Here is a 57,671-nt window from a genome sequence, read left to right on the forward strand (position 1 = left end):
GGCCTCGGCTGCCTCGGCATGGGCGACCAGCCGGTCGAGCCAGTCGCCGAACACCTGGGCGTCGGAGTTGAGCAGGACCACGGCCTTGCCCTGGCGCAGACTGAGCCCGCGATTGACCGAGCGGACGAAGCCGAGGTTTTCCCGGTTCTCGACGAGGTGGAACAGGCCGCGCCCGGCGAGGTCCTTGAGGTCGGCGGTGAGGTCCGGGTCGGGGGACCGGTCGTTGACCGCGAGCAGGGTGAACGGGGTCTTCTGCGGGGCGGCGAGGCAGGCGTGGATGGCGCGCAGGGTCTCGCCGCGGCCCTTGTAGACCGGCATGATCACGACGACCCGGGCCTGGGCCAGGGTGAGGGCGCGGGGCAGGCCGTCCCAGTCCTGCGGCTCGGGGGCCTCCATGGCCGGCCAGCTGCCGAGATCCTCGGGGCAGCCCATCAGCCCGGCGGCGCGCCCGGTGCGCACGTAGTGCAGGAACGGCGATTCACCCGGCGCAAGAAGATGCCCGTAGGTCTCCGCGTAGAACGCGATCGAGAAGGTCTTGCTCGGGTCACGACCCTCGTGCTGGCCGTAGGCGACGAAATGGGCGAGCGGGCCGCCCGCGGCGCCGGCGACGTCGGGATTGCGCTTGGCGTAGAACGCCGCATCGAAATACGGCTCGAACAGCCGGGCCTGCTCGGCCAGGGCGTCCGCCTCGGAGGGCGGTGGGCCGTAGCGCGGGTCGAACCGCCCGGCCGCGATGTCGACGCCGTGCAGCAGTGCCGTCGCGAGGTGGTGGACCAGGGGCGCGATGCCGGTCTCGCGCACCCAGGGATGGGCGTCGCCATAGGCGGTCCCGTTGAAATCGGGGCGCGGGTTGCGGCCCTGTCGCCAGCCGGTGTCGCAATAGTCGCGGACCGCGTCGACATCCTCGGCGAGGCCGTAGCGTTCCCGGTAGAAGGCGTGGTCGAAATGCAGCGCCGCCAGCCCGGCCTGCAGGTCCAGGGATGCCGCCCGGTCCAGGGGCTCCCGGCCGATCGCGCCGAGCCAGAGCGTGTCCTCCACGGGCGGACGCGCCGGGCGCAGGCCGCAGACCCGCAGCAGCGCGTCCAGCGTCGAGCGCCCCGGGCCCGGATCGCGCAGCTCCCGCCAGCCGCTTGTGGCGAAGTGCAGATAAGGTGCGGCCTCCCGCACGTCCGGGTAGGTCGCTCGGTACCAAGCCTCGTCCACGGCCGGGACGTTCAGCCTGTCCGTCCCCGAGAACGGCTGTTTGCCCATCAGCAGCGTCTCGGCGACGGTGCGGAAGAACGGGTCGCCGAGCACCGCCCGGCTGCCGGCCCGCGCCTGCACGAAGCCGGCCGGGTCGAAATCCTGGCGCGGGCTGCGCATCGCCCGCCAACCGCCGCTCACGTAGCTGCGCAGCAGCTCGGCGTCGGAGGCCGCGTCCGACCCGTCCAACCCTTGCCGGTAATACGCGGCGTCGAAATAGGGACCGATCGTCTCGGCCTGAAGCGCGACGAGATCCGCCGGCTCGGGCCGGGCCGGGCCGCCGTGCAGGACGTAGTGCACCAGCGGGTTCTGGGTCGCGTAGGAGATGCCCCGGGTCAGGCAATAGGCCAGGGTGTCGAAGTGCGGCGACGGCTCACGGCCCTCGCGCCAGCCGGAGGCCATGTAATGGGCCGCGGGGTCGACGCCGGCCGCCCGCAGGTCGGGGTTGTTGGCGAGGTAGAAGGCCCCGTCCACGAGGCGGCGGGCCAGGCGCTCGGCCTGTTTCGTGTCGGGCCGGGGCAGGGCACCGCCCTTCGCGCGCTGCGCCGTCACCCAGTGCAGAAACGGGTTGATGCCGGCCCGGGCGAGATACGGCCGTGCGGCGAGGTAGTCGGCGGTGCAAAAGTCCGGTCGCGGGTCCCGGCCCTCGCGCCAGCCGGCCACGAGGTAGTCCCGCACCGGATCGGCCGTGATGCCGTACCAGCTCGCGTAGAAGCCGGCATCGACATACGGCTCCAAAGCCGCGACCAGACGCGCCTCGAGGTCGCCGCCGGCGCCCGCGGCGAAGCGAGCCTGCAGGGCGGCGGGCCTGCCCAGCGGGTCGCTGAGCCGGCGCCAGCCGAGGCGCAGGGCGCGGGCGGAGTCGAGGGCGCCGCGCGCGACGGGCCGGCCGATGCGGCGCTTGAACCGCCCGAAGGTCGGGGGCAAACCGAGGCGCATCTCAGGGCTCTGCGGGGAAACGTGCGCCGCGTGCCGTCACGAGACGCGGCATCCGGCAGCCGCCTTCGGGGTCGACGCGGTCGAGGCGCGGGTCTCGGATCGGCTCATGGTCGGCAGCGTCGGGGCGTGCGAGGCGCGGAGGCGGGCCTCGCATTCTTCGCCCGTCGAACTAACGGAACCGGCGGAGTCCGTAAACCATGGGCCGGCCCGTCCCCGACCCGCGCGGCTGCGCGACCCGGCATGGCCGCTTGTCGGGGACCGGGGCCCGCGATATCGAAACGCCGGCCTCGCGCACCGTGTCGGGTTATCGGACCCGGCACGGTGCGCGAGGTCTATGCTTCACATCGCCTTTTTCCGAAAGCCGGCAGCCACCTTTCGGGACGATGCTGTATCGGGACCGAATCGACGCCATGCCCCGCCGCGCGGGCTTTCCAGTCCGGTCTTCCTTCGCGAGCGATCCCTTCGATGCCGCGCCGCGGACCCCTCGACCTCGAACAGGCCGACGCCGCCGCGGTGGGGCGGGTAAGAGCGGCCGGAGCCCGGCCCGTGCCTGAACCGACGCTGGGCCGCCTCATGATCGGCATCACCCTGTTCCGGCCGAGCCCGGACCAGGTGGATCGGGTGCTGGCGCAGGCCGCCTCCGGATGCGCCGGGGTGATCGCCTTCGACGATGGCGGTCTGGCCGAGGCGGATGCGGAGCGCCTCACCCGGGCCGGGGTGACCGTCCTGTCGGCGGGGCGCAATCTCGGCATCGCGGAGGCGCTCAACCGGATCGCCGCGGCGGCCCGGCCGGCCGGCGCCGAGACCCTGCTGCTGCTCGACCAGGATGCCGAGCCAGAGACCGGGCTGGCCGCGGCGCTGCTGGCCGCCCGCGAGCGGCTTCGGGCGGCCGCGATCCCGGTCGCGGTCGTGGGGCCGGCCCCTGCCCCCGCCCCCGGCCACAAGGCGCCATCCTACCCGCCCCGCCCCGGCGCACCGGCCTGCGGCGCCCTCTCTCAAGCCTGCGCCCCGGTGCAGTTCCTGGCGACCTCGGGCTCGCTCATCGACCTCGACGCCCTCGCCCGGATCGGGCCGTTCCGCGCCGATTTCTACATCGACGGCGTCGAGCTCGAATGGTGCTTTCGCGCCTGGAGCCTGGGTTACGGCTGCTACCTGGCCCGGGACGTCGCGATTCCGCACCGGGTCGGCGGCGGGGTGATCCGCGGTTTCGGGATCGCGATGCCGCGCCAGCCCCTGTTCCGCATGGCGACCTACCTGCGCAACGCGGTCTATGCCTGGCGCCTGCCGCACGTGCCCCTGCGCTGGAAGCTCGCCCAGGCCGCCTACCTGCCGCTCCAGGCCGGCCTGTACTGGGCGGATTCGGGCTGGCGGCCGGCCGTGCTGCTGCGGCTGCTCGGGGCCGTCCGCGACGGCGCCCTCGGGCGCCTCGGCCCGCCCCGGGATCGCCCATGACCGACCGCGCCGCCCTCGACGTGGTGATCGTCAACTGGAACGGCGGCGCCCTCCTCCGCGCCTGCCTGGCGAGCCTCGCATCAGTCCGGGAGGCCGCATCCGTGCAGGTCATCGTGGTCGACAACGCCTCGCAGGACGGCTCGGCGGACGATCTGCCCGCCCTGCCCCGCCCGCTCCGGCTGATCCGCAACGCCGAGAATCGCGGCTTCGGCCGGGCCTGCGACCAGGGTGCCGCCGCCGGGGACGCCCCGGCGATCCTGTTCCTCAACCCGGACACGCAGGTCGCCCCCGACGCCCTGCTCGTGGCCCTGGACGCCCTGATGGCCGATCCGCGTACCGGGATCGTCGGCGCCCGGCTGGTCGACCCGGACGGGCGGACCGCCCGCTCCTGCGCCCGGGCGCCCACCGGTCTCGGCCTCCTCGGCCGCGCCCTCGCGCTCGACCGGCTTGGCCTCGTCCGGCCGCATTTCCTGCGCGAATGGGATCACGCCGACGACCGGGCCGTCGGCCAGGTGATGGGCGCGTTCCTGATGATCCGCCGGGACCTGTTCGCGGCGCTGGACGGCTTCGACCCGCGCTTCTTCGTCTACTGGGAGGATGCCGACCTCTGCACCCGCGCCCGCGCCGCCGGCTTCGCGGTGCGGCACGTGGCCGGGGCGGTCGCCCACCATGTCGGCCAGGGCACGACCCGGCAGGCCCGGGCGCGGCGCCTGTTCTACTTCCTACGCAGCCAGATCCTCTATGCCGGCAAGCATCACGGCCCGGCCGCCGCCCTCGCCCTCACCATGGCGAGTTTTTGCGCGCAGGTGCCGCTGCGGCTCGCCCTGGCGCTCGCCCGCCGCTCGCCGCAGGAGGCCGTCGAGGTGCTGCGCGCGGCCGGGCTCCTGGCGGCAGCGCTACCCGGCCTTGCGCCAAAACTTCTGCGGGGCCGGTGATCAGCGGCCGATATGGGCCACGGAGGCGATCTCCACGAGGGCGTCGGGCTTCACGAGGCCGCACTGGATGCAGTAGCGCGCCGGCTTCTCGCCCGGGAAGTATTCCGCGTAGACTGCGTTGATCGCCGCGTAATCGGACCAGTCCTTCAGGAAGACGTGGTTGAAGGTCACGTCGTCCATCGTGCCGCCCGCGGCCTCGACCACGCCCTTGATCGTCTCCAGCACGTGCCGGGCCTGGGCGCCCGCGTCGCCGACATGGACGACGTTGGCGTCGGCATCGAGCGGCAGCGTGCCCGAGACGTACAGCACCCCGTCGGCCAGGGTGCCGGGCACGTAGGGGGCGAGCGGCTTGCCGGTCCCCGGCGGTATGACAACCTGCTTCGGCATTTCTTTTCCGGACTTGGCGTTGCGGGTTCGGAGACGGCGGGTGGTTTATTCGGCGGCGGCGCGGGTCTGCGCGCCGAGCGCCGCCTCGAACGACGCCACGTCCGAGACCCAGCCGAAGAAGGTCTCGATATTGGCGAGCGCCCCCTCGTGCAGGCTCCGCGGCCCGGCCTGGTGGGTGGCATCCGCCAGGACGATCCCGAAATACTCCCGGTGGTAGCCGTCCCGCAGGGTCGACTCGACGCAGACATTGGTGGCGATGCCGGTGAAGACCAGCGTGTTCACCCCCCGGGCCCGCAGGATGCTGTCCAGCGGCGTGTTGTAGAAGCCGCTGTAGCGCGGCTTGCCCAGCACGATGTCGCCGGGCTCCGGCTTCAGGGCGTCCACCAGGGCGTAGTCCCAGGACCCCTTCGCGAGGAGCTGCGCGTTCATCTCCGGCCGCCGCCGCATGGTCTTGAGGGCGTTGGACTTGTGCCAGTTCGGTGAGCCCGGGCCGCCGGCCTCGACGTAATCCGGATCCCAGCCGTTCTGGAACCACAGGATCCGGATGCCCGCGGCCCGGGCCGCCGCCACCGCCTTAATGATCCGGGCGATCACCGGGCCGGTCTCCGAGACGTCGAAGCCCGCGAGGTCGAGATAGCCGCCCGGGCTGGCATAGGCGTTCTGCATGTCGACGACGATCAGCGCCGTCGCGGCCGGATCGAAGGCGATCGGCTCGGGCCGGGCCGGCAGGATGACGCCGCCGTGGCGGCCATGGGCGTCGTGGAATCCGGCTTGCACGTCCATCACGCGACCTCGGCGAGCGGTGTCGGCACGACGTGCCGGCGGGATTGCATCAGCGGCTGGATCCGGGTCCCGAAGGCGTCGAGCCCGTTGAGGAAGTCGTCGAACACCAGCAGCACGCCCTCCACCCCGTCGATCGTCATGATCGCGTCGAGCATCTCGGCCACGTGGGCGTAGCTGCCCACCAGGGTGCCCATGTTGAGGTTCACCGCCGAGGTCGGGTCGGCGAGCTGGCGGACGTTCGTGTCGCTGCCGGACTTGGTGTCGGCCGCGCCCTGGATCCCGAGCCAGGCGATCGCCTCGGCATCGGCCCCCGCCTTGTAATGCTCCCAGGTCGCCATCGCGGCGGCGTCGGTCTCGTCGGCGATGATCATGAACAGCGCGTAGGCGGTCACGTGCCGCCCAGTCTTGGCCCTGGCCTCCGCCAGCCGCTCCACCACGGGCGCGAAGGCGGTGGGGGTGTTGACCCCCTTGCCCAGGCAGAAATTGTAGTCGGCATATTGCGCCGTGAAGGCCATGCCGGCGCCGCTCTGGCCGGCGCAGATGATCTTCATCGGCGCCTGCGGCCGGGGGCTCAGGCGGCAATCGTTCATCTGGAAGAACGTGCCCTTGAGGTCGCTGGCCCCCGTCTCCCACAGCTCGCGCAGAACCTGAGCATATTCCGACAAGTAGTCGTATCGCTTGGAGAAATACTCCTCGCCGGGCCACAGGCCCATCTGGTCGTATTCCGGCTTCTGCCAGCCGGTGACGAGGTTCAGGCCGAAGCGCCCGTCCGAGATCGAATCGATGGTCGCGGCCATGCGGGCGACGATCGCGGGCGGCATGCACAGGGTCGCCGCGGTGGCGAACAGCTTGATCCGGGTGGTCACCGCGGCGAGCCCCGCCATCAGGGTGAACGATTCGAGGTTGTGGTCCCAGAACTCGGTCTTGCCGCCGAAGCCGCGCAGCTTGATCATCGACAGGGCGAAGTCGAGCCCGTGCGCTTCCGCCTTCAGGGTGATCTGCTTGTTGAGCGCGAAGCTCGGCCGGTATTGCGGGGCGTTCTCCGACAGCAGCCAGCCGTTGTTGCCGATCGGGATGAACACCCCGACGCTCATGGGAGCAACGTCCTTGGCCGGGACCGCCCCGGGGCGGCCCTCCGCGTCTGCCTGGCTCTGCGTCATCGCCCTCTGCCCCCCGCGACCGAGTCCCGCAGGACTGAGTCGGTCGCCGGGACGCTCGCAAAACCGGGGCGGAGAATCAAACCCGCGCGCGGGTTCGGGGCGGAAAATGCCACTCTTTCCAGCGACTTGCACAACCGAAGCGCGACGCCTGCACATCTCGCACGCGCAGTGCTTGCCGACCGGCCGCATCCATCTAGATGATCCGTCGGCTCAGGTGTCTCGTGGGAGGCGCTTGATCGGAGTGACCGTCGATGCGCGCGTGGCTCGCCCTCCTGCTGATCCTCGGCCTCGCGGGGCCGGCCCTGGCCGATGACGGCGCCCGGGCGGCGGCCCGGGCGGTGATCGCCAAGCAGGTCGAGGCGCTCGGGCGCGACGACGCGCCGACCGCCTATGCCCAGGCGGCCCCGGCGATCCAGGAGCTGTTTCCGAACGCCGACCTGTTCATCGGCATGGTCCGCAACCAGTACCGTCCGGTCTACCGCCACCGCAGCTTCGTGTTCGGCGAAGGCCGGGATACCGGGGAGGCGGGAATGGTGCAGTCGGTGGCGATCCAGGACGAGTACGGCGTCGACTGGACCGCCGAGTACAGCCTCGCCCGGGACGCGGACGGGGCCTGGCGCATCACCGGCTGCCGCCTGATCAAGGCGCCGGGCACGAGCGCCTGACCGGCGCCCGCGGTTCCGCCGGCCTACGCGGCGAGGGCCACGGCCTTCCGGATCGTCCCGTCAAGCGCGACGTGGACCGTGTGGCGTACGCCGTCCTTGTCGGCCGGAAGCTCGAAATGCTTGGGCTTCCGCTCCGGCACGCCGGCGACCGCGTAGCCCGCCGCCTCCGCGGCCCGGACCGCCCGGGCGGGATCGGCCGGCGGATGGGCGTGCTTCTCCTTCTCGGGCCAGTCGATCGTGCGGGTCGAGCCGTCCGCCAGGGTGAGGCGGGTGACCTTGATTGCGCAGGGCTTTTTCGCGCCCTGCAGCGCGACCCGGTCGCCGACCGCGAGGGCGATGCCCGCGGCGCCCTTCGGGCCGAGATCCGCCAGGATCCGCCCCCCTGCCCCGTCGAGGGCGAACCGGTGCCCGAACACGGCCCAGACGGTGCCGGCGGCTTCATGCGAATCGGTTCTCGTATCGGTCATGGTGGTGATCCTGTGGTGGGTGCCGGCATTGGCGGGGTCGTTTCCGAGCCCCGCCGGCGTGGCGAGGCGCTATCGGGCGTCGGCGGGCCGCAGCGTCCCGAGCTTGTCGACGAGCTGCAGGGTGATGTCGGCGCAGGTCTTCATCGAGTCCTCGTCGGCGCATTTCACGTCGATCCGGGTGTCGCCCCGCTCGAGGCGGAAATGCGCGCCCTTCGGCGGCGGAGGCGGCGGCGGCGGACCGTCGGGGCCCGGGCCGCGCTGGGGACCGCCGGGGGGCGGCGGGGGCGGCCCGTCCGGACCGGGACCGCGCCGGGGACCGCCCGGGGGCGGAGGCGGCGGGGCGCCGGCCTCGGGACCCGGCCGCGGGCCGCCGGGCGGCGGGGTCTGGGCGATCGCCGCGGTGCCGAGCAGCAGCGCTGCGGCGCCGGCCAGGGCGAGGGGTCGAACGGCACGGGTTCGAATCATGTCGGCTCTCTTTCCGAAGGCACCCCGCAGGCGGGGTCGGGCCGCCCCCGCGGCACCGGCCGGTCGGGCCGGGGTTCCTCGGGGGTGATCCGGTTCTAGGCGTGGCGGCGCAACCGGTCCTGAACCGGCCCGTTCAGGCCCGGTTAAACCGCGGACCCCCCTCGGCCGCGCCAAGCTTTCGACAGGTCCGCCCGCATCGTGTAGAGGGGGCGCCTTCCTCCCGGAGGCCCCTGTGCTCCACGTCTCGACCCGCGGCGAGGCCGCGCCGCTCTCGTTCTCGGATGCGCTCCTCGCAGGCCTCGCCCGCGACGGCGGACTCTACGTGCCGCAGACCTGGCCGCAGATCGGCCCGGCGGAGATCGCCGCGCTGGCCGGCAAGCCCTACGCGGAGGCCGCCAAGCGCGTGCTGCGCCCGCTGATGGATGGCGAGATCGCCGGTCCGGACCTCGACCGGATGATCGACGAATCCTACGCCACCTTCCGGCACCCGGCGGTCTGCCCGCTGACCCAGCTCGACGACAACCTGTTCCTGCTGGAGCTCTTCCACGGGCCGACGCTCGCCTTCAAGGACGTGGCGATGCAGCTGCTCGGGCGGCTGATGGACCATGTCCTCGCCAAGCGCGACACCCGCGCCACCATCGTGGGCGCGACCTCGGGCGATACCGGCTCGGCCGCCGTCGAGGCCTTCGGCGGCCTCGACCGGGTCGACATCTTCATCCTCTACCCGCACGGGCGGGTCTCCGAGGTCCAGCGGCGGCAGATGACCTCCGTGCCGGCCCAGAACGTCCACGCGCTGGCGGTGGACGGCACCTTCGACGATTGCCAGAACCTCGTCAAAGCCCTGTTCCAGCACGCCGAATTCGCCGATGCGGTGCGCCTGTCCGGGGTCAACTCGATCAACTGGGCCCGGGTCGCGGCGCAGGCGGTCTACTATTTCACCAGCGCGGTGGCGCTCGGCGCGCCCCACCGGCCGGTCTCCTTCGCGGTGCCGACCGGCAATTTCGGCGACGTGCTCGCCGGCTGGGTCGCCAAGCGGATGGGCCTGCCGATCGAGCGGCTGATGATCGGCACCAACGCCAACGACATCCTGGTGCGCACCCTGGAGCACGGCGCCTACGAGCTGCGCGGCGTGGTGCCCACGACCTCGCCCTCCATGGACATCCAGATTTCTTCGAATTTCGAGCGGCTTCTGTTCGAGGCGCTCGGCCGCGACGCCTCGGCCCTGTCGCGGCTGATGGCCGGGCTGAAGCAGTCCGGCGGCTTCTCCCTGAGCCCGGACGTCCTGGCCACGGTCCGCTCCGAGTTCGATGCCGTCGCCGTGCCCGAGAGCGACGTGATGGAGGAGATCGCCCTGACCCAGGCCGCCACCGGGATCGTGCTCGATCCCCACAGCGCCATCGGGGTGCGGGCCGGCCGCCGGCTCCTGGAGAAGGACCCGGCCACCCCTGTCGTCGCCCTCGCCACCGCGCACCCCGCGAAATTCCCGGACGCGGTCGCGAAGGCCACGGGCGGCCTGCGCCCGGCCCTGCCGCCGCACCTCGCCGACCTCATGGACCGGCCCGAGCGCATGACCCCGGTGGCCAACGACCAGGCCGCGGTGGAGCGGCTGATCCGCGAGCGCGCCCGCATCACGAAGGGTGCCTGAGCCCGCGATGAACCAGCATTTCTCCACGCACGCCGCCTCCCCGGACCTGCGCACCACGCGGCTCGCGAACGGTGTCACGGTGGTCACCGAGCCGATGCCCGGGGTGGCGACCGCCAGCCTCGGCGTCTGGGTCGGCGCCGGCTCGCGCAACGAGCGGGCGGATGAGGCCGGCCTGTCCCACCTCATCGAGCACATGGCGTTCAAGGGCACCCGCACGCGCACGGCCCAGAAGATCGCCGAGGAGATCGAGAATGTCGGCGGCGAGATCAACGCCGCCACCTCCACGGAGGGGACGAGCTACACCGCCCGGGTGCTCGGTGAGGATGCCGGCCTCGCCCTCGACGTGATCGGCGACATCCTCACCGATTCGGTGTTCGATGCCGGCGAGCTCGCCCGCGAGAAGGGCGTGATCCTGCAGGAATACGCCGCCGTCGAGGACACCCCCGACGACGTGGTCTACGACGCCTTCACGGAAGCCGCCTTCCCGGACCAGCCGGTCGGCCGGCCGATCCTCGGGCGGCCCGAGACGATCCGGAGCTTCGACGAGGCCGGCATCCGCGCCTATCTCGCCCGGGAATACACGCCGGACCGCATCGTCGTGGCCGGGGCCGGCGCGGTCACCCACGAGGCGATCGTCGCGGCCGCCGAGCGCCATTTCGGCGCCCTGCCGGCGACAGTGGCGCCCGCGGCGGTGGCGGGGCTCTACGGCGGCGGCGAGCGGCGGATGCCGCGCAAGCTCGAACAGGCCAACGTCGTGATCGGCCTGCCCGGCCTGTCGTTCCGGGACGAGCGCTACTACGCGCTGCACATGTTCGCCCAGGTGCTCGGCGGCGGGCTGACCTCGCGGCTGTGGCAGGAGGTGCGCGAGACCCGCGGCCTCGCCTACGAGATCCAGGCCTTCCACTGGCCGTTCTCCGATTGCGGCCTGTTCGGCATCGGCGCCGGGACCGCCGGGGCGGACCTGCCCGAGCTGGTCGACGTGACGCTGGCGGCCACGGCCCGGGCCGCCCGCGACCTCGCCGAGCCCGAGATCGCCCGGGCCAAGGCGCAGCTGAAGGTGTCCCTGCTCTCGGCGCTGGAGACGCCCGGTGGGCGCATCGAGCGCAACGCCCGCCAGATCCTGGCCTGGGGCCGGGTCATTCCCGCCGGGGAGGTGATCGACAAGGTCGACGCCGTCACGGTGGCGGATGTGCGGGCCGTCGCGGCCGACATGCTCAAGGGCGCGCCGACGCTGGCGGCGATCGGCCCGATCCGCAAGCTGCCCACCCTCGACCGGATCGCCGCGGCCCTCGGCGCAGCCTAGGGCCGCGTTCCGGGTGCCGAAGCCGGGGCGACGCGCCAGGCCTTTGATGGGGCAGCCTCTTTTCCGAAAGCCGGACGCCGCCTTCCGGGACGAGGCTGTGAAATCCACCGCAAACCCGCCCCGGCCGGGCGCCGCCCCCGCGCACCCAACTTGATTTGGCCGCAAAGGGGCGCGATCCGCGGGGTCCGGATCCGGACCGGGGCGGCTGCCCCGGGATCGGGGCCGTTCTATCGATCGCGGCCGCCCGGGTGGCCGATGCCGAAGCTCGCACGGCCGGAACTCAAGACACCCTTGCGCATCCTCGCCCTCCTCCTGACCCTGGTCGGTGCCCTGTCGCTGGCCGTCTCGGCGAGCGCTCCGGCCCTGGCCGTCGAGGCGGTGCGCGTCACCCTCGACGCGCCGGTGATCGACCTGACCACCGCGATCGAGCGCTACCGCTCGGACGGGGACCTGATCCAGATCTCGACGGCACCGGGCAAGGACGGCATCGTCCGCCGCATCGTCGTGAAGGCGCGCGATGCCGGCGCCCGGCCCGACTGGATCGTGTTCGCGCTCACCAACGACACCGACGAGCAGATCGACCGCATCCTGGTGGCGCCGCATTTCCGGCTGGTGGATTCCGGGGTGATCTGGCCCGATCTCGGCGGCTCGCGGATCGCCGCCATCACGGCGAGCCAGGGCATCCGCCCGGAGCGCGACGAGAACCCGGAAGCCGACCAGTTCACCATCACGCTGGATCCCGGCACGACCGTCACCTACGTCGCCGAGCTGCGCGGCCCCAACGTGCCGCAGCTGCACCTGTGGGATCAGGACGCCTATCGCCGCAAGACCGCCGGCCTGACCCTGTACAAGGGCATCATCATCGGCATCAGCGGGCTGCTGGCCCTGTTCCTGACCATCGTGTTCGTGGTCAAGGGGGCGATCATCTTCCCGGCCGCCGCGGCTCTGGCCTGGTCGGTGCTGGCCTATGCCTGCATCGATTTCGGCTTCCTGCAGCGGGTCTTTCCCGTCACCGAGCTCGCCGAGCGAGTCTACCGGGCCTCCGCCGAGGCGGTGCTCGGGGCGACGCTGCTGGTCTTCCTGTTCGCCTACCTGAACCTCGCCCGCTGGCACGTGCGCTACAGCCACGTGGCGTTCTTCTGGCTCGCCTTCCTGGCGGGCCTCGTCGGCCTGGCGGTGTTCGACCCGCCCGTGGCGGCCGGGGTGGCGCGCATCTCCATCGCGGCCGTGGCCGGGATCGGCCTGCTCTTGATCGTCTACCTCGCCGCCCATAACGGCTACGACCGCGCCATCCTGCTGGTGCCGACCTGGCTGCTGCTGGTGGTCTGGGTCACGGCCGCCGGCTTCGCGGTCACCGGCCAGATCGGCAGCGACCTGGTGCAGCCGGCCCTGATCGGCGGCCTCGTGCTGATCGTGATGCTGATCGGCTTCACGGTTCTCCAGCACGCCTTCGCGGGCGGCGGCCTCAGCCACGCCCTGGTCTCGGATACCGAGCGGCGGGCCCTGGCGCTCACCGGCGCGGGCGACGTGGTGTTCGACTGGGACGTGCCCGCCGACCGGGTCTTCGCCGGCCCCGAGATCGAGGCCCAGCTCGGCCTGCCCCGGGGCACCCTGGAGGGCCCGGCAACGAACTGGCTCGGCACGCTCCACCCGTTCGACGTGGAGCGCTACTCGGCGGCCCTCGACACGGTGATCGAGGAGCGGCGCGGGCGTATCGTCCACGATTTCCGCCTGCGCTCGGCCGCCGGCACCTATTTCTGGTACCGGCTGAAGGCGCGGCCGGTGATCGGCGCCGACGGCGAGGTGATCCGCGTGGTCGGCACCATCGCGGACGTCACCGAGATCAAGACCGCCGAGGAGCGCCTGCTCCACGACGCCGTGCATGATAGCCTGACCGGCCTGCCCAACCGCGAGCTGTTCGGCGACCGCCTCGACGCGGCTCTGGCCTTCGCGGGCCAGGACCAGCGCCTCCGGCCCACCGTGATCGTGCTCGATGTCGACCGGTTCAAGGGCATCAACGACGCCATCGGCCTGTCGGCGGGCGATTCGATCCTGCTGACCCTGTCCCGCCGGCTCGGCCGCCTGCTGCGGCCGCAGGACAGCCTGGCCCGGATCTCCAGCGACGAGTTCGCCGTGATCCTGCTGTCCGAGCGCGACCCCGACCGGATCCTGGCTTTTGCCGAGATGATCCGCCGGGCGATCGCCACGCCGATCACCTATGCCGACCGGGAGATCTTCCTCACCGTCTCGATCGGGCTCGCCCTCTACGAGGCCGGCGCCAACCTCAAGCGCGACGAGGTGTTCAAGAGCGCCGAGATCGCCATGATCCAGGCCAAGCGCAACGGCGGCGACCGCATCGAGGTGTTCCGCGCCCATATGCGCACCGACCGCTCCGACCGGCTGATGCTGGAGAGCGACCTGCGCAAGGCGATCGAGCGCAACGAACTCCGGGTGCTGTTCCTGCCGGTGGTCCGCCTCGAGGACCGCACCGTGGCGGGGTTCGAGACCGTCCTGCGCTGGGACCATCCGAAGCTCGGTCGGATCCCGGCCTCGACCTTCATGCCGCTGGCCGAGGAGAGCGGCTTCGTGGTCAATCTCGGCATCTTCGCCCTGGAGCGCACCGCCCTGGAACTCGCCGCCTGGCAGCGCTCCCTCGAGGTCGAGCCGCCGATCTTCGCGGCCTGCAACCTGTCCTCGCGCCAGCTCCTGCGCCACGACCTGCTGCACGACGTGAAGACCGTGCTGGCCCGCTCCGGGGCCCTGCCCGGCTCGCTCAAGCTGGAATTCAGCGAGAGCCTGGTGATGGAGAACCCGGAATACGCCGCCCAGATGCTGGCCCGGATCCACGACCTCGGGGCCGGCCTGTGCCTGTCGGATTTCGGCACCGGCTACTCGGCCCTGTCCTACCTCCAGCGCTTCCCGTTCGACACGATCAAGGTCGACGCGACCTTCGTGCGCCAGATCGGCACCGGCCAGACCGCGATCCTGCGCTCCATCGTCCGGATGGCGAGCGAGTTGAACCTCGCCATCGTGGCGGAGGGCTGCGAATCGGAGGGCGACGCCCAGGCGCTGGCCGGCCTCGGCTGCGAATACGCCCTCGGCCCCGCCTTCGGCGAGCCGATGACCATGCTCCAGGCCCGCCAGATCGTCGGCGCCGCGCCCGAAGCCGCCTGATACAGGTTTCACCCGGCCCGAGCCGGGCTATAACCCCGCCGGGGGACAGGTCTTTCGGCAGGGGATGCGATGACGCCCGATCAGGTCCGGCTCGTCCAGGACAGTTTCGCGAAGGTGCGGCCGATCGCCGGGACGGCGGCCGACCTGTTCTACGGGCGCCTGTTCGAGATCGCCCCGGAGGTCCGCCCGCTCTTCCCCGACGACATGGCCGAGCAGAAGAAGAAACTGATGGCCATGCTGGGCCTGGCCGTGGCCAATCTCGGCCACCCGGAGACCGTGGCCCCGGCGATCCAGGAGCTCGGGCGCAAGCACGTGGCCTACGGCACGCAGGACGCCCATTACGCCCCGGTCGGCGCCGCCCTGCTCTGGACCCTGGAACAGGGCCTCGGCCCCGCCTTTACCCCCGAGGTCCGCGAGGCCTGGACCGAGACCTACACGCTGGTGGCCGGGTTGATGAAGGGCGCGGCGGCGGAGGCCGCCTGAATACCCCCGAATGTCGCCGATCGATTTAAGCCCCCTTCAAGGGTAGACCCTTGAGTAGGTTGAGGGACGTTCCTCGTATAACGCCGAGTCACAGCATCCGACTGTTAGCCGCGAACCAAAGCCAGAAGCGGCTCGAACGAGTACATCGCCGGCCGTCGACCTGCCGACGGGGAAACAACCTCCAGAAGCTTGGCATCCTGCAAAGCTCGTACAAATCGGTAAGCGGTCGCTGAGGGTATGCCCGACCTTGTAGTAAAGACGTTGTTTCGAAACACCGGTCTCGTAAAAACGAAGTCCAGCGCAGCGACGCCCCACTGAGAGGATAGAACGGATCTAAATTGATCCTTCATTTCCTCATATAGCGATCTAATCTGTTCTGCGACTTGTAGATTTTTGTGAGCTTGAGCCTCAATTGCCTGAAGAAAGAAAATTATCCATTCAGTCCATTCGTTGTTCGCAGAGACCGCACGCATCTTGTCTATGTAATCGTCTCTGCGCTGTTCAAGGTAGCCGCTCATATAGAAATATGGTTCAGATATTTTTCCATGTTTCCAAAGCATCAAGGGAATTAGCATTCGCCCGATGCGGCCATTGCCATCCTTGAATGGATGTAGCGCTTCAAATTCTAGATGCACCAATGCCGTGCGTATCAATATCTCCCAATCAGGGTTGTCCATGAACGTCATCATGGTATCCAGCCCGTCATTTAGATTTTCTGGGCGGATTGGCACAAATAAGACTTTGCGTCGAGATCTATCGACCAAATAGTTTTGTTCGGTTTTAAATTCCCCGGGTGACATTGTTGCCCCGCGGCCATATCCAAGGAGGACATTGTGCGTTGACCGGAGGAGAAATTTAGATATTGGCTGACCATCCTTAATTCTTTCCTGACTAAGGCGGAGGGCGCGGCTATAAAGCCATACCTCGATAGCCTCACTTCTGTATTTCGTCTCGGCGTCGCCCTCGCTGTCCTCTCTGTCAGCCTCATACCGTAGCACCTCATCCAAGGTACTCACGGTCCCTTCCATGCGTGATGAGACGACAGCTTCTTGGCTCTGCAATGGCGCAAGAAGCAGGCTGCTATTGTGCAAGCCCTTCAGCATCTGGTCGTAGCGTGCCAACGCCTCGGAGGCGCTGGACACCAGCATCATCAGCCGCCCGTAGTCGATGCTTGCCGGGGGGAACCTGTCGTAGTGGTACGGAACGGCATCGCGCAGATCGTACCCGTTCGGGGAGGGCTGGTTCACGGTTTGGCTCTCAAAAAGTGGCCGGTTTGATAGGCAACGGCTTTTGATTGCAGCTAGCGCAAAACAACGCCGCTTGTCTATCAAGAATCTGCGTTTCTGATAATCAAACCGTTTTGCTTCTTACGCCTGACAGGCAAACTCGGTTGCCTTTCAAAATTCGTCAGAAATGAAAATCAAATAACGCGTGGCAGTAGCAAGGTCATCAAGTGCCTGTAAAATAAGATGTTTTTGAATTCGTACGAATAGTGACGAATGCCACGCTTTGATGCGATAGGGGAACGATGCTCAGCCTTGCCGCTGCGGCCGTGAGCTGCGGAAAAGACCGATATGGTAGGCCGTGTGCGGGTAGCGCTGTCGGCAGTTCTGCTGTAAAAATTCAATGTCGCGAGACGTGCGCCGAGCTGCAGTTGACTGCGGTTTGTCGCTTGACGTAGTTCCGAGACTTGCCGAGGGCTTCCACGGCACTGGACCGGGAGAACCGCTTGCGGTAGTTCCTAGGTTGACCCAGTAGGTCACTAGCCCCGGCGGAAACCGCGCGGGGCTTTTTCATGCCCGCAGGCGCCTCGTCGCTCCGTTTGCGGATCCGCAAGGCTAAGACGCGATCACTCCCGCCCTTTTCTATTTGCCTATTCCGCCCGAGGACGCTCTCCAAATCGAGCGAATCGATGCCCCCAGTTCCCATTCGGTTAAGCCAGCAGGCCCAAGTCTGAGCCGAAGACCGCTCAAGAGGGCTTCCAGCAATCTTCCCCGAAACGCACCGATCGACCGGGAGAATGCCGCCGATCGGTTTAAGTCCCCCTTAACCATGTCCGCGCAAGCTCCTGTTGACAGGCGGGCCCTCCGGCGCCCGTGAAGGGGATGGCGGATGGCCGAGGCGGCGAGGCGTTACCAGCAGGCGGGCAGCTCGGATCTCGTGCGTCGTCTGATCGCCCGGCCGGTCCGGCTGGAGCAGCAGGCCCGGACCCGGTTGCCCCTGCCCGGCCAGGAGGCCCGCGGTCCCAGCGTCCCCCAGGACGACCTGCTCGCCGAATCGGACGAGGCCGACGAGATCGCCCGGCTCGAGACCGAGCTGCAGGTGATGAAGGCGGTGCTCCGGGCCCAGCGGCAGGAGGTCGAGGCCCTGCGGGCGCAGCGCCAGCTCCTGACCGAGTCCGCGGCGAGCGACGACGTCCGGGCGACCCGCGAGCGCTGGGCGTCCCTGGTCGACACGCTGCTGATCCGCGCCCGGTGATCCCTCTCCAGACCAAGCGGGGTACGGCCATGGGCGCGCGCTGCTCGCTCGTCGTCAACGGCCGGTCGGTGCGCGTCTCGACCGGCGACACGCCACTCGAGGCGGCGCTCGCCGAAGGCATGATCGCGCCCGTCCAGGCGCAGCTCGCCAACCAGCTCGCCGGCCAGGGCAGCGCCGCGCCGTCGAGCCGCCGCCCGCCGGCCCGTCGCGCCCGGGCCGAGGCCCTGCGGCCGAGCCTGCCCGGCGCCCCGATCCTGGGCCAGGAGGAGGCGCCGCCCCCGCCGGTGGCGATCCGCAAGGGCACCGTCTCGGAGATCCGCCGGCTCTGCCCCGGCATCGTCGAAGTGGTGGCCACCCTGACCCGGCGCCCGAACCTCGAACCGGGCCACCAGGCCCTCGTCACCTTCGCGGGCCTGCCCGCGATGACCCTGTCCCCGACCCTGCGGATCGACGGCTCGGCCGAGATCAACGAGGCGGTGTTCCACATCCCCCGCGATCCCGAGGGCGGCCCGGTCGACGCGATCCGCCTCGACCAGCCGGTGCGCCTGAAGGGCCCCGTCGGCCGCGGCCAGTACCGGCCCGGCGGCGGGCGCCTCGTGCTGGTGGCGGCCGGGGCCGGCTTCGGCCCGATCTGGGCGATCGCCCGGGCGGCCCGCTACATCGAGCCCGCCCGCGAGATGGCCCTGGCGGTGGGCGCCCGCGACGCCCTCGACCTCTACATGCGCGAGAGCCTGGACTGGCTGCGCCGCACCGGTGTCGGCCGGATCGTGCTCTGCGCCGATCGCGGCCGCCAGCGTCCGCCGGACGTGCGGTCCGGGCCGCTCACCGCCCACCTGCCGAGCCTGCGCGCCACCGACGTCGTCCACGTGGCCGGCGACATCGCCACGGTCGGCGCCGTGCAGGTGCTCGCCGCTTCCGTGGGCGCGCGCTGCTACCCGATCGTGCTCGACTGAACCCCGCAGTCCCGGCGCCCGGCCGAGCGGATTCCCCGATGCTCCGCGTGCTCTGCCTCGGCTACAGCGTCACGGAGCTGCCGGGCTATGTCGAGCGGGCCAACGCCCTCGCCGCGGCCGAGGGGCGGCCGGTCACCTTCCTGCGCAGCGGCTGGGGCGGGCATTCCCTGCCCGCGATCGCCTGCCTGATCGACGAGATCCTCGACGCGATCCCCTGCGACCATGTCCTGCTGGAGCTGTTCACCGGCAACGTCCGCTACTTCGACGGCGCGACGATGCGGGCCTATCTGGACGACATCCTGGCGGCGACGGCGCGCCGGAACCTGCCGGTGGCCTTCCTCAACCTCCACCAGGGCGGGGTCGATTACGCGGCCGAGCCCGTCGCCGGCCTGCTCGGCGCGTACCGCGCCCTCTACGGCATCCCGTATCTCGATATCGCCGCCCCGGTGGCCGAAGCGGGGGCGGGCGACATCACCTACCTGCTGAAGGACGGGACCCATGTCGCCCCGGCCGGGGCCGAGCTCTACGGCACCCTGGTCTACGCCCTGATGCGGGCGCCGCCCCCGGGCCGCGCCTATCTCGACCGGTTCCGGGGCTTGCCGGTCCGGTTCGACTCGCTGCCCCTGCGCACCCTCCCCGGCCTGGAATGCGGGTTCGACCTGCGCCGCAACGGCATCCCGCTGCACTTCCTGGAGATTCCCGAGGGCGCGAGCGTCGAGATCCCGCTCGGGCGCCCGCGCCACGTGATTGGCCTGCTCGTGACCTACGGGCCGCGGGCGGGCACGCTGACGATCCGGGATCCGGCGCGCGGGCGGACCCGCGCGATCACCGCCTACGACGAAGTCTCGTATTACACGCGCTCGGTCTACCGCAGCGCCGTGTTCCCGGCCGCGCGGTCCCTGACGATCACGCAGGAGGCCGCGCTGCCGGACATCGCCCTGCGCAAGGGCGAGCCGGACCGGGGCGCGCGGCTCGGGCGGGTGTCGCACGTCTTCGTCCGGCGCCGGCTCGGGCTCGCCGAGCGCGTCGCGCTGCTCCGCCACCGGCTCTGGCGCCGGCTGAAGGGTTTCCGAAGGGCCTGAGGCCCTTCGGCGGGGTGTCGGGGCAGGCCCCCGACTTCGGGCGAAGCCCGATAAGGCCGGGACGTCAGCTCAGGCGGACGCGCCAGATCTCCTCGGCGTATTCGCGCATCGACCGGTCGGACGAGAACCACGCCATCCGGGCGGTGTTGCGGATCGCCTTGGCCCACCAGCCGCGCGGGTCGCGCCAGGCGGCGTCGATGGAGCGCTGCACCCGCCAGTAATCGTCGAAATCGGCGGTGAGCAGGTACTGGTCGCGCTGGCGCAGGTCGTCGGTGAGCGGCCGGAACCGGCCCGGCTCCTCCGGCGAGAACCGCCCGGAGGCGATCATGTCCAGCGCCGCCGCCAGCCGCGGCGAGGCCTGGATCGCCGTCGCGGCGTAGCCGGGCTCGGCCTCACGCGCCTGCACCCCGGCCGCGTCGAGGCCGAAGATGAAGATGTTGTCCGCCCCGACATGGTCGCGGATCTCGATATTGGCCCCGTCCAGCGTGCCGACCGTGAGCGCGCCGTTGAGGGCGAACTTCATGTTGCCGGTGCCCGACGCCTCCATCCCGGCGGTGGAGATCTGCTCCGACAGGTCGGCGGCCGGGATGATCGCCTCCGCCAGGCTCACCGAGTAGTTCGGCAGGAACACCACCTTCAGCCGGCCGGCGACGTCCGGATCGTCGTTCACCGCCTTGGCCACGTCGCAGGCGAGCTTGATGATCAGCTTGGCCCGCACGTAGCTCGGCGCCGCCTTGCCGGCGAAGATCTTCACCCGGGGCGTCCAGTCCCGGTGCGGCTCGGCCTTGATCGCCTGGTAGAGCGCCACCGTCTCGACGACGTTGAGCAGCTGGCGCTTGTATTCGTGGATGCGCTTGACCTGGACGTCGAACAGCGCGTCCGGGTCGATGTCGGTGCCGGTGCGCTCGGCCACGAGCTTGGCGAGCGCCTCCTTGCGCTGCCGACGCACGGCGGCGTAGCGCGCCACGAAGGCGGGATCCTCGGCATGGGCCTCGAGGCCCCGGAGCAGCTCGGGATCGTCGAGAACGCCCGCGCCCACCGTCTCCACGGCGAGCCGGGTGAGGCCCGGATTGGCGTTGTGGAGCCAGCGCCGGAAGGTGATGCCGTTGGTCTTGTTGACGATCTTGTCCGGATCCAGGGCGTGCAGCGGCGCGAACACCGTGGACCGCATCAGGTCGGTGTGCAGCGCCGAGACGCCGTTGACCCGGCGGGAGCCGTGGAAGGCGAGGTGCCCCATCCGCACCCGGCGGCCATGGGCCTCGTCGATCAGCGAGATCGAGGCCAGGTAGGCGGCGTCCTGGTGGGCGGCGTCCTGGCGGCCGTGCTTGGCCTGCTCCTCGAGATGCATCCAGTTGATCAGGTAGATGATCTGCATGTGGCGCGGCAGCAGCCGCTCCATCAGCTCCACCGGCCAGGTCTCCAGCGCCTCGGGCAGCAGGGTGTGGTTGGTGTAGTTCAGCGTGTTGGTGGTGACGTGCCACGCATCCTCCCAGGAGAGGTCGTGGTCCTCCATCAGGATGCGCATCAGCTCCGGCACCGCGATGGCCGGGTGGGTGTCGTTGAGCTGGATCGCGGCGTGGTCCGGCAGGGACCGCACGTCGCCGCGCTCCGTGACGTGGCGGGCGATGAGGTCCTGGAGCGAGGCCGAGGTGAAGAAGTATTCCTGGCGCAGGCGCAGCTCCTGGCCGTCGGCCGAGGAATCGCTCGGATAGAGCACCCGCGAGATCGCCTCGGCGCGCATGCGCGCCGCGACCGCGCCGACATGGTCGCCGCCGTTGAAGCGGGCGAGGTCGACGGGCTCGCCGGCCTCCGCCTTCCACAGGCGCAGCCGGTTGACGTGGCGCCCGCGCCAGCCGACCACCGGGATGTCGTGGGCGACCGCCTGGACGGTCTCGGCCGGCTGCCAGTGGCGGCGGATCACGCCCTCGCCGGGCGAGGACAGGGTGACGGTGCCGCCGAAGCCGATCCTGTAGGTCGCGTCCGGCCGGACGAACTCCCAGGGGTTGCCCTCCGCGAGCCAGGTCTCCGGCGCCTCGCGCTGCCAGCCATCCTCGAAGGATTGGCGGAACAGGCCGTGGTCGTACCGGATGCCGTAGCCGATCGCCGGTATGCCGATGCTGGCCATGCTGTCCATGAAGCAGGCGGCGAGCCGCCCGAGCCCGCCATTGCCGAGCGCCGCGTCGGGCTCGGCATCCTGCACGGCGTCGAGATCGACCCCGAGCTCCCGGAGCGCCGCCCGGGTCGTCTCGGTGAGGCCGAGGTTGTTCATCGCGTCCGACATCAGCCGGCCGATCAGGAATTCGAGCGAGAGGTAGTAGACCCGCTTGTTCGGCACGGCCTTCTCGGAGGCCATGCAGGCCGCCACGATCCGCTCGCGCAGGGCCAGCGCGGTGGCGGCGAACCAGTCGCGCGGACGGGCGTTCTCGGGCGTCCGGCCCAGCGCGAAGCTGAGCTTGGCGCGGATCGATTCCCGCAGGTCGACCACGGAATCGCCGGTCTGGGACAGGAGCGGCGCGGTCCAGGCGGCGGGCGCCGGGATCTGGGAAGCGCTGTCGTCGCGCGAGGCGTCCCGCGGGGCGGGCGGAGTGAGAACGTCGTTCAGCACGTGCAGGTCCCCCAAAGTCGGCTCCCTGGATGCTAGCGCCAGGGGTATCGTGGGCGGATTATCTCTTTTGATGGATTGCCACCGCGTGAACGGGCGGACATCCGAGCCCCGAAGCCGCGACTGTGCGGCCGGCTTCCGGGCGAAGTCGTGGCAGCGCCGCCCCGACCGGGGTGCGCGACTACGCGGCCAGAGATATGGCGCGACTACGTGACATTCTAGACACAACGGCCGGCCCGGCCAGCCCGCATCGCGCGCATCTGAGCCGTCGCCAGCGCGCGGCTCAGCGGTTAACCCTGCACCCGGGGATTCGCGAGGGGCAGCATGACCGAGACCGTCTGGTGGAAGCGTGGGACCGTCTACCAAGTCTATCCCCGCTCGTTCCAGGACACGAACGGCGACGGGGTCGGCGACCTGCCGGGCATCACGGCGCGGCTGGACTACCTCGCCTGGCTCGGGGTCGACGCCGTGTGGATCTCGCCGGTCTACCCCTCGCCCATGGCGGATTTCGGCTACGACGTGGCCGATTACTGCGGCATCGACCCGTTATTCGGCACGCTCGCCGATTTCGACGCACTGATCGCCGAGGCCCATCGGCGCAAGCTCAAGGTGATCCTCGACTTCGTGCCCAACCATTCCTCGATCGCGCATCCGTGGTTCGCGGAGAGCCGGTCGTCGCGGTCGAGCCCGAAGCGGGACTGGTACATCTGGCGCGACCCGGCCCCGGGGGGCGGTCCGCCGAACAACTGGGTGTCGAATTTCGGCGGCCCGGCCTGGACGCTCGATGCGGCCACCGGCCAGTACTATTACCACGCCTTCCTGGCCGAGCAGCCGGACCTGAACTGGCGCAACCCCGCCGTGCGGGCCGCGATGCACGACGCCCTGCGCTTCTGGCTGGAGCGCGGCGTCGACGGGTTCCGGGTCGACGTGATCTGGCACCTGATGAAGGATGCCGGATTCCGCGACAACCCGGCCAATCCCGACTACGCGCCGGGCACGCCCGAGATCAACCGCTTCACCCAGGTCTATTCCGCCGACCGCCCGGAGGTGTTCGACGTGATCGCCGGGATGCGGGCGGTGCTGCGCCAGTACGGCGAGCGGGTGCTGATCGGGGAGATCTACCTGCCGATCGAGCGGCTGGTGGCCTATTACGGCCCGGACCTCACCGGCGCCGACCTGCCCTTCAACTTCCAGCTGATCCAGACCCCGTGGCGGGCCGACGCGGTCGCCGACCTCGTGGCCAATTACGAGGCGGCGTTGCCCGAAGGCGGCTGGCCGAACTGGGTGCTGGGCAACCACGACCAGCCGCGGATCGCCGCCCGGGTCGGCGAGGCCCAGGCGCGCATCGCCGCGATGCTGCTGCTCACCTTACGCGGCACCCCGACCCTCTATTACGGCGACGAGATCGGCCTCGGCCACGTCCCGATCCCCCCGGGGCGCGCCCAGGACCCCTGGGAGCGCAACGAGCCCGGCCACGGCCGCGACCCGGAGCGCACGCCGATGCAGTGGGACGAGTCTCCGCAGGCCGGCTTCTCCACCGCGGAGCCGTGGCTGCCCCTCTCCGAGGATTGGGCGACCCGCAACGTCGAGAGCCAGCGCTCGGACCCCGGTTCGATGCTGACCCTGCACCGGCGGCTCCTGGCGCTGCGGCGCGACCATGCGGCGCTCGCGGTCGGCGACTACCGGGGGCTGCCGGTCGAGGCCGCGGACGTGTTCGCCTACGAGCGCAGCGCCGACGGGGAGAGCCTGCGGGTGATCCTGAACTTCGGCGATGCCCCGCAGAACCTGCCGCTGCCCGAGGGCGATTGGGGCGTGCTGCTCTCGACGCTCGCCGGCCGGGCGGGCGAGCGGATCCGGGCGCACCTCGCCCTCGCACCCGCCGAGGGGGTGATCCTGCGCCGGGCCTGAGGACCCGGCCCTCCCCTGCCATCTCTTGTCGCAGTGCAGCGTAGTCATCAAGCTGTGGCCGAATCTGTAACCGATGCTTAAGGCTGTCCCTGGCCTATTTTGTGCGTCGCAGCGGAACTGTTGCGACGAAGGAGCATTGGACATGGTTGAGGCCGTGACAGCCGTGTCTGCCCGATCCTCTGCCCGACCGGGGCATCCCGCCCGGCCAGGATCGATGCCCATGCACGACGCGCTTCGCGGTGGTTCGCTCGCCGACGAGTCCTTCGGCGAGAGCGGCGGTGCCGCAGCGCAGTTCACCAACCCGGCCTGGCCGGCCTCGCTGCGCCGCCGCATCCTCTACGCCACCCCGGAGATGGCCGATTTCGTGAAGACCGGCGGCCTCGGCGAGGTCTCGGCCGCCCTGCCCCGGGCCCTGGTGCCGCATTACGACATCCGCGTCCTGATCCCCGGCTACCGCCAGGTCCGGGCCGCCTTCCCGGAGATCCCGGTGGTCGCCCGGCTCGAGGGCTTCGCGGGCGTCCCGCCCTGCGACCTCGGCCTGGTCGAGGCCGCCGACGGATTGCGCATCTACGTCCTGCTGGCGCCCGAGCTCTACGAGCGCGATGGCACGCCCTACGGCGACGCCCACGGCGATTTCGGCGACAACGACCTGCGCTTCGCCCGCCTGAGCCTCGCGGCCGCGGAGATCGCGTCCGGCGCCGATTCCGACTGGGCCGCCGACCTGCTGCACCTCAACGACTGGCAGGCGGCCCTCGCCCCGGCCTACCTGGCCTGGCGCGGCCGGCGCATCCCGAGCGTGCTGACCATCCACAACCTCGCCTATCAGGGCCTCTTCCCCCGTGACAGCCTGGGCCGCCTCGGCGTGCCGGATTCGGCCTTCCAGGTCGACGGCGCCGAGTTCTACGGCCAGCTCTCCTTCCTCAAGGCCGGCATCTTCTACGCCTCGCAGGTCACCACGGTGAGCGAGACCTATGCCCGCGAGATCCAGACCCCCGAGATGGGCTGCGGTCTCGACGGGCTGCTGCGCACCCGCGCCGGCCAGGGCCGGCTCGCCGGCATCCTCAACGGCATCGACGAGAGCTGGGACCCGAGCACCGACCAGCACCTCGCCACCCGGTTCGAGGTCGACGACTGGAAGGGCAAGCGCGCCAATGCCGAGGCGGTGCGCCAGCAATTCGGGCTCGCGGTCTCGCGCGGGCCGCTCTTCGCCATCGTCTCGCGCCTGGTGCACCAGAAGGGCATCGACCTCAGCCTGCAGGCGGCCGAGGCGATCGTGGCCGAGGGCGGCCAGCTCGTGGTGATCGGCCAGGGCGAGGGCCGGTTCGAGCAGGCCCTGCGCGGCCTGTCCAAGCGCCACCCCGACGCGGTCGGCGTCCATGTTGGGTTCGAGGAGGCCCAGGCCAGGCGGATGTTCGCCGGCAGCGACTTCCTGCTGATGCCCTCGCGGTTCGAGCCGTGCGGGCTCGCCCAGATGTACGCCCAGCGCTTCGGCTCCCTGCCGATCGTGCACCGCACCGGGGGGCTGGCCGACACGGTCGAGGACGGGGTGACCGGCTTCACCTTCGCGGAGGCCTCGGCCTCGGCCTTCGGGTCGGCGGTCCGCCGGGCCTTCGAGGCGTTCGGCCAGAAGAAGCGCCTCAACGCCATGCGCCGGCGCGCCATGGCCGCCCGGTTCGGCTGGGACCAGGCCGCCGACAGCTATGCCGGCCTCTACGCCCGCGCCATGGGCAACAGCCCGGCGCTGCGCTGGCGCGCGGCGTAAGGCCGGGTTTCCAAAGGGCTCAGCCCTTTGGCGGGGGGGCGGGGGCTGGGAAGCCCCCGAGACACCAGGGCTCTGCCCTGGACCCGCAAAAGGTCACGGACCTTTTGAATCCGTGACCTTCGGGGACGAGCCCCTATCGCTCCAGCACGAAGATCATCGTGGCCAGCGGCGGCAGGGTCAGCGACAGGGACTGGGCCTGGCCGTGGCTCGCCTCCCCGTCGGTGTGGCGGCCGCCGTTGTTGCCGAGATTCGAGCCGCCATAGACCGCCGCGTCCGAGTTGAACGCCTCGCGGTAGAAGCCCGCCTCCGGCACGCCGACCCGGTAGCCCTCCCGGGGGATCGGGGTGAAGTTCGACACCACGATCGCGACCTCGCCGGGATTGGCGCCCTTGCGGGCCCAGGCGATGACGCTGTTGTCCTGGTCGTCGGCCACCAGCCACTGGAACCCGGTATGCTCGACGTCCCGGGCGTAGAGGGCCGGGGTCGAGACGTAGAGCCGGTTGAGGTCCCGGACCACGTCCTTGACGCCCTTGTGCAGGGGATCGTCGAGCAGGTGCCAGTCCAGGCTGTTGTCGTGGTTCCACTCCCGCTCCTGGCCGAACTCGCCGCCCATGAACAGCAGCTTCTTGCCGGGATGGCCCCACATGAAGCCGAAATAGGCGCGCAGGTTCGCGAATTTCTGCCAGCGGTCGCCCGGCATCTTGCCGAGCAGCGAGCCCTTCCCGTGCACGACCTCGTCATGGGAGAGCGGCAGGATGAAATTCTCCGAGAAGGCGTAGAGCAGCCCGAAGGTCAGGTTGTGGTGGTGGTAGCGGCGGTGGATCGGATCCTCCGACACGTATTTCAACGTGTCGTGCATCCAGCCCATGTTCCACTTGAAGCCGAAGCCGAGGCCGCCCGTGTAGGTCGGGTGCGAGACCCCCGGCCAGGAGGTCGATTCCTCGGCCACCGTGATCGTGCCCGGGGCGTGGCTGTAGGTCGCCTCGTTGGTCTTGCGCAGGAAGTCGATGGCGTCGAGGTTCTCGTTGCCGCCGTAGCGGTTCGGGATCCACTCGCCCTGCCGGCGCGAATAGTCGAGGTAGAGCATCGACGCCACGGCATCCACCCGCAGGCCGTCGAGGTGGTAGTGCTCCAGCCAGAACCGGGCGTTGGCGGCCAGGAAGGTCGCGACCTCGGTCCGGCCGAAATTGTAGATGTAGGTGCCCCAATCCTGGTGGAAGCCCTGGCGCGGGTCGGCGTGCTCGTAGAGATGCGTTCCGTCGAACAGGCCGAGCCCGTGGGCGTCGAGCGGGAAGTGGCCGGGCACCCAGTCGAGCAGGATGCCGATGCCGGCCTCGTGGGCGGCGTCCACGAAGGCGGCGAAATCCTCGGGCGTGCCGAAGCGGCTGGTCGGCGCGAACAGCGAGACCGGCTGGTAGCCCCAGGACCCGTCGAACGGGAACTCGGTGATCGGCAGCATCTCGATATGGGTGAAGCCCATATCCTTGACGTAGGGGATCAGCCGCTCGCCCAGCTCCTTGTAGGTGAGGTAGCGGTTGCCCTCCTCGGGCACCCGCGCCCAGGAGCCGAGATGGACCTCGTAAATCGAGATCGCGGCGTGGCGCGGGTCCTTGGCACCCCGGGTCTTCATCCAGCCGGAATCGCGCCAGGCGAACTCACCCGTGCCGTGGGTGATCGAGGCGGTCTCCGGCGGGTGCTGCGCCGCGAAGGCGACCGGGTCGGCCTTGAGCGGGATCAGGGCGCCGTCGGGGCCGCGGATCTCGAACTTGTAGCAGACGCCGGCCTTGAGGCCGGGCACGAACAATTCCCAGATCCCGCCATCCTGCCACAGGCGCATCGGGTGGCGCCGTCCGTCCCAGTCGTTGAAGTCACCGACCACGCTGACCTTGCGGGCATTGGGCGCCCACACGGCGAAGCGGAAGCCGTCGATGCCGTCGAGCTGGCCCGACTGGGCGCCGAGCATCCGGTAGACCAGGTTGGTGCCGACCTCGCGCAGGGTCGCGACGTCATACTGCTCGATCGAGGAGCCGAAGCCGTAGGGGTCGTAGCGCCGCGTCTTGGTCCCGTCCCAGAACTCGACCTCGATCTCGTAGAGCGGCCGGCCCTCGCCCTCGACCCGGGCGACGTAGAACCCGTCCGGATGCCGCTTCTCGAACGGCACGGTGCGGTCGCTCATCACCAGGGCGGCGGCGCGGGCCTCGGGCAGGACGGCGCGGACCTCCCACAGGTCCGGGCCGACCCGGTGGGGGCCGAGCACCGAGAACGGGTCGCCGTGGTTGGCGCTCATCAGCGCCGCGATCGCGTCCGGATGGACGCTCGGCGGCGCCGAGGTGGCTCCGGAATGCGGGACATCCGCGTTCCGCGCGCTCGCCGCTTCCGGGTCGATCCGCGGTGCGAAGGTCTCGTCGATCGCCGTCATTCGGTTTCCCCGGGCTCGTGTCCGTCCGTGTCCAGAATGGTGAGAACCCCCCGTGCGGGGATTTCGATCCAGTCCTGCCGGTTGTTGGCCTCGTAATCGACTTCGTAGAGCGCCTTGGTCAGCAGGCAGAGGCGCAGCAGCCGCGCCCGCGTGCCCGGGTCGGTCACGGCCGCCCGCGTCCCCGCCACGGCCGCCTCGTAGCCGGCCAGGAACGCCGCCTCGATCATGCCGCGCCACGCGGTGGCGGCGTCCCGCGCCCGCTCCTCGGAATCACCGAACCGGATGGCGATCTCGCGGACCACCGTCTCGGCCCCGTACGCGAAGGAGCGCATCAGGCCGGCGACGTCGCGCAGCGGCATCGACTTCGCCCGCCGCTCGTCGGCCGGGCGCGAGGGCTCGCCCTCGAAGTCGACGATGATCAGGTCGCTCTCGGAGACCAGCACCTGACCGAGGTGATAGTCGCCGTGGATCCGGATCTTGTGGGCTCCGCGCGGCGGCTCGGCGCTGAGCTGCTCGATCAGCGCCTCGACCTCGGCGCGCCGCTGCATCAGCGCCGTGCAGGCGGGCTTGCCGGCATCCAGGCCGCGCTCGGCGAGACCTTTCAGCGCCCGGAAGGCCCGCTCGGCCTGGTGGCGCGCATCCCGGGCGAGCACCGCCAGGTCGTCCTCGGCGAAGGGCTCGGCCGCGAAGGCCGGGTCGTCCGTCTCCATGGCGAAGGCGGCGTGCATCTCGGCGGTGCGCCGGCCGAGCAGGTCCGCCCAGGGGCCATGGGCCTGGAACGCCTCCTCGGGGCTGGCGGCCTCGCTCTCGGGGGTGAGCACCACGGTCTCGAAGTCCCGGCGCAGGCCCTCGAGCATCAGGGTCCAGGCGTCGCCCTGGTTGAGGACGAATTTCTGCAGGACCGCGAGGGCCGTCCGCGTGCCGTCCTCGGCGACGTGCTCCAGGGTGCCGAGCAGCGCCGGGGTGTTGGCGAAGCCCGCGGTCTCGGTGAGGAAGCGCCCGACCTCGATCTCGGGATGCGTGCCCGGCTGCAGGCGGCGCAGCAGCTTGAGCATCATCTTCGAGCCGATGGCGATCGAGGTGTTGCTCTGCTCGGCCGAGAGCCGGCGGATGTCGGCGGTGTCGACCGTGACGCCGTCATCGAAGGCCGAGGTGGTGGAAAAGACCAGCCGCCCGCTCTCCGTGGGCAATTCGGTGCCCCGGCGCATGTCCTCGATCAGGCAGGCGGCGAAGTCGTTGGAGCCGGCCGCCCCGTAGAGCAGCCCGGTCCGCGGGCCGCGGCGCACCCGCGCCACCGCGAAGGGCAGGAGCGTCTCGTCCTCCCGGCCCTCCTCCACGCCCACGGGCATGAAGTATTCGTGGCTCTCGCCGTTGGCGAGCTGCACCTGCAGCCGCGGCAGCAGGAAGCGCGCGCTGCCGTCCCCGTCCTTGAGGGCGGCGCAGTCGATCACCTTCACGGACCGGATCCGCGAGCCCTTGGCGCCGAACCAGCGCCGGCTCGACAGGAACGGCGGCACCACGGTGCGCTCGAAGGCGACGCGCTCGCGGCCCGACATCAGGCTCTCGATGCCGCCGGTCAGCACCAGGGTGAACAGCTCGGGCTGCTCCTGCTGCGGGCCGATCGCGCCCGAGCGGGCTGCGCTTAAGGAGAACCAGTAGAAGCCGTAGGACGGCAGGGTCAGCAGGTAGGGCAGGTCGCCGATCGGCGGGAACTCGGTGCCGCCGGTCAGCTCGATCGGCACCGCGGTGCGCAGCTCCGACAGGTCGAGCTGCACCGCCTGCGGCGCCCGCGACAGGTTGGCGACGCACAGGATCCGCTCGTCCTCGTGCTCGCGGATCCAGGCCAGGACCTTGCGGTTCGAGGGATACAGGAACTGGATCGTGCCGCGCCCGAGCGCGACGCTGTTGTTGCGGATCGCGATCATCCGCCGGGTCCAGTTCAGCAGGCTGGTCTGCGACTGGGTCTGCGCCTCGACGTTGATCGCGTCGAAGCCGTAGATCGGGTCCTGGATCGCCGGCAGGAACAGCCGCTGCGGGTTCGCCCGGGAGAAGCCGCCGTTGCGGTCCGGGGTCCATTGCATCGGCGTGCGCACGCCGTCGCGGTCGCCGAGATAGATGTTGTCGCCCATGCCGATCTCGTCGCCGTAATACAGCACCGGCGTGCCGGGCATCGACAGGACGAGGGACTTCATCAGCTCGATCTTGCGCCGGTCGTTCTCGAGCAGCGGCGCGAGGCGGCGGCGGATGCCGAGATTGATCCGGGCGCGCCGCTCGGCGGCGTAGAACGACCAGAGATAGTCGCGCTCTTCAGCCGTCACCATCTCGAGGGTCAGCTCGTCGTGGTTGCGCAGGAAGATCGCCCATTGGCAGCCCTCGGGGATCTCCGGGGTCTGGCGCATGATGTCGGTGATCGGGTGCCGGTCCTCCCGGGCGATCGCCATGTACATCCGCGGCATCAGCGGGAAGTGGAACGCCATGTGGCATTCGTCGCCGTCGCCGAAATACTGCGCGGTCTCCTCGGGCCACTGGTTGGCCTCGGCCAGCAGCATCCGGTCGGGATAGCTGGCGTCGAGCGCCGCCCGGATCGCCTTGATGACGTCGTGGGTCTCCCGGAGGTTCTCGCAGTTCGTGCCGTCGCGCTCGATCAGATAGGGGATCGCGTCGAGCCGCAGGCCGTCGACGCCCATGTCGAGCCAGTAGCGCATCGTCGCGATGACCGCTTCCAGCACCTTCGGGTTGTCGAAGTTCAGGTCCGGCTGGTGGCTGTAGAACCGGTGCCAGAAATACTGCTTGGCGACCGGATCCCAGGTCCAGTTCGAGGCCTCGGTGTCGAGGAAGATGATCCGCGTGTCCTTGTACGGCTCGTCGGTATCCGACCAGACGTAGAAGTCGCGCTCGGGCGAGCCGGGGGGCGCCTCGCGGGCCGCCTGGAACCAGGGATGCTGGTCGCTGGTGTGGTTGATCACGAGCTCGGTGATCACCCGCAGGCCGCGCTCGTGCGCCGCCTCCACGAAGGCCTTGAAGTCCTCCATGGTCCCGTAGGACGGGTTGATGCCCTCGTAATCGGCGATGTCGTAGCCGTCGTCGCGCAGGGGCGAGGGATAGAACGGCATCAGCCAGATCGCCGTGACCCCGAGGTCGCGGACGTAATCGAGCCGCCGGGTCAGCCCTTCGAAATCGCCGATCCCGTCGTCGTTCGAGTCGAAGAACGACTTGACGTGGATCTGGTAGATGATGGCGTCACGGTACCATTGCGGGTCGCTGCGATCGATCATCGCGTCGCTGCCTCATCGGTCGAATTTACTGGGACCGGCGGTCGGGACCGGCCGGGGCGCGGGCGGTCGGCCGCGCGGCGCAATGGTCGGCGACGGGCGGGCCCGTCGTCGGGATCAGACGCATGGTCAGGTGCCATGGGTGGGCTCAGCCCGCAACCCGCCGCGGCGCCCGAAGACGCCAGATGATGCAGGATCGCTCGGCCGGATCGAGCGCGATGCGGTGGGACCGGCCCCGCAGCTCGAACGTGTAGCCCTGGAGCAGGTCCTCCACCTCCACGGCGCCGTCATCCGGCAGGCCGAACAGCCAGAGCGGCACCTCGTAGGTGCATTCCTGGCGGTTCTTGGGATCGAGGTTGACCATGGTGAACACGCAATTGTCGCGCTCCGGCGTCGCCTTGGCGTAGGCGATGATCTGGTCGTTGGAGGCGCCGGTGAAGACGACGTTGCGGAAGTCCCAGAGGGCGGGGTTCTCGCGGCGGATCGTGTTCAGCTTGACGATGTGCTCGCGGATGTTGCCGGGCCGGTCGTAGTCCCAGGCCTTCAGCTCGTATTTCTCGGAGTTGAGATACTCCTCCTTGCCCGGGTAGGGGGCCGCCTCGCACAGCTCGAAGCCGTTGTAGATGCCGTAGACCGACGAGAGGGTGGCGGCGAGCGTGCCGCGAATGACGAAGCCCGCACGCCCGCTGGTCTGGAGGAAATACGGGTTGATGTCGGGGGTATTCGCGAAGAAATTCGGGCGGTAGTACTCGCCCATCTCGCCGGCCAGCTCCAGGGCGTACTCGGTCAGCTCCTGCTTGGTGTTGCGCCAGGTGAAGTAGGTGTAGCTCTGCTGGTAGCCGGCCTTGGCGAGCTTCTTCATCATCTTCGGCCGGGTGAAGGCCTCGGCCAGGAACAGCGCGTCGGGATAGCGGCCGTTGACCTCGGCGATCACCCATTCCCAGAACGGGATCGGCTTGGTGTGCGGGTTATCGACCCGGAAGATGCGCACGCCCCTTGCGCACCAGCCGAGCAGGATGTCGCGCAGCTCGATCCAGAGCGAGGGCAGGGCGCCCCCGTAGAAATGAACGTTCGAGATGTCCTCGTACTTCTTCGGCGGGTTCTCGGCGAAGCGGAGCGTCCCGTCGGGGCGCCACTCGAACCATTCCGGGTGGTTCTTGATCCAGGGATGGTCCGGCGAGCACTGGATCGCGAAGTCGAGGGCGATCTCCATGCCGTAGGCGTGGCTCGCCGCCACCAGGCGCTCGAAATCCTCCAGCGTCCCGAGCTCGGGATGCACGGCCTCGTGGCCGCCCTCCTCCGCGCCGACCGCGTAGACCGAGCCGACATCCCCGGGCTCGGCCTTGAGGGTGTTGTTCTTGCCCTTGCGGTTGGTCCGGCCCACCGGGTGGATCGGCGTGAAGTAGAGCACGTCGAAGCCGAGCTCGCGGATCTCCGGCAGGCGCCTGATCACGTCGTCGAAGGTGCCGTGGCGGTTCACGTCCATCGACTGGGAGCGCGGGAAGATCTCGTACCAGGCGGAGAACCGGGCCGCGAGGCGGTCGGCGATCACCGGCAGCACCACCGGATAGCGGCTGAGATTCACCCGCTCGGCGTTCCGGCGCACGAGGCTCGCGGCCTCGGGCTGGAGGATCCGCTCGAGCTGGGCGGCCGAGCCGGTCTCCTCCGCGGCCAGAGCGGCGACCAGGGCGGCCAGCCGTTCCGCGTCGCGCCCGGCGGCGCGGCTGCGGGCGAGGGACGCCGCGGTCTCGACCAGGGTGACGCCCTCGATCGTCTCCAGGCGGATGTCGACGCCGGCGGCGCGCTTCTTCAGGGTGTCCCGCACCCAGGAGGAGAACGGGTCGCGCCAGGCGATCAGGGTGAACTCGTAGCGGGCGTTGCGCTCCAGGGGGAATTGCCCGGCCCAGCGGTCGTTGTCGACGAAGACCATCGGGTCCTCGCGCCACGCCTCGGTGCCGGCGACCCGCGACAGGATCGCGGCGTCGAGCACCTCGTGGCCGTCGGAGAAGATGTCGGCCTCGACCCGCAGGGATTCGCCGACGATGCGCTTCACCGCCGAGCGGCCGCCGTCGATCTCCGGGCTCACGGCCTCGATCACCACCCTCCCCTCGCCGTCCGGCGCGCCGCGCTCGGGCAGCTGGGCGACCTGGGCGGCGCTCGCACTCAGGACGCGCAACTCGCCCGGCAGCAGGTCGATGGCGCTGCCGGGATGGAAGGCGATCGGCTCGGCCTCGGGGGTCCGGTCGACGAAGGCGCCGAGCATCCCGCCGGTCCGGGCGATGAGCGTGCCGGCATCCACCGGCACCGGCTTGTCCGACGGGTTGTAGAGCACGATCAGCGCGTGCCGCGCCGAGGCCGGATGGCCGGTGTCGAAGCGGGCGAGCGCCACGAGGTCGCTGTCGGGGGCCGAGATGCGCAGCTGCGCACCCTCGACATTGGCGGCCGGCAACTCGGCCCGCAGGGCATTGATCGCCCGGATCGAGGCGGAGATGTCGATGCCGGTGTCGTTCTCGCGGTCGCGCGGGGTGGTCTCGACCACGTGCAGCGCCCGCCGGTAGCCCCATTCGTAGCCGATCGGCATCAGCACGCCGGCCGAGAAGAAGGCGGCCAGCGCGTAGCGGTTGCGCAGGTGCCGCGCCACCGCCTCGGGGCCGCCGCTGATTTCGGCGGCCAGCCGCTTCATGTCGTGGTTTTCCGGGAAGGCGATCGAGGGTGCCAGCACCCGGAGGCGCTCGTACTGCTCCAGCGCCCAGGGCTTCTTCAGGTCCCACCAGGCGAAGGAGTTGAACAGGTAGTCGAAGCCGGCGCCGGCGGTGGCCTTCGCCTCCTCGAAGGTGCAGCCCAGGGTCTCGGCGGCGAACAGGCAGGCGGGATCGCGGCCCTTGGCCTCCCCGATCAGGACGCGCCAAGTCTCCGGCGGGACCTTGTAGGCGGCGTCGCACCGGAAGCCCGCCACGCCGAGCGCCTGGAGCCGGGCCACGTAGGCGCCCCAGATCCGGGTCAGCTCGTCCCGGGCGGCGGGGGTGTGATAGTCGAGCTCGGCAAGATCGCCCCAGACCGTGCGGATCGAGGGATCATCCGGATCCACAGCGGCCGGATGCATGATCGAGCCGTCGGGCTCCTTCATGAACAGGTCGGGCCGCTCGACGGCCAGCCGGGCATTGTCGGCGGTGTGGTTGATCACGAGGTCGGTCATCACCGACAGGCCGGCGGCCTTGGCGGCGGCGCAGAACCGGCGGATCTGCTCGTCGTCCGGCGTGCCGTCCTGGTCCCGGAACCGCTCGTCGAGCCGCTCGGGATCGGCCACCGCGTAGAGGCTCTTCGAGCCGCCGGTCTGGTGGAACGGGTTCAGGTAGATCCAGTCGAAGCCGAGGCTCGCGATCCGGGGCAGCTCGGCCGTCCAGTCCGAGACGCGCCCGACCAGGAGGGGGAACAGGTTGTAGATCCGCGGTCCCTCGGCGCGGGGCGCCAGGGAGGCCGGCAGGACGGCTTCGGCTCCGGTCGTCGCGGCGGCGGCGGTGGTCGGTGCGTTCATGCTGGCCTCTGGCTCCCAATCCATGTCTCGTAACGCCCGAACCGCAGGCGCGTGCCTGCGGCTGCAGGCCGGCACCGGTCGAGGCGGCGGAACGGCCCGCACCGCTCCGCACAATCGCTCGGACCCGCCTCCGTTCCGGCGGCGGCCCGTCTTCTAGCCGACGCGGCGTGACAGCGCCGCGTCGGCCGCGCCCTAGGACGCGCGCCGCAGGACCACGTAGGGCAGGTCGCGCAGGAGGTCGCCGAGATCGACGCCCTCCCCGGTGCCCTCGACGGTGCGGCCCGAGACGATGTCGCGCCAGCTTGTGCCCGCCCCGAGATCGACCCGGGTACCGGCGAAGGCCTCGCCCGACCAGGTTGCCTCGCCGACGATGCCGGCGAACAGCCGCGGCACCGCCACGAACAGGTCGCCGCCCTCCTCGCCGGGATCGGTCCGCCGGTAAGCGATCACGTGGGCCGCCCGCGCGCCCCTCGCCTCCACCGGCTCGTAGGCCGCGCTGGCGTAGAAGCCCGGGCGCTCGGCCCGCTCGGCGAGCAGCCGCGCCAGGGTCGCCTGCTTGACCCGCCCGTCCGGCCAGTGCGCCAGCAGCTCGGCCGGCGCGCCGCCCCGTTCGAGCATCCGCTCGAGGGCCGGGTAATCCACCGGGCGGCGGTTGTCGGGATCGACGAACGAGAAGTCCCAGATCTCCGTGCCCTGGTAGGTGTCGGGCAGGCCCGGCAGGGTGCATTTCAGGACCGTCCGGCCGAGCCCCGCGAGCATGCCGAGATGGGCGAGCCGCCGGGCGAAGGGGCGCAACTCGCGCAGGAAGTCCGAGCCCGGGGCGATCAGCGCCGAGAACAGCTTCTTCGTCGCGCCCTCGTAGACCTCGTCGACATTGACCCAGCTCGAGCGGCGCTTGCCCTCGCGCATGGCCTTCTCGCCGTAGGCGATCAGCCGATCGCGGAAATCCTCGATCGCGGCCGTCTCGTCCTGCTCCAGCAGCTCCAGCGGCCAGGCGCCGAGGATCGCCTGGAAGAACATCCACTGGTCGTTGGCGTCGGGGGCCGGCTCGCCGTCGATCCGGGCGAGATGCGGCCCGGCGGTCCGCTGCCACTGGTCCCAGGCGCCGGCCCAGCCCTCCGGGATCTCGGAGAGCGCGAGCAGCCGGGTCCGGGCATCCTCGCCGCGCTTGGTGTCGTGGGTCGCCGTGGTGATCATGGCGTTCGGCCAGTCCCGGGCGCGGGCGATCTGCAGGTCGTGGAAATGCTCCGCGTCGATGCCGTACTCGCCCGGATCGCCGCCGACCTCGTTGAGGCCGAGCAGGCAGGCATACCGGTAGAACAGCGTGTCCTCGAGGCTCTTGGCCATGACCGGGCCGGTGAGCTGCTGGAACCGGCGGCGGAAGCGCAGGACCACCCGCGGGTCCGGGCGCCCCGCCCCGGTGGTCTCGATCCGCCCGAGCAGCACGTCGGCGGCGAAATCGTGCACCGAGCGGTCGGGCAGGCCCGACCAGCGCTTGGCCTTGGCGACCGCGCCCTCGATCAGCCGCACGTCCTCCGGCTCGACCTCGCCCTCCTCCAGCTCCGGCGGCAGGTAGCTGCGATAGGTCGGGAAGCGGGCGATGATCTCGATCAAGGCCCGGCGCAGCGCGTTGACGGTGAAGTCGCGGGTGCGCCGGTCGGCATCGGCCACCTCCTTGAGGTCCGAGGTCAGCACCTCGAGCTCGCTGGCGAAGCTGATCTCCAGGATCTCGGCCTTGGCGGCGCGCAGCTGGAACCCGTAGGGCTCGTCAACTCCCGAGGCCCATTCGTAGAGACGCCGGACCTTCCCCTGACGCTCCTTGTCCACCAGGATGCCGTCGAGCTGGTTGAGCACGTCGTAGCCCGTGGTCCCGGCCACCGGCCAGGGCCGCAGCCGCTCGCCGGGCTCCAGGATCTTTTCGACGACGACGTAGAAGCCCGGCCCGACCGCCGCCTGCAGCGCGCGCGCGTAGCCCAGGGGGTCGGCCAGCCCGTCGATATGGTCGATGCGCAAGCCGTCGATCCGGCCCTCGCGGATATGCCGGAACACGGTCTCGTGCGAGCGGTGGAAGATGTCGGATAGCTCCACGCGCAGGCCCGCAAGCGAGTTCACGTCGAAGAAGCGGCGGTAGTTGATGTCGCTCGAGGCCACCCGCCAATGGGCCAGCCGGTAGGCCTGGGCCTCCAGCAGCCGGTGCAGCGGCCCGAAGCTGTCCGGGCGGCCCTTGAAGCCGTTGAGCAGCGCCAGGGTGCTGGCCGTCGCCTCCTGGATGAGCGGCGACACGCCGTAGATCTCGGCGAGCCGGCGCTTGAGCCCCTCGGCCTCCTCGGGGAAGCTCTGGCGGCGGGTCTCGTCGGTGTCGATCGACATGGCCCGCAGCCGCTCGGAGATGGCGAGCAGCTCCGCGGTGGTGTCGTCGTCCACGGCCCCGATCGCGGCGATCACCCGGTTGAGGATGGTCGGGTAGCTCAGGGGCCGGATCGGCAGCTGGTGCTCGTAGTGCCAGACGCTGAAGGCGCCGGCCTCGGGGTCGAACTTCAGCTCGAGCGTGCCCTTCTCCAGGGCCTCGCCGTAGCGGTCGCCCAGGAACGGGATCACCAGGTTGCGGCCGGCGCCGAGACGCTGCCAGTCGATGTCGAAGGCGTCCGCGAAGGGCGACAGCGAGCCCCATTCGAGCACCGAGAGCCACCACGGGTTGTCGGAGCCGCCGACGCCCATGTGGTTGGGCACGATGTCCAGCAGCAGCTTCAGCCCGTGCCCGTGCAGGGTCTCGGAGAGCCGGACGAAGCCCTTCTCGCCGCCGAGCTCCGGGTTGATCGCGCCGTGATCGACGATGTCGTAGCCGTGGGTCGAGCCGGGCCGCGCCTTCTGGAGCGGCGAGGCGTAGACGTGGCTGATCCCGAGCTTCTTGAGATACGGGACGATCCGCTCCGCGTCCGCGAAGGTGAAGTCCTTGTGGAACTGCAGCCGGTAGGTCGATTGCGGCGGCGGCGCCGCCAGCCGGGCGGAGCCTGAGCGCGGCCCCCGCGACTCGGCCGAGAGCGAGGCCGCCAGCTTGGCCAGCGGTCCGCCGGGGGCGGCGATGTCGACGAGGTCCCGGTCGAGCTTGCGCCGCCAGTTCGGGTAGCCCTCGGTCGAGCCCGGCACGTTGGCCTGGGCGAGCTCGGAGACCACGTCCTCGTACTGCACGGCGGTCAGCATCGAGGGGGCGCGGGCGAGGTAGCGGGCGGCCGCCTCGAACGGCGCGGCCTCGGGCGGCTCGGCCGAAGGCAGGAGCTGCTCGGCGGCCAGCGCCTCGGTGAGGCGGCGACGCTCGACCACGCGCTCGTTGCGCTCGGCCTCGGCGCGCTCGTGATCGTAGAGGCCCAGCGATTGGCGGGTGTCGGTGTCGACCCCGCGCCACCAGCCGACGAAGGTCGGCAAATCGTGGGTGGTGATGGCGGTGAGCGCGTCGCGCGGATAGGCGGAGGGAGCCTTGAACCGTCCGTCCGCTTCCCGCTCGAAAGCCAGGATCCGGTAGCTCAGCACGCCCGCCCGCATCAGGGCGTCGGAGAAGCCCTCGGGCGCAGTGCCGAGATCCTCGGCGATGACCAGGCACTTGTTGCGGTGGCTCTCCAGCCGCAGCACCGCCAGCATCGGCTCGAACGGCATCATCACGTAGGCGCCGGCATGGGCGCCGGCCCCCAGCGGGATCAGGAACAGCCGGGCGAGCTGGAAGGCGTGGTCGATCCGGATCGCGCCGGCATGGCGCATGTTGGCCTGGACCAGGGCCCGGAAGGCCGCGAGGCCGTCCCGCTCCATCTCCAGCGGGTCGAAGGCCGGCAGGCCCCAGTTCTGGCCCTTGGGAGCGAGCAGGTCCGGGGGCGCGCCGATCGAGACCCGGTCGGCGAAGCGCTCGGGATGCGACCAGATCTCGGAGCCGCCCCGGTCGGCGCCCACCGCGAGGTCGCGGTAGAGCCCGACCCGCATGCCGGCGCCCAGAGCCGCCGCCGAGGCCGCGGCGAGCTGGCGGTCGGCGAGGTATTGCAGCCAGGCGTGGTAGCCCACCGCCTCGGCCTTCTCGGCCGCGAAGGCCACGACCGCGTCGGTGCCGGCGCGGCGGTATTCCTCGGGCCAGTCGCCGAGCCAATGGGCGCCCTGCTGCCGGAAATGCTCGGAGAGCGCCTCGAACACCGCATGCGCGGCGAGATCCGGGCCGCCCTCCTGGCGGAAGCGCTCGAACTCGGCGTCGGTGCCGGCCCGGGCCGGGGATTCCAGCCAGAGGGCGCGCAGCACCGGGTCGAGCACGTCGGCCACGCCCTGGTGATCGACGAGGGCGGCCTCGCGCAGGGCCGTGATCGCGTCGGCGCGCTCGGCGAGCAGCGCCTCGGCCCGGGAGCCGGCGAGCCCCGGCAGGCTGCGCGGCGCGATGAACAGGGTCTCGAGGAACAGCCGCGAGGACGGCGAGTAGGGCGAGATCTTGGTCCGGTCGGAGCCGAACAGGGCGTGGACCGGGCTCAAGCCCAGAAAGGCCGCCCCGCGCAGGGCCGCCTCGCGGGCGGCCTCCCCGGCATCCGCGTAGGTGCCGATGCCGATATTGGTGGCCGAGCGCAGGCCGTAGAGCTGGGCGGCCATGCCCCAGTCGGAGGCGCCCTCCTCCGTGTAGGGCCGCGGGCGCCAGCAGCGCTGGGGCGCGGCGATCACCCAGGATTCGGCCCGGATCCGGCCGGCCTGGACGGTCAGGCGGTGGTAGCCCGGGGTCAGCGGCGGCAACTCGAAACCTGCACCTTGGCCCGGCTCGGCCCCCTGCAGGTTGGCCCGGCCCTCGCGGGCCGCGCCGCGCTCGTCCACGAGCCGCCAGACCAGGGTGTGCGGGGCGCCGTCCTGGACGCGGACCGGCACCCGGGCGCCGCGCCGCGCCTCCACGGGCAGGAGCGGCGGGACCAGGCCGCAGCGCAGAGCCTCGACCTGGGCGAGGCTCTCGGCCACGCCGGCCTCGTCCTCCACCGCGAAACCGAGGGCCGCGAGCAGGCCGCGCCGCACCTCCAGGGAGGTCTCGACGGGCTGGCCGAAGGCGTCGGTATAGCCGGCGGAGACGCCGACGAGGTCGGCGAGTTTTTCCAGGGGGCTCACGAGCGGGGCTCCGTCAGGAACAGACCTGTCCAGGACGGCAGGTCCCGTCCGGTCGTATCGGGGGCGTTGGTCCAGACCACCCGGGCGCCGCCCGGATCCAGCGCGAAGGGCGCGTCCCCGACATTGGCGATGAACCGCAGGGTGCCGGCGCCGAACCGCCAGGTGCAATCGACCACGTCGGCCCGCGGCAGGGTGGCGGCGGCGCCCAGGGAGCCGGATTTCGCGAGGGGCACGACCACGTCCCGGCGCAACCCGAGCAGGCGCGTCGTCTCGGCCAGGACCTCCCGGTGCGGCGAGCGCGCCCGCTCGGACCAGTCGAGCTTCGAGGCCTCGAAGGTCTCGCGCTCGGTCGGATCCGGGATCTTCGAGGTGTCGTCGGCAAACGCCGCGAAGCTCTTGAACTCCCGGCGCCGGCCGTCACGCACCGCCTTGTTCAGCTCCTCGTCCGGGGCGAAGTCGACGAAGAACAGGAACGGCGTCGAGGCCGACCATTCCTCGCCCATCCAGAGCATCGGGATCTGCGGCGCCAGCAGGAAGCCGGCCCGGGCGAGATCGAGTTTCCTGGGATCGGCCAGATGATTGAGACGCTCGCCCAGCGCCCGGTTGCCGACCTGGTCGTGGTTCTGCAGGAAGGTCACGAAGGCCGAGGGCGGCAGATGCGCCGAGGGCTCGCCGCGCGGATGGTTGCCGAGCGTCGAGAACGGCTCGCCCTGATAGGCGAACCCCTCCGCCAGGCAGCGGGCCAGGCGCTCGACTGGTTTGTCGGCAAAGCTTTGATAATAGCCGGCGTCCTCACCGGTGAGCAGGACGTGCCAGCAATGGTGCAGGTCGTCGGCCCATTGCGCGTCGTGCATCTTCGGCTTGCCGGCGGCGTCGCGCTCGAGCCAGCGGGCCTGGTTGGCCTCGTTCTCCAGCATCAGGTGGATCTCGCGGTCCGGGAATCGCCGCCGGACCGTCTCGCCGAGCTCGGCCAGGAAGTGGCGGGGCGAATCGTCGAGGATCGCGTGGACGGCGTCGAAGCGCAGGCCGTCGAAATGGTATTCCTCCAGCCAGTACAGGGTGTTCTGGATGAAGAACTGCCGCACGGTGGCGCCGCTCTCCTTGCCGTCGAAATTGATGCCCGCGCCCCACGGCGTCTGGTGACGCTCGGTGAAGAAGGTCTTGGCGTAGGCGTGGAGGTAATTCCCGGCCGGGCCGAAATGGTTGTAGACCGCGTCGAGATAGACCATCAGCCCGAGCCCGTGGGCGGCGTCGATCAGGCGCTTGAGGTCGTCCGGGCGGCCATAGGCGCCGTCCGGGGCGTAGGGCAGGACCCCGTCATAGCCCCAGTTGCGCGAGCCCTTGAAGTCGGCGAGCGGCAGCAGCTCGATCGCCGTGACGCCGAGCGCCTTGAGGTCGGGCAGGCGCGCCTGCAGGCCGGCATAGGTGCCCTCCGGGGTCGCGGTGCCGACATGGCACTCGTAGATCACCGCCTCCTCGAACGGGCGCCCGGTCCAGGCCTCGTCCGACCACGCGAAGGCGCGCGGATCGACCACCTCGCTGAGGCCCGAGACGTCGTCCGGCTGGAAGCGCGAGGCCGGGTCCGGCACGACCAGGTCGCCGTCGATCCGGAAGCCGTAGCGGGCTCCCGGCTTCACCCCGGGCAGGGCGGTGCGCCGCCAGCCGCCGCCCGACTCAGGCAACGGGTGGTCGATGCCGTCGACGACGAGTTCGACGCTCTGTGCGGTCGGCGCCCAGAGGGCGAAGCGCACGCCGCCCCCCACCATCTCGGCTCCGAAATCCATGCTGTGGGCGCGCCGCATCGGGCCACGGTCCTCGTCGTTGGCCGTGCGCACCGAAGGGCAAGCGCGGCAGGGATCATTGTCGTGGGAGAAGGCCCCGGGCACGATCCGGTTCCCGCAGCGCAGCTATGGCGGCGTGATGAGACGGCAAGCGTGCGAAAAATGGCGCGGGGGCGGGGCGATCGCCGACCGGATCACGTCTGATAGAACAGGACTTGGCCGTCGGGGCGAATCTGCAGCAGAGCATCGAAGTCCCGCAGATTGCGCGTCAGCACGCAGAAGCCGAGCTTGAACGCCTGCAGGAACAGGACACAATCATGAAGTGCGCCCATGCGGTCGTCCTTTGCATAGCCCTGGATCCGGCAGAGCATGCCCGCATAGACGGCGGCGCTTCCTAGGGTCTCCGCGTCAGGGGTGAAGATCCGGTGCGCCGGCATCGCGTCGATCGCGGTTCCAATCGCCGCGACGGCCTGGGCGCTGCGAGGGTCCTTGGGATCGAGGACCCCCACTGTGTGCATCAACTCCTGGATGGCGACGGTGCTGTGGTTCACGATCCGGATGTCGAGGAGGTCTTCGACCAGAGGCGATGCCCTCCCCTGCATCTGGTCGATGTAGACGCACGTATCGAGCAAAAGCGGACGGCCCGCATGCGCCTGCCCCTCAAGAAAGGGCAAAGCGGCATCGTCCCGGCGCTGCAATGCCGTCTTTGGTCCCTGCCGACGCAGCCGTTCCGCGGCCTTGAAGGTGAAGACCACGCGCTAGAAGCTCAGGTCGAGTTCCGGGTCAACCGATGCCCGCAGCGTGCGGAATACGTCCGCGAAGCCATCCTCGATGGCGATGTTGGCGAGCGCGAACTCGATCAGCGCGGTGTCAGAGTGAAGCCCCGTCCGGGCCTTGGCGCGTTCGATCAATTCCGGCGCGACGCGTCCGGAGATCCGGCTGGCCTTGCCCCGGGTCAGGCCGCTTTCCTGCGCGCGGGCCATGACGGCGGTGACGGAAGGGGCAAGGGATGTCTCAATCCCTGAGGCCTGCCTCGGCTGCGAACGATCCCCAGCCATGGCGATGCTCCGACGATGTTCAACAAATCGTATGATCCGGCAACGTAGTGGGCCGGACCTCCACGCGCAATCATCTCATCCGGCTTTGACCGACTCGCATTGAGCCTGTTCTCAGCCCGCCGGCACCCACCCGCCCCGCGCCCCAACGCCCGCCGCGGTGAGCACCAGCACCGAGCGGCCAGGCAGCGGCACTGTGTCGTCCGGCCCGTAGGACGGGGCGCCCGGCGGGACCGTGCCGGTAGGCTCGCCCGTGTCGAAGACCGGCAGCCAGGGGCCGCCGATCACTGGGGCGAGACGGAAACCGAGGGCCTCCACCCTGGCATTGAACAGGAGCAGCAGGCGGTCGCCCGCCCCGTCGTTGCCGATCTGCATGCCGAACACCTGGAGGCCGTCATCGGCCCAATGGCGGTTCTCCATCTCGGTGCCTTCGGGGGCGAGCCAGTGCACGTCCCGCAAAGGGGCGTCCGGGGCGACCGGGGCGCCGGTGAAGAAGCTGCGCCGCCGCAGGGCCTGCTGCGCCCGGCGCAGGGCCAGGAGATTGGCCACGAACGTGGCGAGGCTCGGATCCGGGTCGCTGGTCCAGTCCATCCAGCTCGTCGGATTGTCCTGGCAATAGGCGTTGTTGTTGCCGCCCTGGCTGCGCGAGCGCTCGTCGCCCATCAGCAGCATCGGCACGCCTTGGGCCAGCATCACGCTGGCCAGCATGTTGCGCTTCTGGCGAGCGCGCAGGGCGAGGATCGCCGGGTCGTCGGTGTCGCCCTCGACGCCGTAATTGCAGCTGACATTGTGGCCGTGGCCGTCGCGGTTGTCCTCGCCGTTGGCCTCGTTGTGCTTCTGCTCGTAGGCCACCGTGTCGGCCAGGGTGTAGCCGTCGTGGCTGGCGATGAAGTTGATGCTGGCCAGCGGCGAGCGCCGGGACGGGGCGAAGACCTCGCGCGAGCCGGTCAGCCCCTGGGTCAGCTTCGCCAGGGTGCCGGAATCGCCCTTCCAGAAACCCCGGGCGGCGTCGCGGAACTTGTCGTTCCACTCGCTCCAGCCGCGCGGATAGCCGCCGAGCTGGTAGCCGCCCTCCCCGATGTCCCAGGGCTCGGCCACCATCTTGACCCGCGCGAGCACCGGATCCTGGGCCACCGCCTGGAAGAAGGCCGCCTGCGGGGTGAAGGCCAGGGGCGAGCGCCCGAGGCTTGAGGCGAGGTCGAACCGGAAGCCCGCGATGCCGTAGGCGGTGACCCAGTGGCGCAGCGAATCCAGCACCAGCTGCATCACCCGCGGGTGGCTCACGTCGAAGGTGTTGCCGCAGCCGGTGCAATCGATCGTGCGGCGCCGGTCCGCGGCGTCGAGCTTGTAGTAGCTCGCATTGTCGATGCCGCGGAACGACAGGGTCGGGCCGCTGTGGTCGCCCTCGGCGGTGTGGTTGTAGACCACGTCGAGCCAGGTCTCGATCCCGGCGGCGTTCAGCTCGCGGATCGCCGCCTTGAGGCCGCCCGGGGCGCCCTCCCCGCGGTAGCGCGGATCCGGAGCGAAGTAGTTCAGGGGCTGATAGCCCCAGAAGTTAACGAGCCCCTTCTCGACCAGGAAGCGGTCATCCGCGAAGGCCTGGATCGGCAGCAGCTCCAGGGCGGTGACCCCGAGCTTGACCAAGTGCGCGATGATCGCCGGGTGAGCGAGCGCCGCATAGGTGCCGCGCTCCGCTTCCGGGATGTCGGGATGGGTGCGGGTCAGCGCCTTGACGTGGGCCTCGTAGATGACCGTCTCGGTGAGCGGCCGCCGCACGGGGGCCAGCGCAAGGTCGGGCACTTCGGGGGCGGTGACCACGCCCTTGGGCATGTAGACCGCGCTGTCGCGCCGGTCGATCCTGTCATCTCGCCGGTCCTCCCGGCCTCGGCGGTGGCCGTAGAGCGCGTCGTGCCAGCGGATCCGGCCGCGGATCTCCCTTGCATAGGGGTCGAGCACCAGCTTCGAGGGGTTGAACCGGTGGCCGTTCGCCGGATCCCAGGGCCCGTGCACCCGATAGCCGTAGAGTTGGCCCGGCAGCACCCCGCGCAGGTAGCCGTGCCAGACGTCGTCGGTGCGGCAGGGCAGCCGGACCGTGCGGGTCTCGTGCCGCTCCCCCGGCTCGAACAGGCAGATATCCACCGCGGTGGCGTGCTCGGAGAACAGGGCGAAGTTCACCCCACGCCCGTCGAAATGCGCGCCGAGCGGCGCCGGCACCCCGTCATCGACGGCGATCATGGGCAGAGTCCGGGTTTTTGGGACATGGACCGAGGCGCGTGCCGGCGCCGGCGGGCGAGGTCGGCCGTCAGGGCGTGCGGCAAGGCTCTCGGAACAACGTCATCGACGGGATGAGGCTCGGGTCCCCTCTCCCGCACGGGAGAGGGGGCGCGGCTTGGCCAGCCAGAGCGATGGCGCCTCAAAGCGGTATCGCCATCGTCGGCGTCAGCGAGAACGATTCGGCTACTCGGCGGCCGCCGCGGTGGTCGGGGGCTCGCGCTCCATCGTGCGGAAATTCTCCAGCTCCGACAGGAAGTTGCGGGCCCACCAATCGACGTCCTCCCGGGTCATGCGCTCGACCATCGGCCGCCAGCGGGCGACGCGCTCGGCCTTGGGCATGTACAGGGCGGAGCGGATCGCCTCGGCGACCTCGAACCGGTCGTAGGGATTGATCAGCAGCGCCTCGGGCATCTGCCGGGCCGCGCCGGCGAATTTCGACAGGACCAGCACGCCGGGATCGTCCTCGCTCTGCGCGACCACGTACTCCTTGGCGACGAGGTTCATGCCGTCGCGCATCGGCGTCACCAGCCCGACCCGGGCCGCCCGGTAGAGGCCGGCCAGGACCGGGCGCGGATAGGCCTTGGTGATGTACTGGATCGGCGTCCAGGCCGGGTCGCCCAGCGCGCCGTTGATCTCGCCGACCTTCTCGTTCACGTCCCGGGCGAGCTGCTCGTATTCCGGAACCTCGCTGCGCGATTTCGGGGTGATCTGGATGTAGGTGACGTTGCCGCGCTGGTCGGGATTGGAGGCGAAGAAGCTCTCCACCGCCTCCATCCGCTCGGACACGCCCTTGGAATAGTCGAGCCGGTCGACGCCGATCAGCAGCTTGCGGGTGCGCAGGCCCGCGATGGTCTCGCGCACCACCTTGTTGGAATTGGCCTTCTCGGCGGCCTCCTTGAAGCCGGCGACATCGATGCCGATCGGGAAGGCGCGGATCCGGGTGCGGCGCCCGTCGACCATCAGCGAGCCGCCGCCGAGCGGGATCGCCCGCTGGGTGTCGACCAGGTTGCGCTGGAGGTTCTGGACGTCGGCCTCGGTCTGCAGGCCGATCAGGTCGTAATCGACGATGGCGCGCAGGAGCTCGCCGCTCGCCGGCAGCGAGTTGAACACGTCGGCGGCCGGCCAGGGGATGTGGTGGAAATAGCCGATCGGGTTGTCGAGCCCGAGGCCGCGCAGCTCGGCGGCGAGCGGCAGCAGGTGGTAATCGTGCACCCAGATGATGTCGTCGGGCTCGACCAGCTTGGCCAGCGCCCGGGCGAAGGTCCGGTTGACCCGGCTGTAGCCGGCGTAATCCGAGCGCGAGAAGGCGCCGAGGCCCAGCCGGTAATGCATGATCGGCCACAGGGCCCGATTCGCAAAGCCGGCGTAATATTCCAGGTGGTCCTGCGGCGAGAGGTCGACCACGGCGTACTGGACCCGGCCCCGGTCGATCAGGGTCGGCTCCTCGGAGGGCTCCTCCGTGATGTTGCCGCTCCAGCCGAACCACAGCCCCTCATAGGCGGTGAACGCCTCCTTCACGGCGACGGCGAGGCCGCCCGCCGCAACCGCCTTCCCGCCATCCTCGGGGATGGCGACGCGGTTCGATACGATCACAAGGCGTGCCACGCGGGTCGGCTCCGGATCAGGGGCGCGGCTCGAGTCGAGGACCTCGCCGCGCCTGCATCGGGACTTCTCAGTAGCAGAACGCGCGGAGACCCTGCGCGATCCTTTGTCAGGGCAACCCAAGCGTGAAGCCGGGCGCGGGTCAAGTCGAGCACCCCGCCGCACCGGACAGGATCGCCGCCCTGTCCGATGCTCGCGGCGCGGTTCGGGCCTCGCGCGGCCAGCCCTTGAAGGCTCTTCGCGGCGAGGCCCGGGATGTGTCGAAGGGCCACCGAAGGGAAGCCGTCATGCAAGCGTGACGGTTCTGCCGGATCCTGCCTGAACGCCGGCTGAGCGAGGGCCGACGCGCCGCGTGGACCCGTCGCGCCGACGCCGCCCGCCGGACCGCACGCCGCGCTGGAACCGGTGACAGCCCAGTCGGTTACTCAGCCATCGCGGGGGCCGCGGTCGCCGCGAGCGACGCCGTCCCTGCGCCGCGAGGAGTGTTTTCGAGATGGCCGGCAACGAGTTCCCGCAGGATGCGCCCAAGGACCCGCTGAAGGATCCGGCGCATGACCGGCCCGGCGAGACCGCCGGCGAGCGCGCCCAGTGGCGTGCCCTCCAGGGCGATGTCGAGGGCCTGGCCGACGAGGCGGCCGAGCGCGGCCGCGGGCTGATCGACGCGGCGCGTCTCCAGGCCCAGGATTACGTCGAGCGGCGCAAGAGCGACGCCGCCCAATCGGTCCACGAGCTGGCGCAGACGATCCGCAATTCCGGCCGCGACCTCGGCGACAAGCCGAACGTGCGCGCCTTCTTCGACAGCGCCGCCGACGGGCTCGAGCAGCTCGGCTCCTCGATCGAGCGGCGCAGCCTCGGCGACTTCTACGGCGAGGCCGAGGCCTTCGCCCGCCGCGCCCCGGTGGCGGTGGCGGTCGGCACCTTCGTGGCCGGCCTGATCGCCGCCCGGTTCATCAAGTCGTCGAGCCTGCCGCCGGAAGCGCCCGACGGCGACGCCCGCGACAGCTTCCGGGCCTGACCGATGGCCCAGGGTCCTGATCCGCGCCAACCCGGCGCCTCGAGCATCCAGAGCCTGATCGGCGATGCCCTGCGCGAGACTAACGAGCTCGCCCGCAAGGAGATCGCGCTGTTTCGCGCCGAGATGGCGGGCAATGTCCGCCAGCTCATCGTCGGCTTAGCCTGCATGGTCGGCTCGGCCGTGTTCGCCGTGGTCGCCCTGCTCGTCCTGATCGGCGCCCTCGTGAAGTGGCTCGCCACTATCGTGGGCTCCGAATGGCTCTCGGCCCTGATCGTCGGCGGCGTGCTACTGGTCATCGCCGTGGGTATGGCTCTGTGGGCACGCAGCGTCCTGTCCCTCTCCACCCTGGCGCCGACGCGCACGACGCGCCAAGTTCGCCAGGATGCCCAGGCCCTGTCGGAGCGCGTATCCGGATGAGTTCGATGACCGACCTCGAGAAGGAAATCGAGGCGAGCCGCGCACGGCTCGACGAGACGATCGACCAGATCCAGGGCAAGCTCTCCGTCCCGAACATCGTGGACGAGATGCTGGGCAATGCCCGGCGCACGCCCGCGCTGAGCGGCGTCTATGATGGCGCCCTGGAAGCGGTGCGCCGCAATCCCGTGCCGGTCCTGCTGATCGCCGCCGGGGTGGGGCTGTTGTTCAACCGGATGGCCCGGGATGCCGAGCGCCGCCGCACCCAGGTCTCGGCCGAGCGCGTGGCCACGCTGAACACCGGCACGGCCCGTGGCTACGATCCCGATCTGCCGACGGCGCGCCCCGTCCGCGATCCCCTCGAGAAGACCGAGATCTGACGCGCAAGACGATTCGAGCCCGGCCCGACGGCCGGGAGGCGCGACGCTCCCCGCGTCGCCGAGACGGACATCCGAGGACCCCGCCATGACCGACAAGCCGACCCCCTCCAGCCTCCCCGAGCAGCTCGCCGCCCAGGCCGGCATGCCCACTGGCACCGGTGATACCAGCCTGCGGCCGGATCCGGCCGGGCACGGCGATCCGCGTTCGGCCCCCGGCGAGGCGGCCGGCGACTTCACCCTCCGCCCCGACCCGCGCGGCCTGCACGACCCGCTCCCGCCCGGTGCCGCGACGCGCCCGATCGATGCGGCCGCATCCGCCAAGGAGGGGGCCCAGGAGGCCGCCGATCGCGCCGCCGACCTCGCCGGGCAGGCCCGCCAGACCGTCTCGGACCTGGCCGACGATATCGGCAACCGCCTCGGCAGCGCCGCCGATCAGGCCCGCGCCCGCGCCGCCTCGGCCTATGACGAGGCCCGGGAGCGCGCCGCCGCCCTGCACAAGCGCAACCTGCGGGCGCTCGACGACATCACCACCCAGGGGATCGACGGGCTTCAGCGCGGCCGCAGCACGGTCGAGCGCTTCGTGGACGACAACCCGCTGCTGGTGGGCGTCGTCGGCGTCGCCGCCGGCCTGCTGCTCGGCGCGCTGCTGCCGCGCACCCGCCAGGAGGACCGCAACATCGGCCCCTGGGCCGACGAGGTCCGCGACCAGGGCCTGCGCTACGCCCGGGAGGTGACCAATATGGGCCGCGAGTTCGTCCAGACCGCCCTCGACCCGGACAACCTCAACGCGGCGGTCCGCAAGGCCGCGGATTCCGATGGCCACACGCCGCCGGCGAACGAGCGGGCTGCGCACAACCTCTGACCACCGGCGAAGACCGCCGCCACGTCGATCTGAGGGCCGGAGACGCGATGTCGTCTCCGGCCTTTTTTATCGCTTGAACCGGTTCTTCAAAGCTTCGTTCGCCCGGACCTGCCAGCCCGGCCCGCTGGCGCGCATGGCCTCGATCACGTCCGCATCGAGGCGCAGCGTGATCTGCCGTTTCGGCTGATCGGCCTTCGGGCGACCCGGACCGCGCTTGAGCAAGGCCACGCCATCCCCAGGAACAGCGCGCGCCATCATCGCGTCGGTCAGTTCCGGGATTTCCTCATACTCTTCGGCGGTGATCGTGTGAGCGTCGACCTTGGCGAGGTCGGTGGCGCCAATCCCCTCAGTGGACGAGCGAGGCGTATTTCTTCTGCTCCCGGGCATTGGCCTTCCTCATCGAGAACACGTGCCGATCGTCTCCGCGCGGTGTCCAGCAGATCACGACCATTCGTCCGGCGAGGAAACCGACCGTGACCAGACGATCCTCGCCATAATCGTGCCGCTCATCCAGGAAGGTTACGCGCGGGCCGGCGAAGACCTGTTCCGCGGCCTCAAAATCGAGACCGCGTTGATCGAGCGTCCTGTCGCGCTTCGCGGAATCATAGGTGATCGCCACGCCTCAGGCGTAGCACCACGAACGCGGATGTCGATCATTAATGGCGTGCCGGAAACTCGGTTCCGCCATGTCGGTTTTCGCTCTCGCGAGAAGTCCGGCGGCGTTTGCGTCCGGAGCGTCGATCAGGCGGCGCTTGGCTCCCCATACAGCCCCGCATGCGCCTCGCGGAGCAGGTTTTTCTGCACTTTGCCCATGGTGTTGCGGGGCAATTCGTCCACGAACAGGACGCGCTTGGGGCATTTGAACCGGGCGAGCCGGCCCTCCAGGGCCGTCACGATTCCCGCCTCGTCCGGGGCGTTCGTCCCGCCGACCACCACGGCGGTGACCGCCTCGCCGAAATCCGGGTGCGCCAGGCCGATCACCGCGGATTCGACCACGCCCGGCAGGGCGTCGATCTCGGTCTCGACCTCCTTCGGGTAGACGTTGAACCCCCCGGAGATGATCAGGTCCTTGCCGCGCCCGACGATGTGGACGTAGCCCCGGGCATCGACCTTGCCGAGGTCGCCGGTGATGAAGAAGCCGTCCGGCCGGAACTCGGCTTCGGTCTTCTCGGGCATCCGCCAGTAGCCCTTGAACACGTTCGGGCCCTTCACCTCGATCATCCCGACCGCGTCCGGGCCCAGGGCCGCGCCGGTCTCGGGATCGACCACCCGCAGGGAGACGCCCGGCAGGGGGAAGCCGACCGTGCCGGCGACCCGGTCCCCCGTATAGGGGTTCGAGGTGCTCATGTTGGTCTCGGTCATGCCGTAGCGCTCGAGGATGGCGTGGCCGGTGCGCGCCTGCCATTCCCGGTGCGTCTCCGCGAGCAGCGGCGCCGAGCCCGACACGAACAGGCGCATGCCCCTGGCCGCCTCTTGGGTGAGGCCGGGTTCCTTGAGGAGGCGCGTGTAGAAGGTCGGCACGCCCATCAGGGCGGTCGCCCGGGGCATCAGGCTCAGGATCAGCTTCGGGTCGAGGCGCGGCAGGAACAGCATGGTGCCGCCGCTCGCCAGCACCGTGTTGGTCGCCACGAACAGCCCGTGGGTGTGGAACACCGGCAGGGCGTGGATCAGCACGTCGTCTTCGGTGAAGCGCCAGACATCCACGAGCGTGCGGGCGTTCGACGCCAGATTGTCGTGCGTGAGCATGGCGCCCTTGGAGCGCCCGGTCGTGCCGGAGGTGTAGAGGATCGCGGCGAGGTCGTCCGGCCCCCGGGGCACGTCCGCGAACGCCGTCTCGTGCCGGTCCGCGGCCTCAGCGGCGCTGCCGGTTCCCGCCGCATCCAGGGTCCAGACCGCGCGGATGCCCGCGGCGGCCTGCACCAGGGCCTCGCGCCGACCCGGGTCGCAGACGAAGATCGTGGGCTCGGCATCGCCGAGGAAATACCCGATCTCCGCTGGGGTGTAGGCGGTGTTGAGCGGCAGGAACGCGGCGCCCGCGCGCACCACCCCGAGATACAGGAAGATCACCTCGGGGCTCTTCTCGACCTGGACCGCCACCCGGTCGCCGGGCTGTACGCCGGCCGCCTGCAGGGCCGCCGCGTAGGCGCCGGAGCGGGCGATGAGATCCGCGTAACTGTATCGGCGCCCTTCCGGCGTCTCGATCACGGTCTTGGCGGGATCCGGGACGCCGTCCCGGACCAGGGAGAAGAGATGGTTCGTCATCGTGAGGCTGGAGCTATCACGGACCGCAGGGTTCAGGCAGCCATAGAACCGTTCCGGATCGCCCCGCAATCGCGGTCCGCCTCTCGCCTCCGCTTTCCGGGGCCTCTGTCAGGCCGCCAGCCGCTGCCGCGAGGACAGGAAGGCGCCGTCCGGGACGCGCTCGGGGGCGAACAGCCCGAGGCCGACGGGTACCGGAATCCCGACATCGATCGCCTCCATGCCCGCCGCCGACCTGACCCTGGGCGCTGGTGCACGGGCTCGCCGCGCTGATCCTCGACCGCCTTGTGCCCCTGGAGGCCGGCGAGACCGAGGCGGTCGCCCGCCGGATCACCGGGCAGTTCGCCCGGCTGGCCGCTAGCCTTACCGAGGCGTGAGCCGGGCGGTCAGGCCTCGGCCAGCACCACCGCCCGCGGCGGCGGCAGCTTGGCGCGCAGCTCCCGGGTCACCGCCGGCGAGGCCGCCACGGTGCCGAGATTGGCGTAGGTCTCGTGGTTCTTCTCGATCGCCGCGAGATCGTAGAGGTAGTTCACCATCAGCCCGTGCGACTGGGCCAGCCCCTTCTTCGAGGTGTCGCCGAGGAAGTTGATCCGGTCCAGACGGGCGCCGTTGCCGAGATGGAACCGGGCCACCGGGTCGAGCGGGCGCCCGCGCTCGTTCTTGGCGCGCAGGAAATAGGCGGCCGCGGCCGGGATCAGCGCCTTGCGCACCGTCTCGGCCCGGGCCTTGTCGGCGTGCCAGTCCGGATCGTCCAGCGCCCGCAGCACCTCCACGTCCTCCGGCAGCAGCCCCTGCGGGCTGTCGGCCCGGCGCTCCCGGGCGAGCCAGGCGGCGAAGCCCGGCACCGGCGAGAGCGTGACGAAGGTCTTGAGCGAGGGCACCTCGCGGGTGAGGTCCTCGACCACCTGCTTGATCAGGAAATTGCCGAAGGTGACGCCGGCCAACCCCTTCTGGCAGTTGGAGATCGAGTAGAAGATCGCCGTGGTCGCCGCCCGCGGCTGCAGCGGCTTGCGCTCCCGCGACAGGATCGGGGCGATCGCCGGCGCGACCTGATCGGTGAGCGCCACCTCGACGAAGATCAGCGGCTCGTCGGCGAGCGCCGGGTGGAAGAACGCGAAGCAGCGCCGGTCCGGCGGCTCGATCCGGGCGCGCAGGTCGTCCCACCCGGTGATCGCGTGCACCGCCTCGTACCGGATGATCTTCTCGAGGATATGGGCGGGCGTGGTCCAGTCGATGTGCCGCAGCACCAGGAAGCCCCGGTTGAACCAAGAGGCGAACAGGTGCTCGAAATCGGAATCGAGGCTGTCGACCGCGTCGAGCACGGCGGGGTCCGCGTCGGCGCCCGTGCGCAGCGCCTTGCGCAGGTCGAACAGGTCCTCGCGCATCCGCACGAGGCTCAGCGTTCCGCCGCGGGCCAGGTTGAGGCGGCGGATCAGCTCCTGGCTGCGCGGCTCGGCGGCCTCGTGCAGGGTGCCGAGGCGGGCGCGGGTCGGGTCCGCCCGGTAGGCGGCGATCGCCTCGTCGACGGCGGCATGGTCCGCGTCGAAGTCGAGGGCGATCCCCCGCAGGAAGGCGTGGCGCTCGGTCTGGCCGAAGCTGGCGTAGCGGTCGAGGATCAACCGGGCCAGCGCGACCCCGGAGGCCTCGCCGCGCCGCGAGATCAGGTCCTCGCACAGCTTGACCAGCTCGCTGGCGCTGGCCCGGCCGGTGATGTCGCTGCGGCCGATGCCGATCAGGTCGCGGCCGCGCTCGCTGATGGTCTGGAGCAGGTCGCCGAAGAAGGAGATCGCCGCCATGACCCTCGCACTGACCCCTGTCGGACCGGACCTGACGCGTCTCCGGTCTCATGACGCCGGCGCATGGCCCCGCGCATCCGTGAGGGCCCGGCCCTCGGTGCATGCTGGTCCCGGCTCTGAGCCACCATTCTACGGTGGCGGGGCGGTCGCGACCAGAGCTTGACCGGTCGCGAAAGGCTCACCGTGCGGCCCCGAGACGAAGGTCGTGTGACGGCGCGATCCCGGAAGGCCTCAGTGCCGCTCGGCCAGGGTGGCGAGGTCGGCCCGCTCCCGCCAGTCGCCGATGCCGTGGTGGCGGGCGAAGCGGAGCTCGGCGGCCCGGAGGGCGCGGTCCGGGTCGCGGGCCCGCATGATCTCGACGGCCCCGATGGTGAAGGGCACCCCGAGGATCTCCTTGGCAAACTCGACGCGGTAGTTCGGCATCCCGTACTCCCTGCTGCGGTTTTTCCGGACGTGTCGTTCGGAACGAATCCGGCCCGAAAACCGTATCCGGGTCACGAACCCAATTGTGCGTTCGACGCCCGGCACGCGGACGGCCGGAACCGCGTCGATGGCATATGGTGCAGGACGCCGGACCGTGAAGGGGCGCGAGGCGTGACCGAGGGCTGCAGCCCGGGCGCTTGCCGCATGGCGCGCCCGGCCCGTATCGGTCCCGGCTCTTCCCTCCCCGACACGGATTCCACGATGGCCCCCATGCCGGCCCTGAAGCGGCGGCGCGCCTGCCCGCCCCCGATCCTGCCGTGACCACCCTCCTCGACGCGAAGGCCCGGCTCGGCCTGACGCTGATCGCCGGCGGGGCGGTCGCCAACATCTATTACAACCAGCCGCTCCTCGGCCTGATCGTGTCCGAGTTCGGCGACGCCGCCGCCCTGTGGGTGCCGACCACGGCGCTCGTCGGCTACGGGCTCGGCATCATCGGGCTGGTGCCGCTGGGCGACGCCCTGCCCCGCCGCCGGCTGATCGTCTGGCAATGCCTCGGCCTCGCCGTGGCGCTGCTCGCGGTGGGTCTCGCCCCGAACCTCGCCTGCCTGGCGCTCGCCCACCTCGTGGTCGGCGTGCTCGCCTGCGCGGCGCAGCAGGCGGTGCCGTTCGCGGCCGAGCTCGCCCCGGATGCGAGCCGCGGCCGGATCGTCGGGCAGGTCATGACCGGCCTGCTCACCGGCATCCTGCTCGCCCGCACGGCGAGCGGGTTCCTGGGGGCGCATCTCGGCTGGCGGGCCGTGTTCCTGGCCGCGTCGCTGCTCGCGCTCGCCATGGCCGGCATCGCCCGGGCGACCCTGCCGCACACGCCCCAGACCCAGCGCCTGCGCTACCGGGCCCTGATGCTGTCGATCCTGCACCTCGCCCGGTCGCAGCCGGTCCTGCGCACTGCGAGCCTGTCGCAGGCGCTGCTGTTTGCCGCCTTCAACGCCTTCTGGGCGACCCTGGCGCTGCTGGTCGAGAACCCGCCCTTCGGGCTCTCCGCGGCCGGGGCCGGCCTGTTCGGGGTGATCGGCGTCTGCGGCGCCTTCGTGGCGCCGGTATCGGGCCGCTTCACCGACACGCGCGGCGCGAAGCCGGTGGTGCTCGGTGGCAGCCTGATGGTCGCCCTGTCGTTCCTGGTGCTCTGGGCCGGGGGCACGTGGTCGCTGGTCGCCGTCGGGATCGGCGTCCTGCTGATCGATATCGGCATGAACGGCGCGCTCATCGCCAACCAGACCCGGGCCTACGCCCTGGTCCCGGGGGCGCGGGGCCGGATCAACACCGTGCTGTTCACGACCCTGTTCGTGTTCGGGGCGCTCGGCGCCTTCGCGGGCTCGCAGGCCTTCCTGGTGGTCGGCTGGCCCGGCGTCTGCGCGGTGGGCCTCGCCTTCTCGGCGCTCGCCGTTCTGGTGGCGGCCCGCGATCCGCACGGGCCGGCGACGCCGACTACTTGAGCACCCGCGAGAGGCGGCACCACGCCGCTTTCTCCGCCGGCAGCCCGAACCGAAGCCGTTCGGGTCGCTCGGGGAAGCGCCGCACCGCGATCCCGGCTTCCGCCAGCCGCCGGTACAGGCCCGGCCCGTCTGGAAAATCGGCGGTGCGGAACAGGCTGGTGCCGCCGACGATCGTTCCGCCGCCGCGGGCGATCAGCCGGTCGAGGCGCTCGGCATCCGCCGCCCGGGCCTGGGCGGCCTCGGCCCGCCACGCCGTGTCCGACAGGGCGGCATGTCCGATCGCCAAAGCCGGCCCGGACACCGCCCAGGGGCCGAGGGCGGTGGCGATCCGGTCCGCCGTCCCCGGCTCGGCCACCGCGAAGCCGAGGCGCAGGCCCGCGAGCCCGTAGGTCTTGCCGAAGGAGCGCAAAACCACGAGCCCCGGGGCCGCGTGCGGGCACAGGCTCGCCACCGGCTCCAGGTCGGCGAAGGCCTCGTCGGCGACCAGCAGGCCGCCGCGGGCGCGCAGCGCGTCCGCCAGGGCGAGCCGCTCAGGTAGCGGATGGGTCCGCCCGTCCGGATTGTTCGGATCGACCAGCACCGCCACGGCCGCGTCGCCGATCGCCGCGATCCCGTCGACCTGCGCCACCCTGTGCCCGGCCCGTGTCCAGGCGGCTGCGTGCTCGGCATAGGTCGGGCCGATCACCGCGACCCGGGTCGGCGCCACGAGCCGGGGCAGGGTCTCGATCAGGATCTGGGTGCCGGGGGCGGGGACGACATGTGCCGTATCGGGCGCGCCGTAGGCCATCGCGGCCGCCTCCCGCAGGGCCTCGCCCTCGGCGGCGGCGGGAAGCCGCGTCCAGGCGCTGGCCTCCACCGGCGGCACGGGATAGGGGACCGGATTGATCCCCGTCGAGAGGTCGAGCCAGGGCTCCGGCGCGTCCGGAAAGGCGTGTCGGAGGCCTCCGAGATCGCCGCCATGGGGGATTGGCCCCGGGATTGGCCCAGGGATCGCCCCCGGCCGCGGAGCGGAATTCCAGAAACGATGGTCCATCCGCCCGATACGCTCGCCATCCTCGCCCTCGCCCTCGGGATCGAGGCGGCGTCCGGCTACCCGGACGCGCTCTACAAGGCCATCGGCCACCCTGTCACCTGGATCGGCCGTCTGATCTCCGGGCTGGAGCGCGGCCTGAACCGCGGGTCCGAAGGGCGGCGCCGGGTCGCCGGCTGCCTCGCCCTGGTGCTCCTGCTCGCTGCCACGGGGCTGCCGGCCTGGGCGCTCACCGGGCTCGCCCTCTGGGCCGGCCCCCTCCCCGGCTTCCTGCTGCTCGGCCTGCTCTGCGCGAGCCTGCCGGCGCAGCGAAGCCTGAACGACCACGTCGCCGCCGTGGAGACCGCCCTGCGCGCGGGCGGCCTCGAGGCCGGACGCCGCGCCGTGGCGATGATCGTCGGGCGCGATCCCGACCGGCTCGACGCCCCGGCGGTCTGCCGCGCCGCGATCGAGAGCCTGGCCGAGAACTTTTCCGACGGGATCGTGGCGCCGTCCTTCTGGATCGGCTGCCTCGGCCTGCCCGGCGGCGTCCTCTACAAGGCGATCAACACCGCCGACAGCATGATCGGCCACCGCACCCCGCGCTACGCCGCCTTCGGATGGGCTGCGGCGCGGCTCGACGACCTGGTGAACCTGCCGGCCTCGCGGCTCGCCGGCCTGCTGATCGTCGGGGCGGCCGCCCTGCGCGGCGCCGATGCGCGCGGCGCGCTCCGGGCGATGGCCCGCGATGCCGGCCGCCACCGCTCGCCCAATGCCGGCTGGCCCGAGGCCGCCATGGCCGGGGCGCTCGGCCTGCGGCTCGCGGGCCCGCGGGTCTATGACGGCACCCTCGTCCCCGACGCCCATATGGGCGACGGCCGGGCCGAGGCCACGGCCGACGACATCGCCCGGGCGCTGAGCCTGTACCGCACGGCCTGCCTGATCCAGGGCGGCCTCGTCCTGGTCCTGCTGGCCCTCTGGCGCGTCGGGATCGGCTGACCGGACGGCGCGAGTTCAAGTCCTCGATTCAACGTGCGCGCCGCCGGACCGGTATCCAATGCGGCGGCGCGCGTTCTAAGCTCGGT

Annotated in this window: 42 protein-coding genes; 19 read left to right on the forward strand and 23 right to left on the reverse strand. The window is 70.7% G+C overall.

Going from position 1 to position 57,671, the window contains the following annotated elements; all coding sequences use genetic code 11:
- A partial coding sequence (locus BMZ47_RS23300) for a glycosyltransferase family 2 protein (RefSeq protein WP_139221053.1) occupies positions 1 to 2,181 on the reverse strand: 2,181 nt, incomplete at its 3' end.
- Between the two features lie 546 nt (positions 2,182 to 2,727).
- On the opposite strand from BMZ47_RS23300, the gene BMZ47_RS23305 reads away from it, so the two are divergent.
- Positions 2,728 to 3,633: a glycosyltransferase family protein gene (locus tag BMZ47_RS23305; RefSeq protein WP_244536918.1), complete on the forward strand. Its 906-nt coding sequence runs from the start codon at positions 2,728 to 2,730 to the stop codon at positions 3,631 to 3,633.
- Positions 3,630 to 4,568 (forward strand): glycosyltransferase family 2 protein, encoded by a 939-nt coding sequence (locus BMZ47_RS23310; RefSeq protein WP_091864412.1) that lies wholly within the window; start codon positions 3,630 to 3,632, stop codon positions 4,566 to 4,568. Before BMZ47_RS23305 ends, BMZ47_RS23310 begins: the two co-directional genes overlap by 4 nt.
- Here BMZ47_RS23310 and rutC read toward each other — a convergent pair whose 3' ends face one another.
- From rutC to rutA, 3 genes are read right to left on the reverse strand one after another with little or no spacing between them, the layout of a single operon-like run.
- On the reverse strand, positions 4,569 to 4,955 hold the full coding sequence (gene rutC / locus BMZ47_RS23315; protein WP_091864413.1) for a pyrimidine utilization protein C: 387 nt from the start codon (positions 4,953 to 4,955) through the stop codon (positions 4,569 to 4,571). It abuts the gene before it with no gap.
- Positions 4,956 to 5,000: 45 nt separating this feature from the next.
- Positions 5,001 to 5,738 (reverse strand): pyrimidine utilization protein B, encoded by a 738-nt coding sequence (gene rutB, locus BMZ47_RS23320; RefSeq protein ID WP_091864414.1) that lies wholly within the window; start codon positions 5,736 to 5,738, stop codon positions 5,001 to 5,003.
- On the reverse strand, positions 5,738 to 6,832 hold the full coding sequence (gene rutA / locus BMZ47_RS23325; protein WP_091864415.1) for a pyrimidine utilization protein A: 1,095 nt from the start codon (positions 6,830 to 6,832) through the stop codon (positions 5,738 to 5,740). Before rutA ends, rutB begins: the two co-directional genes overlap by 1 nt.
- Before the next feature lie 317 nt (positions 6,833 to 7,149).
- Between rutA and BMZ47_RS23330 the strand changes: the two genes are divergently transcribed.
- Entirely contained in the window at positions 7,150 to 7,563 is a 414-nt protein-coding gene (locus tag BMZ47_RS23330) for a DUF4864 domain-containing protein (protein ID WP_091864416.1), read from the forward strand.
- Between the two features lie 23 nt (positions 7,564 to 7,586).
- Here the strand turns inward: BMZ47_RS23330 and BMZ47_RS23335 are convergent, their stop codons facing one another.
- Both BMZ47_RS23335 and BMZ47_RS23340 read right to left on the reverse strand, forming a co-directional pair.
- Positions 7,587 to 8,030 carry a hypothetical protein gene (locus tag BMZ47_RS23335; protein ID WP_091864417.1) on the reverse strand — a complete coding sequence of 148 codons (444 nt, stop codon included), beginning with the start codon at positions 8,028 to 8,030 and terminating at the stop codon, positions 7,587 to 7,589.
- A 69-nt stretch (positions 8,031 to 8,099) separates the two neighbouring features.
- The gene (locus tag BMZ47_RS23340; protein WP_091864418.1) at positions 8,100 to 8,495 is read right to left on the reverse strand and encodes a hypothetical protein; all 396 of its coding nucleotides are present in this window, start codon (positions 8,493 to 8,495) and stop codon (positions 8,100 to 8,102) included.
- A gap of 232 nt (positions 8,496 to 8,727) precedes the next feature.
- Between BMZ47_RS23340 and thrC the strand changes: the two genes are divergently transcribed.
- The 4 genes from thrC to BMZ47_RS23360 all read left to right on the forward strand — a co-directional run bounded on the left by thrC (position 8,728) and on the right by BMZ47_RS23360 (position 15,100).
- Positions 8,728 to 10,140 (forward strand): threonine synthase, encoded by a 1,413-nt coding sequence (gene thrC / locus BMZ47_RS23345; RefSeq protein WP_007560567.1) that lies wholly within the window; start codon positions 8,728 to 8,730, stop codon positions 10,138 to 10,140.
- A 7-nt stretch (positions 10,141 to 10,147) separates the two neighbouring features.
- Complete coding sequence (locus tag BMZ47_RS23350; RefSeq protein WP_091864419.1) at positions 10,148 to 11,443, forward strand: M16 family metallopeptidase; 1,296 nt, start codon at positions 10,148 to 10,150, stop codon at positions 11,441 to 11,443.
- A gap of 255 nt (positions 11,444 to 11,698) precedes the next feature.
- Positions 11,699 to 14,617 carry a sensor domain-containing phosphodiesterase gene (locus BMZ47_RS23355; RefSeq protein ID WP_091864420.1) on the forward strand — a complete coding sequence of 973 codons (2,919 nt, stop codon included), beginning with the start codon at positions 11,699 to 11,701 and terminating at the stop codon, positions 14,615 to 14,617.
- A gap of 69 nt (positions 14,618 to 14,686) precedes the next feature.
- Entirely contained in the window at positions 14,687 to 15,100 is a 414-nt protein-coding gene (locus BMZ47_RS23360; protein WP_091864421.1) for a globin family protein, read from the forward strand.
- A 104-nt stretch (positions 15,101 to 15,204) separates the two neighbouring features.
- Here BMZ47_RS23360 and BMZ47_RS23365 read toward each other — a convergent pair whose 3' ends face one another.
- Positions 15,205 to 16,347: a Fic family protein gene (locus BMZ47_RS23365; RefSeq protein WP_244536919.1), complete on the reverse strand. Its 1,143-nt coding sequence runs from the start codon at positions 16,345 to 16,347 to the stop codon at positions 15,205 to 15,207.
- Positions 16,348 to 17,212: 865 nt separating this feature from the next.
- On the opposite strand from BMZ47_RS23365, the gene BMZ47_RS23370 reads away from it, so the two are divergent.
- The 3 genes from BMZ47_RS23370 to BMZ47_RS23380 are packed head-to-tail and all read left to right on the forward strand — an operon-like array spanning position 17,213 to position 19,613.
- A complete protein-coding gene (locus BMZ47_RS23370; RefSeq protein WP_091864422.1) occupies positions 17,213 to 17,578 on the forward strand; it encodes a hypothetical protein in 366 nt (121 codons plus the stop codon).
- Positions 17,579 to 17,607: 29 nt separating this feature from the next.
- Positions 17,608 to 18,531 carry a ferredoxin reductase domain-containing protein gene (locus BMZ47_RS23375; protein ID WP_091864423.1) on the forward strand — a complete coding sequence of 308 codons (924 nt, stop codon included), beginning with the start codon at positions 17,608 to 17,610 and terminating at the stop codon, positions 18,529 to 18,531.
- A 38-nt stretch (positions 18,532 to 18,569) separates the two neighbouring features.
- On the forward strand, positions 18,570 to 19,613 hold the full coding sequence (locus BMZ47_RS23380; RefSeq protein ID WP_091864424.1) for an SGNH/GDSL hydrolase family protein: 1,044 nt from the start codon (positions 18,570 to 18,572) through the stop codon (positions 19,611 to 19,613).
- Positions 19,614 to 19,677: 64 nt separating this feature from the next.
- Here the strand turns inward: BMZ47_RS23380 and BMZ47_RS23385 are convergent, their stop codons facing one another.
- Positions 19,678 to 22,218 carry a glycogen/starch/alpha-glucan phosphorylase gene (locus BMZ47_RS23385; RefSeq protein ID WP_424974586.1) on the reverse strand — a complete coding sequence of 847 codons (2,541 nt, stop codon included), beginning with the start codon at positions 22,216 to 22,218 and terminating at the stop codon, positions 19,678 to 19,680.
- 321 nt (positions 22,219 to 22,539) lie between these two features.
- Between BMZ47_RS23385 and BMZ47_RS23390 the strand changes: the two genes are divergently transcribed.
- Together BMZ47_RS23390 and glgA are read left to right on the forward strand one after the other, a co-directional pair.
- Positions 22,540 to 24,123 (forward strand): alpha-amylase family glycosyl hydrolase, encoded by a 1,584-nt coding sequence (locus tag BMZ47_RS23390; protein WP_007560579.1) that lies wholly within the window; start codon positions 22,540 to 22,542, stop codon positions 24,121 to 24,123.
- Positions 24,124 to 24,343: 220 nt separating this feature from the next.
- On the forward strand, positions 24,344 to 25,885 hold the full coding sequence (glgA, locus tag BMZ47_RS23395) for a glycogen synthase GlgA (RefSeq protein ID WP_091864426.1): 1,542 nt from the start codon (positions 24,344 to 24,346) through the stop codon (positions 25,883 to 25,885).
- Between the two features lie 133 nt (positions 25,886 to 26,018).
- On the opposite strand, the gene glgB is transcribed toward glgA, so the two are convergent.
- The 9 genes from glgB to BMZ47_RS23440 all read right to left on the reverse strand — a co-directional run bounded on the left by glgB (position 26,019) and on the right by BMZ47_RS23440 (position 46,938).
- Positions 26,019 to 28,304, reverse strand: coding sequence for a 1,4-alpha-glucan branching protein GlgB (glgB, locus tag BMZ47_RS23400; protein ID WP_091864427.1), 2,286 nt, complete (start codon positions 28,302 to 28,304; stop codon positions 26,019 to 26,021).
- Positions 28,301 to 31,579 (reverse strand): maltose alpha-D-glucosyltransferase, encoded by a 3,279-nt coding sequence (gene treS / locus BMZ47_RS23405; RefSeq protein ID WP_091864428.1) that lies wholly within the window; start codon positions 31,577 to 31,579, stop codon positions 28,301 to 28,303. The genes glgB and treS overlap by 4 nt, the downstream gene beginning before the upstream one ends.
- A 145-nt stretch (positions 31,580 to 31,724) precedes the next feature.
- A complete protein-coding gene (locus BMZ47_RS23410; RefSeq protein WP_091864429.1) occupies positions 31,725 to 35,111 on the reverse strand; it encodes a maltotransferase domain-containing protein in 3,387 nt (1,128 codons plus the stop codon).
- A 192-nt stretch (positions 35,112 to 35,303) separates the two neighbouring features.
- Positions 35,304 to 40,223, reverse strand: coding sequence for a malto-oligosyltrehalose synthase (locus tag BMZ47_RS23415; RefSeq protein ID WP_091864430.1), 4,920 nt, complete (start codon positions 40,221 to 40,223; stop codon positions 35,304 to 35,306).
- Positions 40,220 to 42,025, reverse strand: a complete 1,806-nt coding sequence (gene treZ / locus BMZ47_RS23420; RefSeq protein WP_091864465.1) for a malto-oligosyltrehalose trehalohydrolase — start codon at positions 42,023 to 42,025, stop codon at positions 40,220 to 40,222. Before treZ ends, BMZ47_RS23415 begins: the two co-directional genes overlap by 4 nt.
- Before the next feature lie 173 nt (positions 42,026 to 42,198).
- Positions 42,199 to 42,759: a type II toxin-antitoxin system VapC family toxin gene (locus tag BMZ47_RS23425; RefSeq protein ID WP_091864431.1), complete on the reverse strand. Its 561-nt coding sequence runs from the start codon at positions 42,757 to 42,759 to the stop codon at positions 42,199 to 42,201.
- 3 nt (positions 42,760 to 42,762) lie between these two features.
- Positions 42,763 to 43,062, reverse strand: coding sequence for a hypothetical protein (locus BMZ47_RS23430; protein ID WP_007558731.1), 300 nt, complete (start codon positions 43,060 to 43,062; stop codon positions 42,763 to 42,765).
- A 111-nt stretch (positions 43,063 to 43,173) separates the two neighbouring features.
- Entirely contained in the window at positions 43,174 to 45,294 is a 2,121-nt protein-coding gene (gene glgX / locus BMZ47_RS23435; RefSeq protein ID WP_091864432.1) for a glycogen debranching protein GlgX, read from the reverse strand.
- Positions 45,295 to 45,516: 222 nt separating this feature from the next.
- Positions 45,517 to 46,938, reverse strand: coding sequence for an alpha,alpha-trehalose-phosphate synthase (UDP-forming) (locus BMZ47_RS23440; protein ID WP_007562772.1), 1,422 nt, complete (start codon positions 46,936 to 46,938; stop codon positions 45,517 to 45,519).
- 490 nt (positions 46,939 to 47,428) lie between these two features.
- Between BMZ47_RS23440 and BMZ47_RS23445 the strand changes: the two genes are divergently transcribed.
- The 4 genes from BMZ47_RS23445 (at position 47,429) to BMZ47_RS23460 (ending at position 49,606) form a co-directional block, all read left to right on the forward strand.
- A complete protein-coding gene (locus BMZ47_RS23445; RefSeq protein WP_007562770.1) occupies positions 47,429 to 47,950 on the forward strand; it encodes a hypothetical protein in 522 nt (173 codons plus the stop codon).
- A 3-nt stretch (positions 47,951 to 47,953) separates the two neighbouring features.
- A complete protein-coding gene (locus tag BMZ47_RS23450; protein ID WP_007562768.1) occupies positions 47,954 to 48,367 on the forward strand; it encodes a phage holin family protein in 414 nt (137 codons plus the stop codon).
- Positions 48,368 to 48,372: 5 nt separating this feature from the next.
- Positions 48,373 to 48,744: a DUF3618 domain-containing protein gene (locus BMZ47_RS23455; RefSeq protein ID WP_208601096.1), complete on the forward strand. Its 372-nt coding sequence runs from the start codon at positions 48,373 to 48,375 to the stop codon at positions 48,742 to 48,744.
- An 85-nt stretch (positions 48,745 to 48,829) separates the two neighbouring features.
- A complete protein-coding gene (locus BMZ47_RS23460) occupies positions 48,830 to 49,606 on the forward strand; it encodes a hypothetical protein (RefSeq protein ID WP_091864434.1) in 777 nt (258 codons plus the stop codon).
- 66 nt (positions 49,607 to 49,672) lie between these two features.
- On the opposite strand, the gene BMZ47_RS23465 is transcribed toward BMZ47_RS23460, so the two are convergent.
- From BMZ47_RS23465 to BMZ47_RS23475, 3 genes are all read right to left on the reverse strand, one after another.
- Complete coding sequence (locus tag BMZ47_RS23465) at positions 49,673 to 49,993, reverse strand: BrnA antitoxin family protein (RefSeq protein WP_091864435.1); 321 nt, start codon at positions 49,991 to 49,993, stop codon at positions 49,673 to 49,675.
- The gene (locus BMZ47_RS23470; protein WP_091864436.1) at positions 49,953 to 50,225 is read right to left on the reverse strand and encodes a BrnT family toxin; all 273 of its coding nucleotides are present in this window, start codon (positions 50,223 to 50,225) and stop codon (positions 49,953 to 49,955) included. Before BMZ47_RS23470 ends, BMZ47_RS23465 begins: the two co-directional genes overlap by 41 nt.
- A gap of 122 nt (positions 50,226 to 50,347) precedes the next feature.
- Positions 50,348 to 51,868: a malonate--CoA ligase gene (locus BMZ47_RS23475; protein WP_091864437.1), complete on the reverse strand. Its 1,521-nt coding sequence runs from the start codon at positions 51,866 to 51,868 to the stop codon at positions 50,348 to 50,350.
- Positions 51,869 to 52,116: 248 nt separating this feature from the next.
- Between BMZ47_RS23475 and BMZ47_RS29215 the strand changes: the two genes are divergently transcribed.
- Positions 52,117 to 52,242, forward strand: a complete 126-nt coding sequence (locus tag BMZ47_RS29215) for a hypothetical protein (RefSeq protein ID WP_280142762.1) — start codon at positions 52,117 to 52,119, stop codon at positions 52,240 to 52,242.
- A gap of 9 nt (positions 52,243 to 52,251) precedes the next feature.
- Here BMZ47_RS29215 and BMZ47_RS23485 read toward each other — a convergent pair whose 3' ends face one another.
- Both BMZ47_RS23485 and BMZ47_RS23490 read right to left on the reverse strand, forming a co-directional pair.
- The gene (locus BMZ47_RS23485) at positions 52,252 to 53,661 is read right to left on the reverse strand and encodes a malonyl-CoA decarboxylase (RefSeq protein WP_091864438.1); all 1,410 of its coding nucleotides are present in this window, start codon (positions 53,659 to 53,661) and stop codon (positions 52,252 to 52,254) included.
- Between the two features lie 231 nt (positions 53,662 to 53,892).
- The gene (locus BMZ47_RS23490) at positions 53,893 to 54,084 is read right to left on the reverse strand and encodes a hypothetical protein (protein WP_007562754.1); all 192 of its coding nucleotides are present in this window, start codon (positions 54,082 to 54,084) and stop codon (positions 53,893 to 53,895) included.
- A gap of 317 nt (positions 54,085 to 54,401) precedes the next feature.
- Between BMZ47_RS23490 and BMZ47_RS23495 the strand changes: the two genes are divergently transcribed.
- Positions 54,402 to 55,577, forward strand: a complete 1,176-nt coding sequence (locus tag BMZ47_RS23495; protein ID WP_091864439.1) for an MFS transporter — start codon at positions 54,402 to 54,404, stop codon at positions 55,575 to 55,577.
- Here the strand turns inward: BMZ47_RS23495 and cobD are convergent.
- Positions 55,570 to 56,610, reverse strand: coding sequence for a threonine-phosphate decarboxylase CobD (gene cobD / locus BMZ47_RS23500; protein ID WP_091864466.1), 1,041 nt, complete (start codon positions 56,608 to 56,610; stop codon positions 55,570 to 55,572). The two genes, BMZ47_RS23495 and cobD, sit on opposite strands and share 8 nt — an antisense overlap.
- Between cobD and cbiB the strand changes: the two genes are divergently transcribed.
- The gene (gene cbiB / locus BMZ47_RS23505; RefSeq protein WP_091864440.1) at positions 56,602 to 57,585 is read left to right on the forward strand and encodes an adenosylcobinamide-phosphate synthase CbiB; all 984 of its coding nucleotides are present in this window, start codon (positions 56,602 to 56,604) and stop codon (positions 57,583 to 57,585) included. The genes cobD and cbiB overlap by 9 nt on opposite strands.
- Positions 57,586 to 57,671: the final 86 nt, after the last annotated feature.

Origin of the sequence: Methylobacterium brachiatum, from assembly GCF_900113845.1 — a bacterium.
In the GTDB taxonomy this organism is placed as follows: domain Bacteria; phylum Pseudomonadota; class Alphaproteobacteria; order Rhizobiales; family Beijerinckiaceae; genus Methylobacterium; species Methylobacterium brachiatum.

Coding starts and splice junctions, on each gene's coding strand:
- rutC (WP_091864413.1), bottom strand. CDS start 4,955: ATGCCGAAGCAGGTTGTCATACCGCCGGGGACCGGCAAGCCGCTCGCC.
- BMZ47_RS23350 (WP_091864419.1), top strand. CDS start 10,148: ATGAACCAGCATTTCTCCACGCACGCCGCCTCCCCGGACCTGCGCACC.
- BMZ47_RS23355 (WP_091864420.1), top strand. CDS start 11,699: ATGCCGAAGCTCGCACGGCCGGAACTCAAGACACCCTTGCGCATCCTC.
- glgB (WP_091864427.1), bottom strand. CDS start 28,304: ATGACGGCGATCGACGAGACCTTCGCACCGCGGATCGACCCGGAAGCG.
- BMZ47_RS23390 (WP_007560579.1), top strand. CDS start 22,540: ATGACCGAGACCGTCTGGTGGAAGCGTGGGACCGTCTACCAAGTCTAT.
- BMZ47_RS23360 (WP_091864421.1), top strand. CDS start 14,687: ATGACGCCCGATCAGGTCCGGCTCGTCCAGGACAGTTTCGCGAAGGTG.
- BMZ47_RS23430 (WP_007558731.1), bottom strand. CDS start 43,062: ATGGCTGGGGATCGTTCGCAGCCGAGGCAGGCCTCAGGGATTGAGACA.
- BMZ47_RS23460 (WP_091864434.1), top strand. CDS start 48,830: ATGACCGACAAGCCGACCCCCTCCAGCCTCCCCGAGCAGCTCGCCGCC.
- BMZ47_RS23445 (WP_007562770.1), top strand. CDS start 47,429: ATGGCCGGCAACGAGTTCCCGCAGGATGCGCCCAAGGACCCGCTGAAG.
- BMZ47_RS23465 (WP_091864435.1), bottom strand. CDS start 49,993: ATGCCCGGGAGCAGAAGAAATACGCCTCGCTCGTCCACTGAGGGGATT.
- BMZ47_RS23335 (WP_091864417.1), bottom strand. CDS start 8,030: ATGACCGATACGAGAACCGATTCGCATGAAGCCGCCGGCACCGTCTGG.
- BMZ47_RS23370 (WP_091864422.1), top strand. CDS start 17,213: ATGGCCGAGGCGGCGAGGCGTTACCAGCAGGCGGGCAGCTCGGATCTC.
- BMZ47_RS23455 (WP_208601096.1), top strand. CDS start 48,373: ATGACCGACCTCGAGAAGGAAATCGAGGCGAGCCGCGCACGGCTCGAC.
- glgX (WP_091864432.1), bottom strand. CDS start 45,294: ATGATCGCCGTCGATGACGGGGTGCCGGCGCCGCTCGGCGCGCATTTC.
- glgA (WP_091864426.1), top strand. CDS start 24,344: ATGCACGACGCGCTTCGCGGTGGTTCGCTCGCCGACGAGTCCTTCGGC.
- rutB (WP_091864414.1), bottom strand. CDS start 5,738: ATGGACGTGCAAGCCGGATTCCACGACGCCCATGGCCGCCACGGCGGC.
- rutA (WP_091864415.1), bottom strand. CDS start 6,832: ATGAGCGTCGGGGTGTTCATCCCGATCGGCAACAACGGCTGGCTGCTG.
- BMZ47_RS23330 (WP_091864416.1), top strand. CDS start 7,150: ATGCGCGCGTGGCTCGCCCTCCTGCTGATCCTCGGCCTCGCGGGGCCG.
- BMZ47_RS23380 (WP_091864424.1), top strand. CDS start 18,570: ATGCTCCGCGTGCTCTGCCTCGGCTACAGCGTCACGGAGCTGCCGGGC.
- cobD (WP_091864466.1), bottom strand. CDS start 56,610: ATGGACCATCGTTTCTGGAATTCCGCTCCGCGGCCGGGGGCGATCCCT.
- BMZ47_RS23485 (WP_091864438.1), bottom strand. CDS start 53,661: ATGGCGGCGATCTCCTTCTTCGGCGACCTGCTCCAGACCATCAGCGAG.
- cbiB (WP_091864440.1), top strand. CDS start 56,602: ATGGTCCATCCGCCCGATACGCTCGCCATCCTCGCCCTCGCCCTCGGG.
- treS (WP_091864428.1), bottom strand. CDS start 31,579: ATGATCGATCGCAGCGACCCGCAATGGTACCGTGACGCCATCATCTAC.
- BMZ47_RS23310 (WP_091864412.1), top strand. CDS start 3,630: ATGACCGACCGCGCCGCCCTCGACGTGGTGATCGTCAACTGGAACGGC.
- BMZ47_RS23450 (WP_007562768.1), top strand. CDS start 47,954: ATGGCCCAGGGTCCTGATCCGCGCCAACCCGGCGCCTCGAGCATCCAG.
- BMZ47_RS23410 (WP_091864429.1), bottom strand. CDS start 35,111: ATGAACGCACCGACCACCGCCGCCGCCGCGACGACCGGAGCCGAAGCC.
- BMZ47_RS23490 (WP_007562754.1), bottom strand. CDS start 54,084: ATGCCGAACTACCGCGTCGAGTTTGCCAAGGAGATCCTCGGGGTGCCC.
- BMZ47_RS23375 (WP_091864423.1), top strand. CDS start 17,608: ATGGGCGCGCGCTGCTCGCTCGTCGTCAACGGCCGGTCGGTGCGCGTC.
- BMZ47_RS23475 (WP_091864437.1), bottom strand. CDS start 51,868: ATGACGAACCATCTCTTCTCCCTGGTCCGGGACGGCGTCCCGGATCCC.
- treZ (WP_091864465.1), bottom strand. CDS start 42,025: ATGCGGCGCGCCCACAGCATGGATTTCGGAGCCGAGATGGTGGGGGGC.
- BMZ47_RS23340 (WP_091864418.1), bottom strand. CDS start 8,495: ATGATTCGAACCCGTGCCGTTCGACCCCTCGCCCTGGCCGGCGCCGCA.